Annotated in this window: 63 protein-coding genes and 1 pseudogene (2 of these 64 cut by a window edge); 35 read left to right on the top strand and 29 right to left on the bottom strand. The window is 72.1% G+C overall.

The window, feature by feature from the left end; translation table 11 throughout:
- Positions 1-145, bottom strand: partial view of a response regulator transcription factor gene (locus tag ACFYPH_RS01450; protein ID WP_179781168.1) — the start only. It extends 575 nt beyond the left edge of the window; 145 of the gene's 720 nt are visible here — the first part of the coding sequence; the start codon lies at positions 143-145; the stop codon falls past the left edge of the window.
- A 241-nt stretch (positions 146-386) separates the two neighbouring features.
- On the opposite strand from ACFYPH_RS01450, the gene ACFYPH_RS01455 reads away from it, so the two are divergent.
- The 7 genes from ACFYPH_RS01455 to ACFYPH_RS01485 all read left to right on the top strand — a co-directional run bounded on the left by ACFYPH_RS01455 (position 387) and on the right by ACFYPH_RS01485 (position 5,720).
- Entirely contained in the window at positions 387-1,442 is a 1,056-nt protein-coding gene (locus ACFYPH_RS01455) for a hypothetical protein (RefSeq protein ID WP_354859849.1), read from the top strand.
- Positions 1,443-1,547: 105 nt separating this feature from the next.
- On the top strand, positions 1,548-2,336 hold the full coding sequence (locus tag ACFYPH_RS01460; protein WP_354859846.1) for a DUF2993 domain-containing protein: 789 nt from the start codon (positions 1,548-1,550) through the stop codon (positions 2,334-2,336).
- Between the two features lie 116 nt (positions 2,337-2,452).
- Entirely contained in the window at positions 2,453-2,530 is a 78-nt protein-coding gene (locus ACFYPH_RS01465; RefSeq protein ID WP_310503780.1) for an Ms5788A family Cys-rich leader peptide, read from the top strand.
- Positions 2,531-2,739: 209 nt separating this feature from the next.
- Positions 2,740-3,588, top strand: coding sequence for a sulfurtransferase (locus ACFYPH_RS01470; RefSeq protein WP_387178122.1), 849 nt, complete (start codon positions 2,740-2,742; stop codon positions 3,586-3,588).
- A 6-nt stretch (positions 3,589-3,594) separates the two neighbouring features.
- A complete protein-coding gene (locus tag ACFYPH_RS01475) occupies positions 3,595-3,915 on the top strand; it encodes a DUF1416 domain-containing protein (protein WP_354859840.1) in 321 nt (106 codons plus the stop codon).
- A 397-nt stretch (positions 3,916-4,312) separates the two neighbouring features.
- On the top strand, positions 4,313-4,789 hold the full coding sequence (locus tag ACFYPH_RS01480; protein WP_354859862.1) for a winged helix-turn-helix domain-containing protein: 477 nt from the start codon (positions 4,313-4,315) through the stop codon (positions 4,787-4,789).
- 70 nt (positions 4,790-4,859) lie between these two features.
- A complete protein-coding gene (locus ACFYPH_RS01485; RefSeq protein ID WP_387178125.1) occupies positions 4,860-5,720 on the top strand; it encodes a hypothetical protein in 861 nt (286 codons plus the stop codon).
- 19 nt (positions 5,721-5,739) lie between these two features.
- Here ACFYPH_RS01485 and ACFYPH_RS01490 read toward each other — a convergent pair whose 3' ends face one another.
- From ACFYPH_RS01490 to ACFYPH_RS01500, 3 genes are all read right to left on the bottom strand, one after another.
- On the bottom strand, positions 5,740-7,794 hold the full coding sequence (locus tag ACFYPH_RS01490) for a glycogen debranching N-terminal domain-containing protein (RefSeq protein WP_387178127.1): 2,055 nt from the start codon (positions 7,792-7,794) through the stop codon (positions 5,740-5,742).
- Positions 7,791-8,171, bottom strand: coding sequence for a hypothetical protein (locus tag ACFYPH_RS01495; RefSeq protein ID WP_354859832.1), 381 nt, complete (start codon positions 8,169-8,171; stop codon positions 7,791-7,793). Before ACFYPH_RS01495 ends, ACFYPH_RS01490 begins: the two co-directional genes overlap by 4 nt.
- An 82-nt stretch (positions 8,172-8,253) precedes the next feature.
- Positions 8,254-8,628 (bottom strand): DsrE family protein, encoded by a 375-nt coding sequence (locus tag ACFYPH_RS01500; protein ID WP_354859829.1) that lies wholly within the window; start codon positions 8,626-8,628, stop codon positions 8,254-8,256.
- 12 nt (positions 8,629-8,640) lie between these two features.
- On the opposite strand from ACFYPH_RS01500, the gene mtfM reads away from it, so the two are divergent.
- A complete protein-coding gene (gene mtfM / locus ACFYPH_RS01505) occupies positions 8,641-8,745 on the top strand; it encodes a small membrane protein MtfM (RefSeq protein ID WP_305076120.1) in 105 nt (34 codons plus the stop codon).
- Between the two features lie 114 nt (positions 8,746-8,859).
- A complete protein-coding gene (locus ACFYPH_RS01510) occupies positions 8,860-9,450 on the top strand; it encodes an FABP family protein (protein WP_354859826.1) in 591 nt (196 codons plus the stop codon).
- A gap of 4 nt (positions 9,451-9,454) precedes the next feature.
- Here ACFYPH_RS01510 and ACFYPH_RS01515 read toward each other — a convergent pair whose 3' ends face one another.
- Complete coding sequence (locus ACFYPH_RS01515) at positions 9,455-10,333, bottom strand: aminotransferase class IV (protein WP_387178129.1); 879 nt, start codon at positions 10,331-10,333, stop codon at positions 9,455-9,457.
- Between the two features lie 68 nt (positions 10,334-10,401).
- On the opposite strand from ACFYPH_RS01515, the gene ACFYPH_RS01520 reads away from it, so the two are divergent.
- The 4 genes from ACFYPH_RS01520 to ACFYPH_RS01535 all read left to right on the top strand — a co-directional run bounded on the left by ACFYPH_RS01520 (position 10,402) and on the right by ACFYPH_RS01535 (position 13,844).
- The gene (locus tag ACFYPH_RS01520) at positions 10,402-10,830 is read left to right on the top strand and encodes a Fur family transcriptional regulator (RefSeq protein ID WP_355064475.1); all 429 of its coding nucleotides are present in this window, start codon (positions 10,402-10,404) and stop codon (positions 10,828-10,830) included.
- Entirely contained in the window at positions 10,827-11,939 is a 1,113-nt protein-coding gene (locus ACFYPH_RS01525; RefSeq protein ID WP_355064477.1) for a folate-binding protein, read from the top strand. Before ACFYPH_RS01520 ends, ACFYPH_RS01525 begins: the two co-directional genes overlap by 4 nt.
- A gap of 23 nt (positions 11,940-11,962) precedes the next feature.
- Positions 11,963-12,790, top strand: coding sequence for a 3-keto-5-aminohexanoate cleavage protein (locus ACFYPH_RS01530; RefSeq protein WP_387178131.1), 828 nt, complete (start codon positions 11,963-11,965; stop codon positions 12,788-12,790).
- A gap of 94 nt (positions 12,791-12,884) precedes the next feature.
- On the top strand, positions 12,885-13,844 hold the full coding sequence (locus ACFYPH_RS01535; RefSeq protein ID WP_387178133.1) for an asparaginase: 960 nt from the start codon (positions 12,885-12,887) through the stop codon (positions 13,842-13,844).
- Positions 13,845-14,090: 246 nt separating this feature from the next.
- On the opposite strand, the gene ACFYPH_RS01540 is transcribed toward ACFYPH_RS01535, so the two are convergent.
- Positions 14,091-14,888 (bottom strand): alpha/beta hydrolase, encoded by a 798-nt coding sequence (locus tag ACFYPH_RS01540; RefSeq protein WP_354859810.1) that lies wholly within the window; start codon positions 14,886-14,888, stop codon positions 14,091-14,093.
- Between the two features lie 112 nt (positions 14,889-15,000).
- Between ACFYPH_RS01540 and ACFYPH_RS01545 the strand changes: the two genes are divergently transcribed.
- From ACFYPH_RS01545 to ACFYPH_RS01570, 6 genes are all read left to right on the top strand, one after another.
- Positions 15,001-15,720 carry a helix-turn-helix domain-containing protein gene (locus ACFYPH_RS01545; protein ID WP_387178136.1) on the top strand — a complete coding sequence of 240 codons (720 nt, stop codon included), beginning with the start codon at positions 15,001-15,003 and terminating at the stop codon, positions 15,718-15,720.
- Positions 15,717-16,430: a hypothetical protein gene (locus tag ACFYPH_RS01550; RefSeq protein WP_387178139.1), complete on the top strand. Its 714-nt coding sequence runs from the start codon at positions 15,717-15,719 to the stop codon at positions 16,428-16,430. The genes ACFYPH_RS01545 and ACFYPH_RS01550 overlap by 4 nt, the downstream gene beginning before the upstream one ends.
- A gap of 71 nt (positions 16,431-16,501) precedes the next feature.
- On the top strand, positions 16,502-16,816 hold the full coding sequence (locus ACFYPH_RS01555; RefSeq protein ID WP_234582317.1) for a DUF2516 family protein: 315 nt from the start codon (positions 16,502-16,504) through the stop codon (positions 16,814-16,816).
- Positions 16,813-17,700: an alpha/beta hydrolase gene (locus ACFYPH_RS01560; RefSeq protein ID WP_355064485.1), complete on the top strand. Its 888-nt coding sequence runs from the start codon at positions 16,813-16,815 to the stop codon at positions 17,698-17,700. Before ACFYPH_RS01555 ends, ACFYPH_RS01560 begins: the two co-directional genes overlap by 4 nt.
- Positions 17,701-17,711: 11 nt before the next feature.
- The gene (locus ACFYPH_RS01565; RefSeq protein WP_355135601.1) at positions 17,712-18,449 is read left to right on the top strand and encodes an alanyl-tRNA editing protein; all 738 of its coding nucleotides are present in this window, start codon (positions 17,712-17,714) and stop codon (positions 18,447-18,449) included.
- Between the two features lie 46 nt (positions 18,450-18,495).
- On the top strand, positions 18,496-19,410 hold the full coding sequence (locus ACFYPH_RS01570) for an SDR family oxidoreductase (protein ID WP_354859798.1): 915 nt from the start codon (positions 18,496-18,498) through the stop codon (positions 19,408-19,410).
- A 12-nt stretch (positions 19,411-19,422) separates the two neighbouring features.
- On the opposite strand, the gene ACFYPH_RS01575 is transcribed toward ACFYPH_RS01570, so the two are convergent.
- A complete protein-coding gene (locus tag ACFYPH_RS01575) occupies positions 19,423-20,439 on the bottom strand; it encodes a helix-turn-helix transcriptional regulator (RefSeq protein WP_387178144.1) in 1,017 nt (338 codons plus the stop codon).
- A gap of 68 nt (positions 20,440-20,507) precedes the next feature.
- Here ACFYPH_RS01575 and ACFYPH_RS01580 point away from each other — a divergent pair, with 68 nt between their 5' ends.
- Both ACFYPH_RS01580 and ACFYPH_RS01585 read left to right on the top strand, forming a co-directional pair.
- Positions 20,508-21,299 carry an EI24 domain-containing protein gene (locus ACFYPH_RS01580; RefSeq protein WP_387178147.1) on the top strand — a complete coding sequence of 264 codons (792 nt, stop codon included), beginning with the start codon at positions 20,508-20,510 and terminating at the stop codon, positions 21,297-21,299.
- 1 nt (position 21,300) lies between these two features.
- Positions 21,301-21,816 (top strand): O-acetyl-ADP-ribose deacetylase, encoded by a 516-nt coding sequence (locus ACFYPH_RS01585; protein WP_387178150.1) that lies wholly within the window; start codon positions 21,301-21,303, stop codon positions 21,814-21,816.
- 337 nt (positions 21,817-22,153) lie between these two features.
- Here the strand turns inward: ACFYPH_RS01585 and ACFYPH_RS01590 are convergent, their stop codons facing one another.
- Complete coding sequence (locus ACFYPH_RS01590) at positions 22,154-22,342, bottom strand: DUF397 domain-containing protein (RefSeq protein WP_354859857.1); 189 nt, start codon at positions 22,340-22,342, stop codon at positions 22,154-22,156.
- Complete coding sequence (locus ACFYPH_RS01595) at positions 22,339-23,079, bottom strand: DUF5753 domain-containing protein (protein WP_387178153.1); 741 nt, start codon at positions 23,077-23,079, stop codon at positions 22,339-22,341. The genes ACFYPH_RS01590 and ACFYPH_RS01595 overlap by 4 nt, the downstream gene beginning before the upstream one ends.
- Between ACFYPH_RS01595 and ACFYPH_RS01600 the strand changes: the two genes are divergently transcribed.
- A complete protein-coding gene (locus ACFYPH_RS01600; RefSeq protein WP_387178157.1) occupies positions 23,078-23,206 on the top strand; it encodes a hypothetical protein in 129 nt (42 codons plus the stop codon). The genes ACFYPH_RS01595 and ACFYPH_RS01600 overlap by 2 nt on opposite strands.
- Here ACFYPH_RS01600 and ACFYPH_RS01605 read toward each other — a convergent pair whose 3' ends face one another.
- The 8 genes from ACFYPH_RS01605 to ACFYPH_RS01640 form a co-directional block, all read right to left on the bottom strand.
- On the bottom strand, positions 23,207-24,103 hold the full coding sequence (locus tag ACFYPH_RS01605; RefSeq protein WP_387178160.1) for a GNAT family N-acetyltransferase: 897 nt from the start codon (positions 24,101-24,103) through the stop codon (positions 23,207-23,209).
- A 1-nt stretch (position 24,104) separates the two neighbouring features.
- Positions 24,105-24,518 carry a RidA family protein gene (locus tag ACFYPH_RS01610; RefSeq protein WP_355135587.1) on the bottom strand — a complete coding sequence of 138 codons (414 nt, stop codon included), beginning with the start codon at positions 24,516-24,518 and terminating at the stop codon, positions 24,105-24,107.
- Positions 24,519-24,669: 151 nt separating this feature from the next.
- A complete protein-coding gene (locus tag ACFYPH_RS01615; protein ID WP_354859779.1) occupies positions 24,670-25,677 on the bottom strand; it encodes a LacI family DNA-binding transcriptional regulator in 1,008 nt (335 codons plus the stop codon).
- A 20-nt stretch (positions 25,678-25,697) separates the two neighbouring features.
- Entirely contained in the window at positions 25,698-27,077 is a 1,380-nt protein-coding gene (locus ACFYPH_RS01620; protein ID WP_354859778.1) for a GH1 family beta-glucosidase, read from the bottom strand.
- The gene (locus tag ACFYPH_RS01625) at positions 27,074-27,907 is read right to left on the bottom strand and encodes a carbohydrate ABC transporter permease (protein WP_354859777.1); all 834 of its coding nucleotides are present in this window, start codon (positions 27,905-27,907) and stop codon (positions 27,074-27,076) included. Before ACFYPH_RS01625 ends, ACFYPH_RS01620 begins: the two co-directional genes overlap by 4 nt.
- Complete coding sequence (locus tag ACFYPH_RS01630) at positions 27,904-28,896, bottom strand: sugar ABC transporter permease (RefSeq protein WP_354859775.1); 993 nt, start codon at positions 28,894-28,896, stop codon at positions 27,904-27,906. The genes ACFYPH_RS01625 and ACFYPH_RS01630 overlap by 4 nt, the downstream gene beginning before the upstream one ends.
- A gap of 70 nt (positions 28,897-28,966) precedes the next feature.
- Positions 28,967-30,274 carry an extracellular solute-binding protein gene (locus tag ACFYPH_RS01635; protein ID WP_354854560.1) on the bottom strand — a complete coding sequence of 436 codons (1,308 nt, stop codon included), beginning with the start codon at positions 30,272-30,274 and terminating at the stop codon, positions 28,967-28,969.
- Positions 30,275-30,457: 183 nt separating this feature from the next.
- Positions 30,458-31,267 (bottom strand): maleylpyruvate isomerase family mycothiol-dependent enzyme, encoded by an 810-nt coding sequence (locus ACFYPH_RS01640; RefSeq protein WP_387178166.1) that lies wholly within the window; start codon positions 31,265-31,267, stop codon positions 30,458-30,460.
- A gap of 18 nt (positions 31,268-31,285) precedes the next feature.
- Here ACFYPH_RS01640 and ACFYPH_RS01645 point away from each other — a divergent pair, with 18 nt between their 5' ends.
- On the top strand, positions 31,286-32,368 hold the full coding sequence (locus ACFYPH_RS01645; protein WP_387178169.1) for a UDP-N-acetylmuramate dehydrogenase: 1,083 nt from the start codon (positions 31,286-31,288) through the stop codon (positions 32,366-32,368).
- 11 nt (positions 32,369-32,379) lie between these two features.
- Here ACFYPH_RS01645 and ACFYPH_RS01650 read toward each other — a convergent pair whose 3' ends face one another.
- Positions 32,380-33,168, bottom strand: a complete 789-nt coding sequence (locus ACFYPH_RS01650; protein ID WP_355064507.1) for a class I SAM-dependent methyltransferase — start codon at positions 33,166-33,168, stop codon at positions 32,380-32,382.
- Between the two features lie 16 nt (positions 33,169-33,184).
- Positions 33,185-33,949 (bottom strand): SDR family oxidoreductase, encoded by a 765-nt coding sequence (locus tag ACFYPH_RS01655; RefSeq protein ID WP_387178172.1) that lies wholly within the window; start codon positions 33,947-33,949, stop codon positions 33,185-33,187.
- Between the two features lie 207 nt (positions 33,950-34,156).
- On the opposite strand from ACFYPH_RS01655, the gene mshA reads away from it, so the two are divergent.
- The 3 genes and pseudogenes from mshA to ACFYPH_RS01670 form a co-directional block, all read left to right on the top strand.
- A complete protein-coding gene (gene mshA, locus ACFYPH_RS01660; RefSeq protein ID WP_354854551.1) occupies positions 34,157-35,521 on the top strand; it encodes a D-inositol-3-phosphate glycosyltransferase in 1,365 nt (454 codons plus the stop codon).
- Between the two features lie 134 nt (positions 35,522-35,655).
- Complete coding sequence (locus ACFYPH_RS01665) at positions 35,656-36,165, top strand: YbjN domain-containing protein (protein WP_354854549.1); 510 nt, start codon at positions 35,656-35,658, stop codon at positions 36,163-36,165.
- A gap of 1,044 nt (positions 36,166-37,209) precedes the next feature.
- A pseudogene (locus tag ACFYPH_RS01670) lies at positions 37,210-37,635 on the top strand (hypothetical protein); the annotation flags it as partial.
- A gap of 369 nt (positions 37,636-38,004) precedes the next feature.
- Here the strand turns inward: ACFYPH_RS01670 and ACFYPH_RS01675 are convergent.
- On the bottom strand, positions 38,005-39,294 hold the full coding sequence (locus ACFYPH_RS01675; protein ID WP_355064511.1) for an MFS transporter: 1,290 nt from the start codon (positions 39,292-39,294) through the stop codon (positions 38,005-38,007).
- 117 nt (positions 39,295-39,411) lie between these two features.
- Complete coding sequence (locus tag ACFYPH_RS01680) at positions 39,412-40,695, bottom strand: MFS transporter (protein ID WP_355064513.1); 1,284 nt, start codon at positions 40,693-40,695, stop codon at positions 39,412-39,414.
- A gap of 153 nt (positions 40,696-40,848) precedes the next feature.
- Between ACFYPH_RS01680 and ACFYPH_RS01685 the strand changes: the two genes are divergently transcribed.
- The gene (locus ACFYPH_RS01685) at positions 40,849-41,616 is read left to right on the top strand and encodes a phosphoglyceromutase (protein WP_354854542.1); all 768 of its coding nucleotides are present in this window, start codon (positions 40,849-40,851) and stop codon (positions 41,614-41,616) included.
- A 49-nt stretch (positions 41,617-41,665) separates the two neighbouring features.
- Here ACFYPH_RS01685 and phoU read toward each other — a convergent pair whose 3' ends face one another.
- Positions 41,666-42,319 (bottom strand): phosphate signaling complex protein PhoU, encoded by a 654-nt coding sequence (gene phoU / locus ACFYPH_RS01690; protein WP_354854540.1) that lies wholly within the window; start codon positions 42,317-42,319, stop codon positions 41,666-41,668.
- Positions 42,320-42,543: 224 nt separating this feature from the next.
- Here phoU and ACFYPH_RS01695 point away from each other — a divergent pair, with 224 nt between their 5' ends.
- Both ACFYPH_RS01695 and ACFYPH_RS01700 read left to right on the top strand, forming a co-directional pair.
- Entirely contained in the window at positions 42,544-43,803 is a 1,260-nt protein-coding gene (locus ACFYPH_RS01695) for a sensor histidine kinase (protein WP_387179307.1), read from the top strand.
- Between the two features lie 23 nt (positions 43,804-43,826).
- Positions 43,827-44,510 (top strand): response regulator transcription factor, encoded by a 684-nt coding sequence (locus ACFYPH_RS01700; protein WP_039906992.1) that lies wholly within the window; start codon positions 43,827-43,829, stop codon positions 44,508-44,510.
- A 61-nt stretch (positions 44,511-44,571) separates the two neighbouring features.
- Here ACFYPH_RS01700 and ACFYPH_RS01705 read toward each other — a convergent pair whose 3' ends face one another.
- Positions 44,572-45,225 (bottom strand): NAD(P)-binding domain-containing protein, encoded by a 654-nt coding sequence (locus ACFYPH_RS01705; RefSeq protein ID WP_354854536.1) that lies wholly within the window; start codon positions 45,223-45,225, stop codon positions 44,572-44,574.
- A gap of 243 nt (positions 45,226-45,468) precedes the next feature.
- Here ACFYPH_RS01705 and ACFYPH_RS01710 point away from each other — a divergent pair, with 243 nt between their 5' ends.
- Positions 45,469-46,047 (top strand): TetR/AcrR family transcriptional regulator, encoded by a 579-nt coding sequence (locus ACFYPH_RS01710; RefSeq protein WP_354854535.1) that lies wholly within the window; start codon positions 45,469-45,471, stop codon positions 46,045-46,047.
- A 13-nt stretch (positions 46,048-46,060) separates the two neighbouring features.
- On the opposite strand, the gene ACFYPH_RS01715 is transcribed toward ACFYPH_RS01710, so the two are convergent.
- The 3 genes from ACFYPH_RS01715 to ACFYPH_RS01725 are packed head-to-tail and all read right to left on the bottom strand — an operon-like array spanning position 46,061 to position 47,476.
- A complete protein-coding gene (locus ACFYPH_RS01715; protein ID WP_354854533.1) occupies positions 46,061-46,444 on the bottom strand; it encodes a type II toxin-antitoxin system death-on-curing family toxin in 384 nt (127 codons plus the stop codon).
- Positions 46,444-46,644: a hypothetical protein gene (locus ACFYPH_RS01720; protein ID WP_354854531.1), complete on the bottom strand. Its 201-nt coding sequence runs from the start codon at positions 46,642-46,644 to the stop codon at positions 46,444-46,446. The genes ACFYPH_RS01715 and ACFYPH_RS01720 overlap by 1 nt, the downstream gene beginning before the upstream one ends.
- Positions 46,645-46,678: 34 nt before the next feature.
- Positions 46,679-47,476 carry a hypothetical protein gene (locus ACFYPH_RS01725; RefSeq protein ID WP_354854569.1) on the bottom strand — a complete coding sequence of 266 codons (798 nt, stop codon included), beginning with the start codon at positions 47,474-47,476 and terminating at the stop codon, positions 46,679-46,681.
- 80 nt (positions 47,477-47,556) lie between these two features.
- Between ACFYPH_RS01725 and ACFYPH_RS01730 the strand changes: the two genes are divergently transcribed.
- On the top strand, positions 47,557-48,501 hold the full coding sequence (locus tag ACFYPH_RS01730; protein ID WP_355064517.1) for a Ppx/GppA phosphatase family protein: 945 nt from the start codon (positions 47,557-47,559) through the stop codon (positions 48,499-48,501).
- Positions 48,502-48,577: 76 nt separating this feature from the next.
- Positions 48,578-49,384: a sugar phosphate isomerase/epimerase gene (locus tag ACFYPH_RS01735; RefSeq protein ID WP_354854527.1), complete on the top strand. Its 807-nt coding sequence runs from the start codon at positions 48,578-48,580 to the stop codon at positions 49,382-49,384.
- An 18-nt stretch (positions 49,385-49,402) separates the two neighbouring features.
- Here ACFYPH_RS01735 and ACFYPH_RS01740 read toward each other — a convergent pair whose 3' ends face one another.
- Genes ACFYPH_RS01740 through ACFYPH_RS01750 form a run of 3 tightly spaced genes read right to left on the bottom strand, consistent with a single transcriptional unit; the run spans position 49,403 to position 51,534 of the window.
- Positions 49,403-49,990: a CGNR zinc finger domain-containing protein gene (locus ACFYPH_RS01740; RefSeq protein WP_234582354.1), complete on the bottom strand. Its 588-nt coding sequence runs from the start codon at positions 49,988-49,990 to the stop codon at positions 49,403-49,405.
- 19 nt (positions 49,991-50,009) lie between these two features.
- Positions 50,010-51,176 (bottom strand): glutathionylspermidine synthase family protein, encoded by a 1,167-nt coding sequence (locus ACFYPH_RS01745; RefSeq protein ID WP_387178183.1) that lies wholly within the window; start codon positions 51,174-51,176, stop codon positions 50,010-50,012.
- Position 51,177: 1 nt separating this feature from the next.
- Entirely contained in the window at positions 51,178-51,534 is a 357-nt protein-coding gene (locus ACFYPH_RS01750; protein WP_354854523.1) for a hypothetical protein, read from the bottom strand.
- On the opposite strand from ACFYPH_RS01750, the gene ACFYPH_RS01755 reads away from it, so the two are divergent.
- The 3 genes in view from ACFYPH_RS01755 to ACFYPH_RS01765 are tightly spaced (at most 42 nt apart) and all read left to right on the top strand, a layout consistent with a single transcriptional unit that may run on beyond the window.
- A complete protein-coding gene (locus ACFYPH_RS01755) occupies positions 51,533-52,453 on the top strand; it encodes a proline dehydrogenase family protein (RefSeq protein ID WP_354854522.1) in 921 nt (306 codons plus the stop codon). The genes ACFYPH_RS01750 and ACFYPH_RS01755 overlap by 2 nt on opposite strands.
- 42 nt (positions 52,454-52,495) lie before the next feature.
- Positions 52,496-53,296, top strand: coding sequence for an alpha/beta hydrolase (locus ACFYPH_RS01760; RefSeq protein WP_355064521.1), 801 nt, complete (start codon positions 52,496-52,498; stop codon positions 53,294-53,296).
- Positions 53,289-53,735: the 5' portion of a WHG domain-containing protein gene (locus ACFYPH_RS01765; RefSeq protein ID WP_355064523.1), read on the top strand. It continues 129 nt past the right edge of the window; the window shows 447 of its 576 coding nt (coding positions 1-447); its start codon is at positions 53,289-53,291; its stop codon lies beyond the right edge, outside the window. Before ACFYPH_RS01760 ends, ACFYPH_RS01765 begins: the two co-directional genes overlap by 8 nt.

A 53,735-nucleotide genomic window follows, 5' to 3' on the forward strand; every position in this document is an offset into this window, starting at 1 on the left:
CCGCGTCGGGGCTGGGCCCGGCAACCAGGGTGCGGACGTCGCGCGGCGCGGTGCGAACCGAGTGTGGCAGCAGGTCGAGCGCCGGCAGCACAGCCGACGGTTCCCCTGCGCGCGCGGTCACCAGCAGCAGGATCTCCACGATCACCTCCGTCCCGGCGGCGCAACGCCGCACGCGACCAGACACACTCGTGGCGGAGTGCGCTGAGAAATAGCGTGGTCCCGGCGTCGCTGACGGGCGGGTAACGCGTTGAGCGTAACCGATCGCCTCGGCCGCGCCTCCGAGTCATTTCCCGTTTGTCTAGCTTGCCCCTGATCGCGGCGCAGGTTTTAACGTTGCGGAAACCCGTGACCGTCGCGCCGGGCAGCCGATCTGGCACGATCGGGGCGTGTTTCCCTCCACCTCGCCCGACGCCGGCCGCGAATCGTGGTCCGACGGTCCCCGCCCGGGTCCGGCCGCTCCGACCCGTGGCCATCCGCCCGCGCCGCGCACCGGACCGGCCGTCGCCGACGGCGAACGCCGTGAACGGGGTGGGCCGCGCCGGGCCCGCCGTGCCGGGGAGCCGGCCCGTCGTGCCGAGGACGAGGTCGACGAGCCGGAGGAGGAGCCCGTCGCTCCGGTGGAGGTGCACCGGCCGCTGGCCCTGACCATCGCCGGCTTCGCCGCGCTGCTCGGGGTGGGTCTGGTGCTCGGCGCGCAGACGTCCGGGCCGGGTCACCGCCTGCCGTTCGCCTTCATCGTCTTCGGCGTCCAACTGCTGTTCGTGCTCGCCTGGACGATGGCCATGCGCCCACCCGCGCTGCTGCTGGTCGGCGGGATCAGCGCGGCGGTCGCCGCTGCCGCTGACGTCGCCGCCGTCCAGAGCGACGTCGCCGGTCTGGCGCCGCTGGGCTACCTGGCCGTCGGCGGCTTCCTCGCCGCCGTGCTCGGCCAGCTGGTCCGCCGCGTCGACCGGGTCCGGGTCACCGACTCACTCGGCGCCACACTGCTCATCGTGGTCGGGGTCGTGGCCTTCGGCACCCTGATCGTGCTCAGCCGCATCCCGGCCGGCACCCAGGCGATCACGGTCTGCCTGACCGCGAGCGGGGTCGCGCTGACCGTCGCCCGCCTCACCGACGCGGTGCTGCCGTGGCCCCGGCTGGCCCCGCAGGTGCCCCGGGGCGCGGCCGGCGTCGTCGCCGGCGCGATGGTGGGCACGCTGGGCAGCGCTCTCCTCGGCAGCTACCTGGTGGCACCCTTCACGCCGACCCGGGCCGCGGTGATCGGCCTGGTCGCGGCCGTCACCGCCGTCCTGTCCGATCTCGCCGTGGGGTACGCGGAGGCGGGTCGCCTGATGGCGGGCGAACCGCCCACCATGTGGGTCGCCCGGCACATGCAGGGTCCGCTCGGCGGATTCGCCCTGGCCGCACCGGCGGCGTACGCCATGTGCATGCTGTTCCTCTGAGCCTACGGTTGAGGCCGGTGTCGGTCGGGTACCTACGGGTGCGCCGCGCTGCGGCACCGGTTCGGACGTCCCGCCGCATCGCGGCGGGCGGAGACAGGAGGCGGCGTGGCCCAGGAGTATCCGGCTGACGAGGCCCGGCCCCGACGGCGCGGTCGCAAGCTGCTCATCGGCCTGGTCGTCCTGCTCCTGGTGGTGGCGGGTCTGCTGGTGGTCGCCGACCGGGTGGCGGTCGGCGTGGCCGAGCGGCTCATCGCCGAGCGGGTCAGCCAGGAGGTCAGCAAGCAGGGGGCGCAGTCGGCCAAGCCCGACGTCGAGGTCGCCGGGACGCCGTTCCTCACCCAGGTGCTGGACGGGCGGTACGAGCGGATCTCCATCACTCTGCGGGACGTGCAGGCGTCGGTCGAGGGTGACGCCGTACGGCTGCCGGTGCTGGACGTGGACGCCCGCAACGTGCGTGCCTCGCTCGACACGCTGCGGACCGGGCAGGGCGACGTCGTCGCCGACACGGTCAACGGCACCGGCACGATCAGCTACGAGAGCCTCGCCGCGCTGCTGAACCGACCCGGGCTCACCCTCGGCGAGCAGGGCGGCAAGCTCGCCGTCACCGCCCCGGTCGACATCCTCGGCCAGAAGTTCACCGTCGCCGGCACCGCCGACGTCACCGTCGCCGAGAACGGCGCCGTCGCCCTGCGCTTCAGCAAACTGGACGCTGCCGGCCTGCCGAACCTGCCGCTGGCCCGCACGATCCTGAACAAGTACGCCGAGGGCATCTCCGTCGACGTGCCGCTGCCCGACCTGCCGTTCCAGCTCGCGGTCCGGGAGGTCCGGCCGTTGCCCGAAGGGCTGGCGGTCACCGCCGACGCGAAGAACGTACCGATCAACTCCGCCGGCTGAGCGGCGCGTCAGTCGTCCGGGCCGCTGGGACACCCCATCGGCCCCGCAGCCCTGACGATCCCGGATGGTGGTCGGTCCAGTGGCAGCCCGGTCACTGCCTGGTAGGCTCCGTGCTCATGGGGACCCACCTCACCAAACGGCGCGCGGTCGACCTGTGCCGCGTGGCCACCTGCCTGTGTCGCCCTGTCATCTGACGGCGGGGCTGTTTTTGGCCGCCTGACGGCGGCCACCGGCACGCAGGGTCCTCGACCCTTTCCGGTGATCCCACCGAACGCCCGGCAGCGGCGCCGTCGCACAAACCCGTGATCCCGTCCTTCCGCTGGGTCCCGCGCGCGGTGCGACAGTTCAACCCATCGATATTCGCGCGTTGGCTCACCATCCATCCTCACCAGGGAGTGATTCGATGAGTCGCGACACCGCACTCGTCTCGGTCGAATGGGCCGAGAAGAACCTTGACGCCCCGGGCGTCGTCTTCGTCGAGGTCGACGAGGACACCTCGGCCTACGAGACCAGCCACATCGCCGGCGCCATCAAGATCGACTGGAGGACCGACCTCCAGGACCCGGTCCGCCGGGACTTCGTCAACAAGACCCAGTTCGAGGCGCTGCTGTCCGAGCGGGGCATCAGCAACGACGACACCGTGATCCTGTACGGCGGCAACAACAACTGGTTCGCGGCGTACGCCTACTGGTACTTCAAGCTCTACGGCCACCGCGACGTGAAGCTGCTCGACGGCGGGCGCAAGAAGTGGGAGCTGGACGCCCGTCCGCTGGTCACCGAGACGGCGGCCCGCCCGGCGACCCAGTACGTCGCGCAGGAGCCGGACACCTCCATCCGGGCCTTCCGCGACGAGGTCGTCGCCGCGATCGGCACCAAGAACCTGGTCGACGTGCGCAGCCCCGACGAGTTCGCCGGCCGGCTGCTCGCCCCCGCGCACCTGCCGCAGGAGCAGGCGCAGCGGGCCGGTCACATCCCGACCGCGATCAGCGTCCCGTGGTCCAAGGCGGCCAACGAGGACGGCACCTTCCGGTCCGACGACGAGCTGCGCGGGATCTACGGCGACGCGGGGCTCGACGACGGCAAGGAGACCATCGCGTACTGCCGGATCGGTGAGCGTTCCTCGCACACCTGGTTCGTGCTTCAGGAGCTGCTCGGCCACCGCAACGTGAAGAACTACGACGGTTCCTGGACCGAGTACGGCTCGCTCGTCGGCGTGCCGGTCGCGCTCGGCGATGAGCCCGGGGAGGCCTGATCCGCCATGACTGCTCCCACCGCTGCGGGTTGCGCCGCACCCGACCAGGCCGCGCCGCTGCCGACCAGCCTGGACCTGGAAAAGGAAACCGTCATCACGGGCATCGTCCGCTCGGCGGCGGACGAGGCCGTGCCGGGCGCGTACGTCCGGCTGCTCGACTCGACAGGTGAGTTCACCGCCGAGGTGGTCACCTCGGCGGCCGGCCAGTTCCGGTTCTTCGCCGCGCCCGGTTCCTGGACGCTGCGGGCGCTGTCCCGGCACGGCAACGGCGACGCCGCCGTCACCGCCGGCCGGGGCGTCAACGAGGTCACCGTCACCGTCGCCTGACCCACTGCTCTGATCGACCGGGGCCGGTCACCCTCCGGGGTGGCCGGCCCCGATCGTCGTCAGCGCGGGTGGCCGGCGGCCATCAGGTCGTTGATGGTCGGAGCACTTTTCCTCCCCACGTTGGGTCCCGATGGGTTCGGGACGAGCGCGCACCGCCGGGACGGCCGCGCAGCGGGGCGGGTGGAGTGGGTGGGTGGCACCCCCACGTCCGCTGACAGTCATGCTCTGGCTGGTTCGGACGGTGCTCAGTGAATAACGCCGGTCAGTGCCTGGTCAGTGACGTGGCGTCATCCCGACCGTGGACGGGGTCCCGAAATACATCGGCATACGTCACTATCATCGGGTGGTGGTCGCGGGTGGTGCGGGCGGAGTCGGCGGGCCCGGCGCAGAGGCCCCGATCGTCGTCTGCGTCAGTGCGGACGCCTCGGTGCGCGAGCGGGTGCTGCGGCAGCTCGACGGGATCGGGCCGGTCGTGACCTGCGCCGACCTTGCCCAGCTGCGGGCGATGCTGTTCCCACCGCCGGGCGGCTCGACACCGGCCACCCCGCCGGCCCCGCCGCAGGGGCGGGTCAGCTGGGGTGAGCTGGTCGTCGACCGGGCCGGGCACCTGGTCACCTGGCGCGGCGATCCACTGCCGCTCACCCGCACCGAACGGGAGCTGCTCGCCCGGCTCGTCGGTCCGCCGCTGGTGGTGTGGAGCCACGAGCAGCTCTTCGCCGCGGTCTGGGCCGGCGCGTACCTCGGCGACACGGCGATCCTGCACTCCGCGATCAAGCGGCTCCGGCGCAAGCTGCACGGGCTGCCGGGCGGGCCGCGGGTGCACACCGTGCGCGGGGTCGGCTACCGGCTCGATCCGCCGCCCCGGCCGGCCTGACCCTCGGCCGTCATTCCGGCTGCCGACCGCTGCCTCCGGTACGGCGGACCGCCCGTGACACCATGGCCGAGTGAACGGTGCTGTCCAGACGGGTTGGGCCCCGTCGAGCGATCCCGCCGCGCCGGCACCTGCCCGGCGTGGGCGGCGCTGGCTGCTGGTCGCGACCGTGCTGTGGGCCGTCCTGCTGGCCGGGCTCGCCTGGATGTCGGTCCGCGACGACCCGCCGACGGTGCGCGAACAGCGCTCCCTCGACGAGGCCGCCCCGGTGGCCGACCGGGCGGTCGGTGAGCTGGCCCGCGCCGCCGGGACGGCCGGGCTGCTGGAACTGGGCCCGGTGCGGGTCAACGCCGGCTGCCGCGTCACCCCGTTCTCCGACGGCGCGGCGCTGCGCCGCGAGGTCGGCGTGCTCGCGCCCGCCGGCACCGAGCGCGCCGTGCTGACCGGCATCGCCGACCGGCTGCCGTCCACCTGGCGGGCCGGAGTCGGCCCCGGCCTGGACGGCCCGGAACTGCACGCCGACGCCGGGGACTTCGTCGCCGTCGAGGGACGACCGACCGGGGACGGCCGGCTCCGGTTGACCGTCGACACCGGCTGCCGGCCGCTGGGCGCCGGCTACGACCCGAAGCCGGCCACCGGCGCCGGCCCGGAGGCCACGGCCCTGACGGCTGCCCTGACCGCGCTCGACCGTCCGGCCGACGCCGCGCCGGACCTGGTCACCGCGCCGTGCCCCGGCGGCGCCGTGGCCCGTACCGCACGGTCCGCCGCCGGGCCCGGCTCGGCCACGGCCGGCGCGCTCGCCCCGCTGGCCGCCGGCACCCCACTGCTGGACAACCCCCCGCTGTACGCGTACCGCACCGGCGACGTCACCGTGCTGGCCGAACTCGGCCCGGACACCGCACGGGTGGCCGCCACCGTCGGCTGCCCCGCCTGAGCCGGACGTCGGGCCCGGGTCAGCCGCCCGTCTGGTGATCCTGCGGGCCTCGGCTGCGACCCAACGCGTCCACGCGGCCCCAGCGGCCGGGAATGTCCAGCAGCTCCACCCGGCCCATGCCCGGTGGCACAGCCGGATCGATGATCAGGTGTTCGCCCTGCGGTTCCAGCCCCAGCATGACCCGCAGCAACAGCAGCGGGGTGCCGCTCGACCAGGCCTGCGGGCTGCACGCGGTCGGGTACTCCACCGGGTAGCCGGTGCGGCTGCGGGCGTAGCCGGCGAACGCCTCCGGCAGCCGCCCGTCGAAGTAGCGGGACGCCGCGAGCATCGAGTCGCAGATCAGCCCGGCCTCCTCCCGGTAGCCGTACCGGCCCAGGCCCCAGGCGATGATCGAGTTGTCGAACGGCCACACGGTGCCCACGTGGTAGCCGATCGGGTTGTACCGACCCTCGCCCTCGGCCAGGGTCCGCACCCCCCAGCCCGAGAAGAGCCGCGGACCGAGCAGGTGGTCGACCACCTTGCGGGCCCGGGACTCGTCCACGATCCCGCTCCACAGCAGGTGCCCGATGTTCGACGTGAGCGCGTCCACCTGCCGGCCGTCGGCGTTCAGGGCGAGCGCGTAGTACTCCCGGTCGGCGATCCAGAAGTCGTGGTTGAACCGCTGCTTGAGCGCCGCCGCCTCCCGCTCCAGCCGGTCGGCGTACGCCGGGTCGTTCCAGACCTTCCGGGCCAGCCGGGCGGTCCGGATCTTCGCGTCGTACGCGTAGCCCTGCAACTCGCAGGTGGCCCGGGGGAAGCCGGGCAGCCGGCCGTCGGCGTACGAGATGGCGTCCCAGGAGTCCTTCCAACACTGGTTCTGCAGCCCGGACTCCGGGTTGCGGGTCCGATACCAGAGGTAGCCGGTGCCGAGCAGGTCGCCGTACGTGTCGATCCACTCCAGGGCCGCCCGGATGTTCGGCTCCAGCCGCTTGACCAGCGCGGTGTCGCCGGTCCAGCGCTCGTACTCGTCGATCAGGATGACGAACAGCGGGGTCGAGTCGGCCGACCCGTAGTACGGCGAGTGGGGCTGCTCCTCGAAGCCGGCGGTCTCGCCGTACCGCAGCTCGTGCAGGATCTTGCCGGGCTCCTCGTCCCGGAAGTCGTCCACCCGGTGCCCCTGGAGACCGGCCAGCATGAAGATGGTCGGGGGGATCAGCTCCGGCAGGAACGGCAGCACCTGCAACGAGGTGATGATGCTGTCCCGACCGAACAGGGTCATGAACCACGGCAGCCCGGCGGCGATCAGCCGTACGCCCAGGGCGATCGACTCGTAGCGCAGCGCGGCCAGGTCGTTGAGGCTGCGCCGGTACGCCCCGGCCAGCGGCTCGCAGTCACAGCCGAGCTTCGGCGCCCGGTCGATCAGCTCCTGCTGCTCGGCGCGGATGGCGTCCCCGCTGCGGCTGCCCGCGTACGGCAGGGTGGCCCGGATGTCCTCGCCCCGGGCCCCGTAGACGACGGTGGAGACGTGCAGCCGGGTGGTCCACTCGCTGTTGCTGTCGATCCGGACCCGGAAGGTCATCCCGGAGTTGTCGACCTGCGCCGGAACCGTGGAGCGGACCACGGTCTCCCGGCGGAACGCCTCCCGCCGGTACGTCAACCGCAGCTCGTTGTCGGTCGCCGCGACCGTCGTCCGGCCCACCTTCTCCCGGGCGTGCTTGATCTCGAACAGGTCGGCGAAGTCGCTGCTCATCTCGATCCGGACGGTGAACTCGCCCTCCTCGCCGGAGTGGTTGAGCACGGTCAGCTCCTCGTCGAAGCTGCCCCCGATCTCTCTGCTGCGGATCACCGACCACTTGGCGTCCAGGTAGTGGGTGGGTTCGCCGGGAGCGAGGAAGAACGTCGTCCGGTACGACTGGCTGTCGTCGATCGAGAGTGCGTGCAGCCGCTCGCCGTTGAGGGTGAGCACCCAACTGGACAGGAAACGCGTGTCGAAGGAGAACAACCCGGTCGGGAAGGTGAAGGACGGCTCGATGTCGCCGCGTCGGTCGCTGACCAGGAAGGTGTTGCCGTCCAGGATGCTGACGAGATCGTTCACGTCCGCCGCCCGACTGCCTCCCGGGCCACCTCGCGCGGGTCGCGGGTGCCCGGCGGGTTCGGGAAGAAGCGGCGGAAGGCCAGGAAGAGCACCACGTCACCGCTGAAGGTGCTCTCGTTGCGCAGTACCGCCGCGAGCGCCTGGGCCTCGCCGGTGATCAGCCTGTCGAACAGGGCCGAGCTGCTGAACCAGATGGCGTCGGCCGGACCCCGCTCGCGGCTGGCCTGTACCGCTCCCGGCCGCATCCGGACCAGCCAGTGTTCGGTCCGGTGGCCGGTGCCGAGATCGATCTGCAGGGTCCCCCTGGCCAGGCCGCCAAGGACCGCGGGGGCACGCGTCGGCAGCGATTCGAAGAACCTCTCCGTCGCCTCGGTCACAGTCGAATCGTAGGCAGCTGTCCGAGATGTCGGGTCGGTATCGGGAGTCCGCCCATACCGTCGCCCCGAGGTGTGCCGGTGGTCAGTAGACCAGCGCCTGCGTGCCCTCGGCCAACGCCTCCTCGACGAAGACCGCGGCGCCCGCGATCCGCACACCGGGCAGTACGTCGTCCGGGCCGATCTCCCGCCGGGCCGCGCACTGGGTGCAGGCGGTCACCCGACCACTGGTCAGGATGACGTGCAGCAGCTCGGCCAGCGGCGCGGAGTGCGGTAGCTCGAACTCCTGGGCGCGGCCGGGCAGCGCGAACCAGGTCGACTCCCCGGTCAGCCAGAGCGACACGTCCACGCCGGCCGCGACCGCCGTGGCGGCGACCGTGAAAGCCTGCGCGCACCGCTCCGGGGCGTCCGCCCCAGCGGTGACCTTGACGACGAGAGAGCGGGCCATGAGGCCCAGCATAGGATGGTCACGATGGTTACCGAGATCGGGTTCGTCAGCCTGCTGGTCGCCGGCCTGGGCGGGCTCGCCGGCGGCCTGGTCTACCTGGCAGTAAAGATTTCGAGGGGACGTTGGTGAGCGCGAGGAGTGAGCCGGGCCTGCGAGCCCCGCAGTCGCGAACGAAGGTGGCACGGTGAGCGCGAGGAGTGAGCCGGGCCTGCGAGCCCCGCAGTCGCGAACGAAGGTGGCACGGTGAGCGACGAGAACCCGCTGCAGCCACCGTGGCTGAACGCGCCGCCGGTCGAGGAGTACCCGTTCGAGGAGAGTCACGACCTGCGGGTCGGCCCGAAGCTGCACCCGGCGCTGGACGGCCTGCTGCCGTACATCGGTCTGTGGCGCGGCCGGGGCAAGGGTGGCTTCCCCACCATCGAGGACTTCGACTACGCGCAGGAGATCCGGATCAGCCACGACGGCCGGCCGTTCCTGCACTACGAGTCGCGCGCCTGGATCCTCGACGAGCAGAGCAGGCCCGTCCGCCCGGCCGGGCGTGAGGTCGGCTGGTGGCGACCGGTGCTGGTGGACGGTCGGGCAACCGACGAGCTGGAGGCCCTGCTCACGACCCCCACCGGGGTGATGGAGCTGCACCTCGGCAAGCGCACCGGCACCCAGGTCGAGTTCGCCACCGACGCGGTGGTCCGGACGGCGACCGCCAAGGAGGTCACCGGCGGGCACCGGCTTTTCGGCATCGTCGAGGGGGCGCTGCTCTACGCCCAGGAGATGGCGGCGATGGGTCACCCACTCAGCGCGCACCTCTCCGCCCGGCTCGTCCGGGTCGGCGGCTGACGCTTCAGTCGACGGGGAAACCCAGCAGCGACTGCAGGGCGGGGGTGCGCGGGCAACGGTCCCGGCGCACCCCGTCCAGCGTGTGGACCTCGGTGAGCCCGCGCACCGACGAGGCGAACCACACCCCGTCGGCGTCGTGCAGCTCGGCCGGGGTGACCATCCGTTCGGAGGCGCTCAGGCCCAGCTCGCCGGCGTGGGCGAGCAGCCAGGCGACGGTCGTGCCGGGCAGGATGCCGGTGGTGGCGGCCGGCACCGTGCGGAGCGTGTCGCCGGTGAGCCACACCACGTTGGCCGTGGGCCCCTCCAGGGCGTACCCGTCGGAGGAGATCCATAGCACGTCGTCCACCCCGTTGGCGCGGGCCCAGCGGCGGGCGGCGCTGTTGACCGCGTACGAGGTGGACTTGATCCCGGTGGGCAGCCAGGTCAACTCGGCGCGGGCGGTGGCGGGCACCCCGAGCGGCAGGTTCGCGACGCTGATCCCGTCCCGTCGCGCCATCCGCGCCGCCGCCGGCACCTCGCTCAGCGTGGCGTAGACCGTCGGTGCGCCGGCCTGCGGGCCCCGGGTGCAGACCAGCCGCAACGCCCCCTCGACCCGCGCCGGCCAGCCGGCGCACACCGTGTCGAGCAGGTCGGTCAACGCGGCGGCGTCGGGCACGGCCAGCTCGATGGCGGCGGCCGACGCGGCCAGCCGGGCCAGGTGCTCGTCGCGCAGCCACGGCCGGCCCTGGCGCAGGTGCATGCTCTCGAAGAGCCCGTCGCCGTGCAGGACGCCACGGTCGTCGCCGCGTACCACCGGCTCCGTGGCCGGGACCGGGCCCTGCCCGAGCACGGCGATCCGCGCGGTCGGGCCGACCGGAACCTGCCCGGTGAAGGACGTCGCCATGAGGGTCGAGGGTAGCGACGGGCGTCGCACGGCGGAGGTAGCCACGGCCGCCGAACTATGATCGGACGGTGTCCGAATCCTCCCTCGCGGAAATGCTCCGGGCCCGTGGGCTGCGGCTGACGGCCCAGCGGCAGCTCGTCCTCCAGGCGGTGCTCGATCTGGGCCACGCCACACCGGAGCAGGTGCACACCGCCGTCCGGGAGGTCGCCGCCGGCGTCAACATCACCACCATCTACCGCACGCTGGAGCTGCTGGAACGGCTCGGCCTGGTGACCCACACCCACCTCTCGCACGGTTCGCCGACCTACCACGCGGCGGGTGAGCACCAACACGTCCACCTGGTCTGCCGGGAGTGCGGCGCGATCGACGAGATCGATCCGGAGCTGCTCCGCCCGCTCGCCGAGCAGTTGGCCGCGCAGCGGGGTTTCCGGGTGGACATCGGGCACGTGTCACTCTTCGGCGTCTGCGACCGCTGCGAGAACGGGGATCAAACATGATCGACATCGCGGGCGCGGTGGCCGTCGAGAGCATCGACGAGGCCAGCCGTGACCAGCCGGACCCGGCGCACGTCGCGGTCGGGGTGCGGGGGGTGGCCGCGCACTACGGCGATCCGCTGCGCGAGCAGCGCGTCCTGGACACCGAGGTCGGCCTGGTCGACCGGTCACACCGGGGGATCATCGCGGTGCCCGGCGAGGAGCGGGCCGGCTGGCTGCACACGATCACCTCGCAGCACCTGAGCACGCTGGCCGCCGGCGAGGGCACCGAGTTGCTGGTGCTCTCGCCGCACGGGCACGTCGAGCAGCACGCCCTGGTCGCCGAGGACGGCGAGACGACCTGGCTGGACACCGAGCCGGGGGCGACCGACGGTCTGCTGGCGTACCTGGAGAAGATGCGGTTCTTCAGCAGGGTCGACCCCCGCGACGCCACCGCCGAGCGGGCGCTGCTGTCGCTGGTCGGGCCGGCGGCGCCGGAGGCCCTGGGCACGCTCGGCGTGACCGGGCTGGCCGCGCCGGACCTGGTGCCGGTGCCGGGCCCGAAGTTCGCCGCCGGGGCCGTGCCGCCCCGAGCGGGCATCCGGTACGACGTCCGACCGCTGCCGATCGGCGGGTGGGCGCGTCGCGGCCTGCTCGGGGTGGACCTGCTGGTGCCCCGCTCGGCGATGGAGCAGGTGGTCGCCGAGCTGCGCGGCGCGGGCGTGCCGGTCGCCGGCCTCTGGGCGTACGAGGCGATCCGGGTCGCCGCCCGGCAGCCCCGGGTCGGGGTGGACACCGATCACCGGACCATCCCGGCCGAGGTGGACCTCATCGGCCCGGCGGTGCACCTGGACAAGGGCTGCTACCGGGGTCAGGAGACGGTGGCCCGCGTACACAACATGGGTCGGCCGCCGCGCCGCCTGGTGCTGCTGCACCTGGACGGGGTGACCACCGACCAGCCGCCGACCGCCGGTACGCCGGTCACCCTCGACGGCCGGGCGGTGGGCTTCGTGGGCACCGCCGTGCTGCACCACGAGCTGGGTCAGGTCGCTCTCGCCGTCCTGAAGCGGAACGTCCCGGACGACGCCGCGCTGATGATCGGCGAGACCGCGGCGGCGATCGACCCGTCCTGACCGGGGCGTCTAGGATCGCCGGCATGACGACAGGGACGTTGATCACGGTGGCCCCGACGGGCGCGGAGTCGGCCAAGGCGGAGGTGCCGGCGCTGCCGGTGACCCTGGACGAGCTGCTGCTCACCGCCAAGGAGTGCGAGGCGCTCGGCGCCGCCGTGATCCACGTTCACATCCGCGACGACGAGGCGCGGCCGACCCTCGACCCGGCCCGGCTGGCCGAGACGGTGGCGGCACTGCGGGAGAGCACCGACCTGATCGTGCAGCTCTCCTCCGGCGGCGCGGTGACCGACCCGGAGGCGTCCCGGCTCGCCGTGCTCGACGCGGGTCCGGACATGGCCTCCTGCACCATGGGCACGGTCAACTTCGGCGACGACGTCTTCCTCAACCGCTGGGAGTTCATCGTCGACCTGCACACCCGGATGCAGGAGCGCGGCATCGTGCCGGAGTACGAGATCTTCGACCTCGGCCACCTGTCCGCGTTGCAGCGGCTGCTCGGCAAGTACGGCCTGCCGGCGGGCGGTCACGTGCACGTCGACTTCGTGATGGGGGTGCCGGGCGGCATGCCGGGCACCACCGAGACGCTTGTCGCCGCCCACCGGATGCTGGCGGACCTGCCCGCGGGCACCACCTTCTCGGCCACTGGCATCGGCCGCAGCACGATCCCGGTCATGCTCGCCTCGCTGTCCACCGGCGGGCACCTGCGGGTCGGCATGGAGGACACGGTGACGTACGCCAAGGGCCGCCCGGTCGAGTCCAACATGCAGTTGGTCGCCCGCGCGGTCGGCTTCGCCCAACTCGCCCAGCGACCGCCGCTGACTACCACCGAGGCCCGCGCGCTGCTCGGGCTGTAAGGCCGGACACCTTCCGCGCCCCTGTCACCCGGGCGGTGGACCACCTGGTCACCCCGCCGACGGACAGCCTCGGCCCCTCGGTACCGTCCAGCACGTGGGAAAGACGTACGAGGGCGGCGTGCCGCTCGCCGAGGTGGTCCGGTCCGGGTTCGTGGAGGGCGCGCACCGCGGCTCGGTGGTGGTGCTGGACGCCGCCGGGGTGCCGCTGGCGACCGCCGGGGACGTGACCGCGCCGATCTTCCCGCGCTCGGCCAGCAAGCCGATGCAGGCGATCGGGATGCTCCGCGCCGGCCTGACGCTTACCGATCCGGCCGACCTGGCGTTGGTCTCGGCGAGCCACGCGGGGGAGGACTTCCACCTGGCCCGGGTCGGCGCGCTCCTCGACCGGGCCGGGCTGGACGCCTCGGCACTGCACTGCCCGCCCGACCTGCCGGTGGGTGCGGCGGCCCGGGAGGCGGTGCTGCGGGCCGGGGGCGGGCCGAGCCGGGTGCAGATGAACTGCTCCGGCAAGCACAGCGGAATGCTGCTGACCTGCGAGGCCGCCGGGTGGCCGCGGGACGGCTACTGGCGGCCGGAGCACCCGTTGCAGCAGGGGTTGCGAGCCGCCATCGAGGAGTTCACCGGCGAGCAGGCGGCGGCGGTGGGGGTGGACGGCTGCGGTGCCCCGGTGCTGGCGGTGTCGCTGACCGGCCTGGCCGGGGCGTACCTCCGGCTGGTCGGCGCCGAGCCGGGCTCGGCGCCGCGCACGGTGGCCGACGCGATGCGGGCGCACCCGGAGATCGTCGGTGGCACCCAGGCCGACGACACCCGGCTGATGCGCGGTGTCCCGGGCCTGCTGGCCAAGGTCGGCGCCGAGGGCGTGTTCGCGGTGGGGCTGCCGGGCGTCGGCGCGGTGGCTCTGAAGATCGACGATGGAGCCGACCGGGCCCGGATGCTGGTGCTGGTCTCCGCGCTGCGCCGGCTCGGTGTGGACGCGCCGGTGCTGGCCGAGTACGCCGAGGTGCCGCTCTTCGGCGGTGGCGTTCCGGTCGGGGCGGTCCGCCCGCTCTGGTGACGCCACCGGTCCACCGGTCGGCGGTCCGGCTGCCCGGCACGGCGGCCAACGCCTGATCGAGCGCTATACCTCACAGGAATGAATATGACTCTGAGGTATAGCGCTCGTCGTGGCGTCAGCCCCGTCGTTGGCGGCGGGTCTGCTGGCGGCCGGGGGTGCGGGGCCGTCGGCGGCCCCTTGGCGTCGCTGGCCGAGGGGCGGTCAGGGCTGTGCGCGCCGCGCGGTCAGGGCTGCGCGCGCCGCCGGTCAGCTCAGGAAATCGAGCAGGGCGGCGTTGACGGGCTCCGGACGCTCCAGCGGCAACAGGTGTGCGGCATCCGGCACATCCGGCAGCCGTACCGCGCCGGGGACCTCGGCGGCGATCCGGTCGGCGAGGCGGCTGATGTCCGGTACGTCGGCGGCGCCGGCGGTGACCAGGACGGGCACCCGCAGCTCGCTGAGGCGGCCGATCGCCGGAGGCGTCAGCTCGCCCACCTCCACCGCGCCGAGCGCGAGCTCGGCGGCCAGGGCGCGCTGGTCCATCTCCTGCGCGAACGCCAGCAGTTCAGGGTCGACGTCGGCCGGCTGGCGGCCGGGCCCGACCACCCAGAACCGCACCTCGCCGGCCGCCCCGGCGACGAAGTCGTCCGGGTCGACCTCGCCGACCAGGTCGTCCCAGAGGTCGTTGGCCTCGTCGGACCACTCGTTGCCGGAGAGCGCCGTGTCGAAGAGGGCGAGCGCGCTCACCCGGTCCGGGTGCGCGAGCGCGGTGTCGACGGCGACCGATCCACCGAAGGAGCAGCCGACCAGCGCGGCCCGGGGCAGGTCGAGGGCGTCCAGCAGGCCGGCCACGTCGTCGTGGTGCGCGAACGGCGTCGGGGGCAGCTCGGAGTCGCCGTACCCGCGTAGGTCCGGGACGATCACCCGGTGCCGGGCGGCGAGCGCGGGCACGACGCCCCGCCACATCCGCCGGTCCGCGATGCCGGCGTGCAGCAGCACGACGGGCGAACCGCTGCCGACCTCGTCGTACGCGAGAGATGCTCCGTTGACTGTGATCTTGTGCACCAACGGACCGTACGGATCCGGCGAGCGGCGCGCAAACGTGATGCTGAGACCTTGCTAACTTTGGCAAGCATTTCGCTTGCAAGAGCTAGCAGGCGGCATTAGCGTCGTGTCCATGGCCACACCCAAGGACCTTCCCGACGTCGGCGGGTTCATCCGCGATCTGCGGCGCAACGCCAAGATCTCGCTGCGTCAGCTCGCCGAGCAGGCGGGGGTCAGCAACCCGTACCTCAGCCAGATCGAGCGCGGGCTGCGCAAGCCCAGCGCCGAGGTGCTCCAGCAACTGGCCAGCGCGCTGCGGGTCTCGACCCCGGCGATGTACCTGCGGGCCGGGCTGCTCGACGACAAGGAGGGCCACGGGGTGCTCGCCGCCATCGCGGTGGACCCCGACCTCACGATGGCCCAGAAGCAGTCGCTCAGCCAGATCTACGAGACGTTCCGCCGGGAGAACGCCCGGCTCGCCGAGGCCCAGGCCGCCGCCGAAGGCCCGGCCGCCGAGAGCCCGGCCGCCGAAGGTTCGGCCGCCGCGGGCCCGGCCAGCGGGAACCCGGATGTCGCCGGCAGCGGCGGAGTGACCGGGGCGACCATCCCGACCGACGTCGCCGACGAGCCGGCCGACGTGGCCAACCTGGCCGCCACCGGCCCCACCACCGCGGGCGGCACCCCGACCGAGGCCGTGCTCGAGTCGGTCGCCGTCACCGAGGCGGGCACCGCCCCCGCCCCGGGCAGCAGCACCAGCACCCCCGAGAAGAGCAGCACCAGCACCCCCGAGAAGAAGGCCGCCGGACTGGCGGTCCGCAAGGCCGCCGAGGCGGCCGAGGAGGAGACGTCATGACCGAGCCGAAGACCAACCGCATCCCCGCCCCGATCTACGCCGCCGCCGGTGCCGCCGAGTTGGCCCTCGAGCAGTTGCGCAAGCTGCCCGCGGCCGTCGGTCTCCACGGCACCCGGGTCGTCGCCGACCTCGGCGGCCGGGCCGTGCTGACCGGTTTCGAGCTGCGCCAGAAGGCCACCGAGACGCTGCGTACCGCCAACGAGACCGCCGAGACCCTGCGCGGTCGCGCGCAGGCCGAGCTGGACCTGGCCAAGCTGCGCGAGGCGGCTGACCTGACCAAGCTCCGCGAGGCGGCCGACCTGACCAAGCTCCGCGAGGTCGCCGACATCGACAAGTTGCGGACCGCCGCGACCCGCAACGCCGCCGTGGTGATCGCCGGTGCCCAGGCCGCGCAGGAGCGGGCGTACGCCGCGTACGGCGCGCTGGTGGCCCGTGGTGAGCGGGTCGTCGGCGCCGGTGTGCTGGAGGCCGCCGAGACGGTCAACGCCGACATCGAGGCCACCCAGGCCGCGCCCGCGCCGGCTGCCACCGCCCCGGCTGTGACCCCGGCCCCGGCCGAGGTGCCGAGCCCGGTCGAGGTGGCCGAGATCGCCGAGGCCAAGCCGGCCGCCGTCAAGAAGGCCGCCCGGGCGAAGGCCGCGAAGCCGGCCGAGACCCCGTCGGCCAAGCTGCCCCGGGCCACCAAGCGGACCCGCCCGGCGGCCGAGTAGTTCGTCCTGTCGGCGATCCCGACGGCGTCCTTGACGGACGTAGTCGGGGTCGCCGACATAAACTTGCCGGCATGGCCACCGCCGCGCCGATCTTCGCGTTCGAAGTCCGTTACGTGATCGAGCTGATCCTGCTCGTCTTCGCGTTGATCATCCAGGGTGTCGCGTTGGTGCATGCCATCACGCAGCGCTCCGACGCCTTCTCCGCCATCGGGACGCTGCCCAAGGGTGGCTGGATCGCCATCCTGGCGGTCTGCCTCGTGCTGATCCTGCTCAGCCGCGGTCCGATCAGCCTCTTCGGACTGATCGGCATCGCCGCCGCGCTGATCTATCTGCTCGACGTCCGGGTCGGTCTCCGCGACCTCAGTGACGGCAAAGGGTTCTGGTGAGAGGTTTTCGCTGGCCGCCTCCGCCCGACAGCGGCCCCCGCACCTGGGGGCCGGGTCCGGGCGGGCCGCGTACCGGCCGGCCGGCTCTGCCGGAGCCGGAGACGGAGCTGGTCGCCACCCCGCACGGCGTGCAGCTGGAGCGCCTGGTCACCGGCGTCGGTGACCCGGTCACCGTGTTCGCGCACGGGCTGGGCAACGGGATCGCCACCACACGCCCGTTCGGCAGCGGGGTGGCCGGTCGTCGGCTGTTCTTCCAGTTCCGGGGTCACGGTCGCTCCGAGGCGCCGGCCGGCCCGTGGACCTACCTCGACCTGGCCCGCGATCTGCGGGCCATCGCGGATCTGGGCGGCGCCAGCCGGGCGTTCGGGGCGAGCCTCGGCGCGGGCGCACTGTGCCGCCTGCTGGCCGAGAGCCCGGAGCGCTTCGAGAAACTGGTGTTCTTCCTGCCGGCGGTCCTCGACCAGCCCCGCGGTCCGGTCGCCCGGGACCGCATCACCGCCCTGCTGGAGGCCGTCGAGAGCGGCGAGGCGTCGGCGGTCGCCGACGTCGTCGCGCTGGAGCTGCCGGCGGCGGTCCGCAACACGCCGGCCGGCTGGGCGTACCTGCGGCAGCGGCTCGACCAGCTGCTCCGCGACGGTCTGGCCGACGGCCTGGCCACGCTTCCGGAGCAGGCGCCGCTGCAGGACGCGACCGCCCTGGCGGCGGTCACCGCGCCGGCCCTGGTGATCGGCTGCGCGGGCGACGACCTGCACCCGGTCGAGGTCGCCGAGCAGCTCGCCGCCGCGCTGCCCCAGGCCACCCTGCACGTGTACGACCGACCGGGGGTGCTCTGGACGGAACGCGCCGACCTGCGGGAGCGGATCTCCGGCTTCCTCAACGGGTAACGTGGCCTGTCATGGGCGTCACACAGCATGGCCGGACGCACCGGCTGGATCTCGCCGACCCGACCTTGCGTGAGTGGACCTGCACGGTCCTGCACGCCGACCCGGAGCAGGGCATCGTCCTGGACCGCTCGGCGTTCTACCCGGGCGGCGGCGGCCAACCGCCGGATCACGGCGTGCTGCTCTGGCAGGGCGTGCAGACCCGGATCGTCGGCACCCGCAAGGGCGACGACCCGTACCTGATCCCCGCCGAGGGTGACCCGCTGCCGCCGGTCGGCACCGAGGTTGTCGGCGCGGTGGAGGACGAGCGCCGCACCCGTCTGATGCGTACCCACTCCGGGCTGCACGTGCTCTGCGGTGTGGTGTTCCGCGACTTCGGCGCGCTCGTCACCGGCAACTCGATGGAGCCGGGCGAGGCCCGGATGGACTTCAACCTCCCCGAGGTTCCGCCGGACTTCAAGAGTCGCATCGAGGAGCTGGTCAACGCCGAGGTGGCCGCCGACCGCGCGGTCGCCACCCGGGTGCTGCCGCGCACCGAGGCGCTGGCCCTTCCGGACATCATCCGTACCCAGTCCAACCTCATCCCGCCGGACGAGCAGGAGGTCCGGATCGTCGACATCGTCGGACTGGACGTGCAGGCCGACGGCGGCACCCATGTCGCGTCCACCGCCCAGATCGGCAAGGTGCAGGTGGTCAAGGTGGAGAGCAAGGGTCGGGCCAACCGCCGGGTCCGCGTCCGGTTGGTGGACTGACAAATTCGGACGGCGGCTGTCAGGTATCGCTGGCAGCCTCGCAGGCATGACACAACCGCTCGCAGGAAAGATCGCGCTCGTCGCCGGTGCCACGCGGGGCGCCGGTCGACAGATCGCGGTCCAGTTGGGTGCCGCCGGCGCCACCGTGTACGCCACCGGTCGCAGCAGCCGCGCCGGCCGTTCGGAGATGGACCGGCCGGAGACCATCGAGGAGACCGCCGAGCTGGTCACCGCGGCCGGCGGCACCGGCGTCGCCGTGCAGGTCGACCACCTGGTGCCCGAACAGGTCCGCGACCTGGTCGCCCGGATCGACGCCGAGCAGGGCCGACTCGACGTGCTGGTCAACGACATCTGGGGCGGCGACCCCCTGGTGACCTGGGACAAGCCGGTCTGGGAGCAGCCGCTGGAGGCGGGTTTCCGCACCCTGCGGCTGGCCGTCGACACGCACATCATCACCAGCCACTTCGCCCTGCCGCTGCTGATCCGTCAGCCCGGTGGCCTGGTCGTGGAGATCGGCGACGGCACCAAGGCGTACAACGACGAGAACTACCGCCTCTCGGTCTTCTACGACCTGGCCAAGGTCTCGGTCAACCGGCTCGCCTTCACCCAGGCGCACGAGCTGAAGCCGCACGGCGGCACGGCGGTCGCGCTCACCCCCGGCTGGCTCCGCTCCGAGGCCATGCTGGAGCACTTCGGCGTCACCGAGGAGAACTGGCGCGACGGGGCCGCCACCGACCCGCACTTCCTCATCTCGGAGACGCCGGCCTTCGTCGGCCGCGCGGTGGCCGCGCTCGCCGCCGACGAGGAGAAGGCCCGCTGGAACGGCCAGTCCGTCGACGCGGGCACGCTGTCGAAGGTGTACGGCTTCACCGACGTCGACGGCAGCCAGCCGGAGGCCATCCGGTACATCACCGAGGTGGTCGGCGCCGGCAAGCCGGCCGACGTCACCGGCTACCGCTGACTCGCTGAAGGGTCACCTGCGGGCCCGCTGATCTGTGGGCCGGTGTCGCGGCACGGCCGGGCCGTCGTAGCGTGCGGCGGCCCGGCGTGCCGCGCCCGCCATTTCCGCGCGCAGCTCCGGCGGGTCGAGCGCCTCCACCTCCGGGCCCAGCGCCAGCAACTGGGCGTACGCGACGCCGACCGACTCGACGGGCAGCCGGGCCACCACCCAGCCCTGCTCGTCGGGCTCGCCCACGGAGGCGACCACCTCGTCGTACACGTAAGGGGCATCGACCAGGCGTCGGAGCTGACGCAGGCCGGCGGGGCTGAGCCGGACGGTCACCTCGGCCCGCAGCATGGTCCGCAGGAATTCCCCGGCCTGCTCCCGCCAGTGCCCGGCCAGGTCGAAGCCCTCGTTGCGCTCGAAGTGCTCCTCGCCCACCTCGACCCCGGTCACGCGGTCCACCCGGTAGGTGCGGACATCCTCGCCGACCCGGCCGACGAGATACCAGACGCCGCTCTTGAGCACCAGGCCGTACGGCTGGACTCGGCGGGTCACCTCCTTCTCGCCGCGTCGGTAGCGCAGATCCACCACCCGGTCGCTCCAGACCGCCCGCGCCAGCTCGGCCAGCCACGGTGGTGGCGGCGTCTCCCGGAACCAGCCCGGCACGTCCAGGTGGAACCGCTGCCCGGTACGGGCCGGCGCGTCGCGCAGGGCGGGTGGCAGCGCGGCGAGCACCTTCAGCTCGGCGGACGCGACCGCGTCGGCGAGCCCCATGTCACCGGCGGGCCCCGGTAGCCCAGCGAGGAAGAGCGCCTCCGCCTCGTCCCGGGTCAGACCGGTCAGCCGGGTGCGGTAGCCGCCGAGCAGGCGGTAACCGCCGGCCCGACCCCGGTCGGCGTAGACCGGCACGCCCGCTGCGGAGAGCGCCAGGACGTCCCGGTAGACGGTCCGCTCGGAAATCTCCAGCTCCCGTGCCAGCTCGCCCGCCGTCATCGATCCGCGCGACTGCAACAGCAGCAGCAGTGAGATCAGTCGGGACGCGCGCACCCGCCCATCCTGCCTCGTGCCGCTCGCCGTCCGGCGAATTCGATCACCTGTCGTTAGGCTGCTCGATCGTGGACGTCAGCAGAATCGCCAGCCCGGTGACCGGGGTCGTCGGACGCTTCCTCCTCGGGGTCAGGCTGCTCCTGCGCGGACTGGGCATGTACGTCCGCAGCCCGAAGCTCATGCTGCTCGGTCTGGTGCCGGCGCTGATCTCCGGCGGGCTCTTCGTGGTCGCGATCGCCACCCTCGTGTACTTCGTGGACGACCTCGCCGCCCTGGTCACCCCGTTCGCCGACGACTGGTCGAGCACCGGCCGCAGCCTGGTCCGGGTGATCGCCGGGCTGGCCTTCATCGGGCTCGGTGGCCTGCTCGCGGTAGTCAGCTTCACCGCGGTCACCCTGGTCATCGGTGACCCGTTCTACGAGAAGATCTCCGAGATGGTGGAGGAGCGGCTCGGCGGCACCCCGGACGCCGTGGACGTGCCGTTCTGGTCGTCACTGCGCCGCAGCCTCGCCGACTCGGTACGCCTGGTGGCCCTCACGGCGCTGGTCGGCATCCCGCTCTTCTTCGCCGGTTTCATTCCGGTGGTCGGCCAGACGGTCGTGCCGGTGATCGGGGCGGCGGTGGGTGGCTGGTTCCTCGCCGTCGAGCTGGTCGGAGCGCCGTTCTACCGACGTGGCATGCGGTTGCCGCAACGCCGGACGATCCTCAAGGCGGACCGGCCCATGGCGCTCGGCTTCGGGGTGGCGGTCTTCCTCTGCTTCCTCATTCCGCTCGGCGCGGTGCTGGTCATGCCGGCCGCGGTCGCCGGTGCCACCCTGCTGGCCCGCCGCTCGTTGGGCCAGTCGATCGAGGAGAGCTGACATGGAGATCACCCTGGTCGAGGGGGACATCACCGCCCAGCGGGTGGATGCCATCGTCAACGCCGCGAACTCGTCACTGCTCGGCGGCGGCGGAGTCGACGGTGCCATCCACCGACGCGGCGGGCCAGCCATCCTGGCCGAGTGCCGGGCGCTGCGGGCGTCCCGGTACGGCAGGGGCCTGCCCACCGGCCAGGCGGTGGCAACCACCGCCGGGGAACTGCCCGCCCGTTGGGTGATCCACACCGTCGGCCCGGTCTGGTCGGCCGACGAGGACCGCTCGGCGCTGCTGCGCGACTGCTACGCCAACAGCCTGCGCGTGGCAGACGAGTTGGGCGCGACGACGGTCGCGTTTCCGCTGATCTCCGCCGGCATCTACGGCTGGCCGGTCGACGACGCGGTCCGCCAGGCGCTGTCGGTGCTTCGCTCAGCCAGGCCGGCGACGGTCACCGAGGCACGCCTGGTGCTCTTCGGCGCGGATACGTACGCGACGGCACGCGAAGTCTTCGACGTCGCGTAGGGCGCGCGCTCCCTCCTTGATCACGTGATGCTGACCAGTTGTCAGAAGCGGGTTCGAACTGGTCACCATCAAGTGATCAAGGATTCGAAGTGCGACGCGCTCGCGCGGCGCTGCCGCGCCCGCCGGTCCCGGCCGGCCCGTCGGCCCTCGCCGGCCCGTCGGCCCCGGCCGGCCCCGGGGACCCGCCGGCCCCGCGGGTCCGGCCGCAGATCTTGGACAGTTTCCGTTAGCAGCCAACGGAAACTGTCCAAGATCTCGTCGTATCGGTGCGCCATCGCCGGCAGTGGGCATACCGAAAGACCCCCGGTCTACCCGAGGGTCTTGTTGATGTGGCTGCTCAGAGGGCGGCGGTCTTCACCATGTCGACGAAGCCCCGCCAGGTGTGACGGTCGAACCGGAGCGTGCCGCCATCGCGATCCTTCGAGTCGCGGACCGCGACGACGCCCGGCAGGTTGTCCGCGACCTCGACGCAGTCGCCGCCGTTAGAGCTGCTTCGGGTGCTGGTACGCCATTCGGCGCCGGTCAGGTCAGCCATGTTCGTGCCTTCAAGAAGTCGATGGTGTGGCGCCGTGGAAGAGCCACTGATCGCAGCGTATCCCAGATGGCCCAGAGCGGGGCTGTCTCGTTGGTCAGTCGGCCGGCTGCCTGGTCGTCCAGGTATCCCACGTCGCCATCCTCGGTGGTAGCAATGACGAACGGCCCGGCCTGCCCGGCGTGCATGCCCGCGTCAAGCGGTAACACATGAAGGAAGGTGTTAGGCCGCTGCGCCATTTCGATCAGGTGGTCTAGCTGGGGATGCATGATGTCGGGCTCCCCACGGCGCAACGCGCATTCGTCGATGACTGCGATGAAGAGCGGGGGCTTACGCCGGTTAAGGACCGCCGCCTGTCGGCGGAGTCGCGTTTCGACGTAACCCGCAACCTCGTCCGCGTCCAGCAACCCGCTACTGAGGACTAGCGACGCGTACTCCGGTGTCTGTAGCAGACCGGGAATCACAGAAACCTGAAACGCGCGGAGGGCGGTCGCCTGAAGCTCTGTCTCGACCCACGGCCGCAGCCACGCCGGCTCACGGCGCTTTAAAACGTCCGGCCAAATGTCCCCCACATCAAGCCCTAGGACGCTCGCCGCTGCCGCTCGGCGGCGGTGTCGGCCCGGGCTGCCGCACTGGCGCTGTACCCGCTGCGGCGCCCACTGGCCGTGTTCAGCCGCGCGGTTGTCGCTGCTGTCCCGCTGGCATGGCGACCGGGTCGGGATGCTGCTCATGTTGACCACGCTCGCGTGGGAGGCGTTCGCCGACGCGCTGAAGCTCGGCTTGCGCCCGGACCCCGCGGTGTACGTCGCGCGGTTCCTGAAGTGGACGCGCCCGCGCAGCGACAATCGAGCTGACTGATCAGGTCAGGTCGGCCAGGCAGGCCCACAGGGTCGCCACCGGTCGGTAGCCCAGCCGGGCGTTGATCGCCAGCATCGGCGCGTTGGACTCGTCGTTCGAGGTGTACGCGACCCGTACGCCGGCTTCGGCGGCCCGGTGCAGCGCCGCCGTCTTGGCCAGTCGGGCGAGCCCTCGACCCCGGTACGTCGGGACGGAACAGGTGTAGTCCGACCACATCCGCTCCCCGTCCCGCTTGACCAGGCTGAACGCGGCCACCTCGCCGTCGACCTCGGCGGCGGTGCTGGCGGTCTTGTCCAGTCCGAGGTTGTCCCACACGTCGTACTGCCAGCTCTCGAAGGTGACCGCGTCGACGGGTACGTCACCGGGTTCGTCGACGGCTGCGGCGACGTTCGCCTCGTAGAGCAGGTGCGGGTCCAGCTCGGCGATCGGCCGCAGTCGTACACCCGGAGGCGGCTCGGGCAGCGCGGGCGGCGGGGTCAGGTCCAGCGCCGAGTAGCGCACCTCGCGGCTGGGCGTGAAACCGTGCCGGCGGGCGAAGGGCAGCGAGTCCGCTGCGGCCATGGTGCGTACGCGGCGGACCCCGAGAGGGCGGAGGTGGTCGGTCGCGGCGTTCAACAGCGCCGTCCCGATTCCCCTGCGGCGGTGCTCGGGGTGCACGTGCAGCATGCTGACGTCGCCGAAACCCTGCACCGATGTCGAGGTGTTGGGCTCGGCGGACGTCCAGCCGACCACCTGGCCGTCGACCTCGGCCACGAACGCGGTCCAGCCGTCGATCGGCGGTGGTTCGGCGATCATCTTGCGGGTCGACTCGACCCCACGCACCAGGTACGGGTGGACGTTTGCCCGCAGGGCCACCACGCCCGGGGCGTCGTCGGGCTGCGCCACACGGATGCGCATCTCAGGCCCCCGTCCGTACGGCGGCGACGGCCTCGACCTCGACGAGCTGGTCGGTGTAGCCGAGCACGGCCACACCCAGCAGGGTGCTGGGCGGATCGTGGTCGCCGAAGAAGTCCCGGACCACCTCCCAGACGGTCACCAGGTCGGCCTGCCGCGACGATGCCACGTACACGGTGGTCTTGACGACGTCGGTGAGCCGCGCGTCGGCCGCGCCGAGGGCGGTCTCCATGTTCGCCAGCACCTGCCGGGCCTGCGCGGCATGGTCACCCGGCGCGACGGTGCGGCCCTCGGCGTCCAGCGGGCACGCCCCGGCGGTGAACACCAGGCGGGCGGGCGGCTCGACGGTGGCCGCGTACGCGTACTCGGCGACGTCGGAGAGAGCGGGCACGTGCAGCAACGCGACAGGATCCGGCATGCCGGCGAGGCTAACGACGATCGCGCACGGTGGCGACGCATTAACGCGCCGGGCAGCAACTTCAGGGTTGTTGCTGCCTCCCGACGCCGGGAAGCAGCAACAACACCGAAGTTGTGCGGATCTTGAAAGCGGATCTTGAGAGCGAGACGGGTCAGGCCGACGCGCGGATGATCAGCTCGGTATCGAGCATGACGGCCGGTTCGATCGCTTCGCCGGCCGCCAGCCGGAGCAGTTGCCGGGTCATCCGTCGGCCGAGTTCCACGATCGGTTGCCGGACGGTGGTCAGCGGCGGCTCGGTGTAGGCGGCGGTTTCGATGTCGTCGAAGCCGATCACCGCGACGTCCTCCGGCACCCGCCGGCCGGCGGCGCGCAGTGTGCGCAGGGCGGCGTGTGCCATCAGGTCGGAGGCGGCGAACACCCCGTCCAGGTCGGGATGGTCGGCGAGCAGGCGGTCCATCGCCGCCGCACCGGACTCCCGGGTGAAGTCGCCGACGGCGATCAGTTCGGGCAGCCCGGCGGCGGCCACCGTCTCCCGGTAGCCGATCAGCCGTTCGATCCCGGCAACCATGTCCTGCGGGCCGGCGATGGTGGCGATCCGCCGGCGACCACCGTCGATCATGTGTCGGACGGCGGCGGTGACCCCGCCGACGTGGTCCACGTCGACGTACGGCACGGGTACGTCGCCGAGCGGCCGGCCGCTGACCACCACGGGGATGCCGAGCCGGGCCAGCGTGCCGGGCAGCGGATCGGCGCCGTGCAGCGAGGCGAAGAGGACTCCGTCGACGTGGCGACCGGTGGTGTACCGCTCGACCCGCTGGTGCCCGGCCGGTGAGCCGGCCAGCATCAGGACCAGTTGCTTGTCGGCGGCCTCCAACTCCTGACTGACGCCCCGGATGATGCCGGGGAAGACCTGGTCGTCGGAGAAGACCCGGGTGGCCGCCTCCGGCATGACCAGGGCGATCGAGTCGGTCCGCTGGGTGACCAGACTGCGGGCGGCCAGGTTGGGCACGTACCCCAGCTCGGCGACCGCCCGGTTGACGGCCTCCCGGATGGGTTCGGCGACGGTGGTGGAGCCGTTGACGACCCGGGAGACGGTGGCCCGGGACACCCCGGCCCGTGCCGCCACCGCCTCGAGCGTCGGCCGCTGTGCCGTGGTCATCGCGACTCTCCCCCCGCTCGTCACAGCCCGTTCCGGGAGATCACCTCCTGGTACCACCGGGCGCTGGCCTTCGGTGTGCGCCGCTGGGTCAGGTAGTCGACGTGCACGATCCCGAACCGCTTGCGGTAACCCTCCGACCACTCGAAGTTGTCCAGGAATGACCATACGAGATACCCGCGCAGATCCACGCCCCGGGAGATCGCCTCGTGCGCCGCCCGCAGGTGCCCGTCGAGGTAGGCGATCCGGTCGTTGTCGATCACCTGTCCCGGCCCGGCCGGCGAGTCGGTGCCCGCCTTGTCGGGGAACGCCGCGCCGTTCTCGGTGATCAGCAGCGGCACACCGGGATAGTCGGTGGCGATCCGCTCCAACAACCGGGTCAGCCCGGACGGCTCGATCATCCAGCCCATGTCGGTGAGCGGCCCGGCCGGCGGCAGGAAGTGCACCGCGCCCTCGGTGCCCGGGTAGGCGCCGTCGCCGTCGCCGTCGGGGCGGCCGGCGACGTAGGTGGGCGCGTAGTAGTTGATGCCGAGCAGGTCGATCGGGGCGGCGATCAGCTTCTCGTCGCCGTCGCGGATGAACGTCGGCTCGACGATGCGGGCCACGTGCTCGCGTACGTCGTCGGGATAGCCCCCGGCCAGCAGCGGGTCGAGGAAGATCCGGTTGTGCAGGCCGTCGACCAGGCGGACGGCGGCGGCGTCGGCCGCGCTCTGCGGGTCCGCCGGCCGTACATCGGCCGGGTTGACGGTGATGCCGACGCTGCGCGCGCCGGCCGCCCGCAGCGCCCGCGCCGCCAGGCCGTGCCCGAGCAGCAGATGGTGTACGGCGGTGAAGGCCGCGGCGCCGTCCTGCTCGCCCGGCGCGTGCACCCCGTTGCCGTAACCGAGGTACGCCGAGCACCACGGCTCGTTGAGCGTGGTCCAGACGTCGATCCGGTCGCCGAGGCGGGCGTACACGGCGGTGGCGTACGTGGCGAAGTGCTCGGCGGTGTCCCGGTTGGTCCAGCCGCCCCGGTCTTCCAGGCTCTGCGGCAGGTCCCAGTGATAGAGGGTGACGATCGGGTCGATGCCCCGGGCGAGCAGGGTGTCGGTGAGCCGGTCGTAGAAGTCCAGCCCGCGCGGGTTGACCGGGCCGCTGCCGTCGGGCTGGATCCGGGGCCAGGCGACCGAGAACCGGTACGCCCGCAGGCCCAGCTCGGCCATCAGCGCCACGTCGTCGGCGTACCGGTGGTAGTGGTCGCAGGCGACGTCGCCGGTGTGGCCCTGGTACACCTTGCCTGGCGTACGGCAGAAGGTGTCCCAGATGGACGGGCCGCGACCGTCGTCGCGGGCCGCGCCCTCGATCTGGTACGCGGCGGTGGCCGCACCCCAGAGGAAGTGCTCGGGAAACCGGAGTTCATTCACGCTTTGACCGCACCTTCCATGATCCCGCCGATGATCTGGCGGCCGAACAGCACGAAGACCAGCAGCAGGGGGAGCGTCGCGATGGCCGTCCCGGTGAACACCTGCGACATGTCCTGGTAATACCCGTCGGACAGCGCTCGCAGGGAGAGCTGAACGGTCGGGTTCGCCGGGTCGTTCAGCACAGCGTACGGCCACAGGAAGTCGTTCCAGGTGGTCATGAACGTGAGCAGGCCGAGCACGGCCGCGGCCGGGCGCAGCGCCGGCAGCACCACGTGCCACCAGATCCGCGGGGTGCCGCAGCCGTCCATCCGGGCGGCCTCGATGAGCTCGTCGCTGATGGCCTGGCCGGCGTACTGCCGCATCATGAACACCCCGAAGCCGGTGACCAGCACCGGGACGATCACCGCGGGCAGCCGGTCGTTCCACTGCAACTTGGTCATGAGCAGATAGAGCGGGATCACGCCGAGCTGCGTCGGCACCATCATCGTCGCGATGATCACCAACAGCAGCGCGTTGCGCCCCCGGAAGCGCAGCTTCGCGAAGGCGAACCCGGCCAGGCTGGAGAAGAACACCACCGAGACGGTCACCGTGGTGGCCACGATCACCGAGTTGATCAGACCGGTGAGGAAGTACGCGTCGGTGTTGTCGAACAGGCGGGCGATGTTCGCGCCCAGGTTGCCGCCCGGTGTGACCGGGGGTGGCAGTTGGCCCATCGCGTCGTTGCTGCGACTGGCGACGACGAACATCCACCAGATCGGGAAGATCGACAGAACGGCGGCGAACATCAGGGCCAGGTAGGTGAGCGGGCTCGCCCGCCAGAGGCGGCTCATCGGGTTGCTCCTTTGCGAGGGCCGGCCCCGCCGCCGAGTCGGCGCAGGATCAGCACGTTGACCGCCGCGACGATCGCGATGAGCGCGAAGAGGAGCCACGCCACCGCCGAGCCGTAACCGAAGTTGTAGTGCGGCGCGAAGGCGTTCTCGAACATGTACATGGTCAGGGTCTGCGACTCGCGCAGCGGCCCGCCGCGGATCGGGTTGGTGCCGGAGTTGAACATCCGGGGCTCGGTGAAGAGTTGCAGGCCGCCGATGGTGGCGATGATCGTGCAGAAGATGATCGTCGGTTTGAGCAGCGGCACGGTGACCGACCAGAACTGCCGGGCGCGGTTGGCGCCGTCGATCGCCGCCGCCTCGTACAGGTCGCGGGGGATGGCCTGCATCGCGGCCAGGAGGATCAGCGCGTTGTAGCCGGTCCACCGCCAGTCGACCATGGCGGAGATGGCCACCCAGGAGGCGACCCGGTTGGACTTCCACTCGATCGCGTCCATCCCGACCAGGTCGAGCAGCCAGTTGATCATGCCGAACTCGCGGCCGAAGAGCACCCCGAAGACGATCGCCACGGCGGCGGTGGAGGTGACGTTGGGGACGAGCACCGCCATCCGCCAGCCCGTACGCGCCCGCAGCCCTCGATTCAGGAGGTTGGCCAGCCAGAGCGCGGCGAGCAGCTGCGGCACCGTGGAGATGACGAAGATGCCCATCGTGTTGACCAGCGCGTGCCAGAAGTCGGCGTCGGCGAGCAGCCGGGTGTAGTTCTCCGCGCCGACGAACGGGTGGTCGGTGCCGAGCAGGTCCCAGTCGTGCAGCGAGACCCAGAAGGTGTACGCCAGCGGATACGCCCCGAAGACTCCGAAGATCAGGAAGAACGGGGCGATGAAGAGGTACGGCGAGAAGCGGGTGTCGAGCCGGCTGAGCCGACCCGACGATCGGCGTTGGTGCCCGGCTGCCGGTGCGACCGGCGGTCGGGCGTCGAGCTGGACGGTCATGCCCGGGGACTCCTTTCCGTCGTGCGGGCGGGACTCCGGGTCCCGGAGCCCGCCCGCACGCTGGCTCGGGCTACTTGGCGGCGGCCTTCTTCGCGTTGGTCACCGCGTCCGTCCAGCCCTGCGTGGGGCTGCGCTGGCCCAGCTCCACGGTCCGTACGGCGTTCTCCACCTCGGTGCGGACGGCCTGGTTCTTGGGGCCCATGTAGACCGGCTTCAGGCTCTTCGCGCCGGTGCCGAAGATCGCTCCGACGGGCGCCCCGGAGAAGTACGCGTTGGTCGAGCCGGCGATCGCCGGGTCGTCGAGCGCCTGCGGCGAGGAGGGCAGCGGACCCTTGGCCTTGAAGGCGCCGATCTGGCCCTTGGCGCTGGTCAGGAACTTCGCCAGCTCGATGGCCTCGGCCTGGTGCTTGCTCTGCTTCGGCACGGCGAGGTGCGACCCGCCCCAGTTTCCGCCGTTGCCGGGCACCCGGGCGATGTCCCACTTGCCCTTGGCAGCCGGGCCGGAGTTCTGCTCGATGACACCGGTCATCCAGGCGGGGCAGGCGATGGTGGCGAACTTCGACTGCTTGAAGGCCGACACCCACTCCTCGGACCAGGAGCCGTACTTGCCGGAGAGGCCCGAGTCGATGATGTCCATGGTGGTGTCCCAGGCCTGCCGTACCGCGGGGTTGCTGTCGGCCACGACGTTGCCGTTGGTGTCGTAGTAGCTGTAGCCGGTGGTGTTGCCGGCGGTCTGCAGCAGGATCGTGTTGAACGTGTTGGTGGCCGCGTCGAGGAAGGACGCCCCGGTCTTGGCCGCGACGAACTTCTCACCGGTGGCGATGTAGTCCTGCCAGGTCGGCCAGAGCTTCGACACGGCGTCCCGTTCGGTGGGCAGGCCCGCCTTTTCGAAGAGGTCCTTGCGGTAGCACATGGCGATGCCGCCGACGTCGGTGCCGAGGCCGATGAGCTGCTTGCCGTCGGGGGTCAGGCCGGCGTTCCACTTCCACTCCAGGAAGTTGCCCTTGAGGTCGGCGGCGCCGTGGTCCAGCAGGTTGACGAAGTTGCCGGGGTTGGCCTTGTACTCGACCAGCAGGCCCTCCTCGATGGCCACGATGTCGCCGGCGCCCCGGCCGGCGGCGAGCCACTGGGTCAGCTTCGGCGAGTACTCGTCGAGGTTGCTGCCGGTGCCCCGCTCGACGATCTTCACGCCGGGGTGTGCGGCCATGTACTCCTGGTAGAGCTGGTCGTAGCCGAACTGACCGAAGACGTCGACGGTCAGCGTGATCGGCCCGTCCGCCTCGGCGTCGTCACCGCCGCCGCAGCCGGCGGTGACGAGCAGGGCGGTCGTGGCGGCGAGGGCCACCGCGGCGAGGCGGCGGCGCGGAAAGACAGCCATCGGATATGGACCTCTCTCAAGGTGGTCAGGTGGTGGCAGGAGGCCAAGAGAGCGCTCTCACGTCAGGGTGGTGGCTTCCCCGGGCAGTGTCAAGAGAGCGCTCTCTTGAATCTGTCCATCGATACGCGACGAGGGCGCCACCCCTGCCGGAGTGACGCCCTCGTCGCGGGTCTGGCCCTGGAATCAGCCGGTACGCAGGCCGTCGAGCAGCGCGCGGTCGCCCGTGACGTCGAGGGTCTCGAAGCTCACCCGCCCCCAGAGCGCCAGCAGCAGATCGCTCGCGGTGCCGCTGACCTGCGCGCGGGCGTGGTGATCGTCGTGGTCGAAGATGGTCGCCGTGTCGAGCAGCGCCACCCCCTCGCCGCGCAGCCGCAGATACCACTCCTGATCCGCGTCCGTCGCCGCGAGCTGCACCACCCCGTGCCAGTCGCCCTTGACCTGCCGCCGGCCGGCCGGCAACCAGGTGTCCAGCACCTCGCTCACCCCGTCGGCGGCGAGCTTGGCCTCGACCGGTTCACCGGCGGCGATGGCGAGCTGGGCGTCCCAGCGGTGCACCGCCGTCTCGTGTGCCATCCGGCGCGGCCAGAAGCCGGCCTTCTTCGGCTGCGGTGCCCAGTTCCACGCCGGCGCCTCCGGGTCGAGCCCGTCGAAGAGGGTCATCAGCTGGTCGTACCCCTGCTGCCAGAGCTCGAGCGCGCTCAGGCCCGAGGGTGCCGCGGACGCGTCCCGGCGGGCCGGCACCTCCGTCCGCCCCGACCCGGCGAACGAATAAACCCAGTGGTAGATGCCCGCGAGGTGCAGGGTGAGATCATTGACTGTCCAGCCCGGACAGGACAGCACGGGTGTCTCCGGCGGCGCCTCGGCGACCGCCGCGGCGAACGCCGGGCCCTCGGCCCGCAGCGCCCCAATCCAGAAGTCCTTGCTGCCCTGCAGTCTGCTCATCGCCATCCTCCCGGGGGTGCCGGGCCACCAGTAGGTGCCACGGCTGCCCATCAGCCTAAGGTGAAAGACGTGTCAGACGCCTACGCCCAGCCGACAACCGAAGCCGATCGTGCCATCCCGGGTCCACTGGCCGGCTACACCACGCTACGGATGGGCGGGCCGGCCAGGCGGATCGTGGCCGCGACCAGCGCCGACGAGATCATCCGGGCGGTCCAGGTCACGGACGAGCCGATCCTGGTCCTGGCCGGCGGCAGCAACGTCGTGATCGGCGACGCCGGCTTCCCCGGCACGGTCGTGCTGGTGCGCTCCCGTGGCCTGCGGGTCCTCACCGAGGACGCCGAGTCGGTCACCGTACGCGTCGAGGCCGGCGAGCCGTGGGACGACCTGGTCGCCGCGACGATCGGCAACGGCTGGGCCGGCCTGGAGTGCCTCTCCGGCATCCCCGGCTCGACCGGCGCCACCCCGATCCAGAACGTCGGCGCGTACGGCCAGGAGGTCGCCGAGACGATCACCGGCGTCGAGGTGTACGACCGGCTCGACGGCACCCGTCGGATCGTCCCCGCGGCAGAGTGCGGGTTCGCGTACCGGGGCAGCATCTTCAAGTACCAGGACCGCTGGGTGGTCCTCTCGGTCGACTTCCAGCTCACCCGCTCGCCGCTGTCCGGCCCGGTGCGCTACGCCGAGCTGGCCCGGGCGCTCGGGGTCGAGGTGGGCGAGCGGGTGCCGCTGGCCGACGCGCGGGCGACGGTGCTGCGGCTGCGCGCCGGCAAGGGCATGGTGCTCGACGCCGCCGATCCCGACACCCGCTCGGTCGGCTCCTTCTTCACCAACCCGGTGCTCGACCGGGCGACGTACGAGCTGCTCCGGGAGCGTGCCGCCGACCTGGGCGAGCCCCCGTCCTGGCCCGGGGCGGACGGCCTGGTCAAGGTGAGCGCGGCCTGGCTGATCGACAAGGCCGGCTTCACCAAGGGCCACCCCGGCCCGGACGGCGTGGCCATCTCCAGCAAGCACACCCTCGCCCTCACCAATCGCAGCGGCACGGCCAGCACCAGCGACCTGCTCACCCTCGCCGGCACCATCCGTGACACCGTGCACGCCCGCCTCGGCGTGACCCTGCACCCCGAGCCGGTCCTGATCAACTGCGCCCTCTGACCCCACCCCGCTCAGGGGAGGGGCCAGGAGAGGGTCAGCTCGCCGTGCCGCCAGCGGTGCGGGCCGTCACGCACGGGCCAGCCGTCGTCCCGCAGCCTGCCCACGGCCCTCAGCCAGCGCTGCCGTGGACCGAAGGTGGCGTAGGGGGCCGCGGCCTGCCAGGCGTCGTCCAGGGCCCGGATCAGGTCGTGCACCGCCTCACCCGGGACGTTGCGGTGGATCAGCGCCTTGGGCAGCCGCTCGGCCAACTCGGCAGGACTGCCCAGCGTGGTGAGCTTCGCGGCCAGGGTCAGCGTGCGCGGGCCGTCCGCGTCGACCAGCAGCCAGCTCGCCAGCCGGCCCAGCTCGTCGCAGGTGCCCTCGACGAGCGCCCCACCCGGAGCGAGAGCGGCGGTCATCGTGCGCCAGGCGTCGGGCACCTCGCGCTCGTCGTACTGGCGCAGAACGTTGAACGCGCGGACCAGCACCGGCCGGAGCCCGGCCAACTCGAAGCCACCCCGGGCGAAGGTCAGGCCGGGCGGGTCGGCGGCCGGCGTCGCGGCGGCCACCCGCGCCGGGTCGATCTCCAGCCCGACCAGGCGTACGTCCCGACGGACCCCGGCGGCAAGCCGGGCCCGCAACTCCACGGCGGTCACCGGGGTGGCGCCGTAGCCGAGGTCCACCACCAGCGGATCGACCGCCGCCCGCAGCCGGTCGGCGCAGGTCGCGACGATCCAGTTGTCCACCCGGCGCAGCCGGTTCGGGTTGGTGGTGCCCCGGGTGACCACGCCGAGCGGTCGGCGTCGTGGAGCCCCGCTCATCGGTCCTGTCCCCGAGTCAGGAGACCCGGTGCACCTTGTGCTGCGCCGCCTGCGCCCGTGGCCGGACCACCAGCCGGTCGATGTTGACGTGCTCCGGGCGGGTGGCGCACCAGGCGATGCAGTCGGCGACGTCCTCGGCGACCAGCGGCCCCGGCACCCCGGCGTAGACGGCGGCCGCCCGCTCGGCGTCGCCCTCGAAGCGGACCAGCCCGAACTCGTCGGTCTTCACCATTCCGGGGTCGATCTCGATGACCCGCAGCGGCCGGCCACACAGCTCCAGGCGGAGCGTGCCGGCGATGGCGGTCTGCGCGTGCTTCGCCGCGGTGTAGCCGCCGCCACCCTCGTACACGGTCAGCCCGGCGGTGGAGGAGACCACCACGATGGTGCCGGAACCGGACGCCTCCAGCGCCGGCAGCAGCGCCTGGGTGACCCGCAGGGTGCCGAGCACGTTCACGTCGTACATCCACTGCCAGTCGGCGACCGAGCCGGACTCCACCAGGTCCAGCCCGCGCGCTCCACCGGCGTTGTTCACCAGGAGGGTGACCGGCCCGGGCGCCTGGGCGGCGGCCTCGGCCAACCGGGCCACCGACTCGTCCGAGGTGACGTCGCAGGTCACCGCGGTGGCCTGCCCGCCGGCGGCGGTGATCTCGGCGACCAGGTCGGCGAGCCGTTCGGCGCGGCGGGCGGCGGCGAGCACGTGGAAACCCTCGGCGGCGAGCCGGCGGGCGGTGGCCGCTCCGATCCCGCTGGACGCTCCGGTGACGATGGCGACAGAGGTCATCCGGTCATTGTCGCCCCGGTCGTCCGAGGCCTTGCGATCGGGCGCGGGGCTTCGCCGTGCGGGCCGACGGTTGATGAGGTCCGTCACCCCGGCCGGCCGCGCCGACGCATTTCCGTAGCCCGATGGGGAAGATGACATCCGGCGTACAGGTTGACCGAGAAGCGCCGGTCGTGCGAGACGGCATTAACCGTGACTGAAGGAGCGGACGTGGCGGAACTGCACACCGGTGTCGGTCGTCAGCGAGGTGCCCGACCGTGGCCCCGGCCCCGCCGCATCGCCACCCTGTCGGTGCACACCTCCCCGCTGCACCAGCCGGGCACCGGCGACGCCGGCGGGATGAACGTCTACATCCTGGAGGTCGCCCGGCGGCTCGCCGAGGCCGACGTCGAGGTGGAGATCTTCACCCGGGCCACCTCGGGTGACCTCCCCCCGGTGGTCGAGATGGCCCCCGGCGTGCAGGTCCGGCACATCACCTCCGGTCCGCTCGAAGGGCTGACCAAGGAGGAGTTGCCCGGCCAGCTCTGCGCCTTCACCGCCGGGGTGCTGCGCGCCGAGGCGTCCCGCCCACCCGGGCACTACGACCTGATCCACTCCCACTACTGGCTGTCGGGGCAGGTCGGCTGGCTGGCCAAGGAGCGCTGGGGAGTGCCGCTGGTGCACACCGCGCACACCCTGGCGAAGGTCAAGAACGCCCAACTCGCCGCCGACGACCGGCCGGAACCGAAGGCTCGGGTGATCGGCGAGGAGCAGGTCGTCGCCGAGGCCGACCAGCTGGTCGCCAACACCCGGGTGGAGGCCCGCGACCTCGTCGAGCGGTACGACGCCGCCCCCGACCAGGTCTCCGTCGTGCAGCCGGGCGTCGACCTGGCCCGGTTCCGGCCCGCGCCGGGCGACCGGTTCGTGGCCGCCCGCGCCGCCCGCCGCAGGCTGGGGCTGCCGGTCGACGGGTACGTGGTGGCCTTCGTCGGTCGGATCCAACCACTCAAGGCGCCGGACGTGCTCATCCGCGCGATCGCCGCCCTGCGCGAGCGTGATCCGGCCCTGGCCGACGAGGTGACCGTGGTGATCTGCGGCGGGCCCAGCGGCAGCGGACTGGACCGGCCGACCGCCCTGATCGAGCTGGCCGCGACGCTCGGCGTCGCCGACCGGGTCCGTTTCCTGCCGCCGCGTACCGGCGACGACCTGCCGGCCCTGTACCGGGCCGCCGATCTGGTCGCGGTGCCGTCGCACAACGAATCCTTCGGGCTCGTCGCCCTGGAGGCGCAGGCCTGCGGTACGCCGGTGCTGGCCGCCGCCGTCGGTGGTCTGGTCACCGCCGTTCGGGACCAGGCCAGTGGGGTGCTCATCGACGGGCACGACCCGGTGGACTGGGCCCGCGCCCTGGGCCGCCTGCTGCCGGACCGGGCCCTGCGGGCCAGGCTGTCCCGCGGCGCCGCGCAGCACGCCCGACACTTCTCCTGGGACCGCACCGTCACGGGCCTGCTCGACGTCTACGGCGAGGCGATCGCCGCGCGCCGGGCCCGCCTCGCCGCCGACCTGGCCGGAGGCCCCGCCCTCTCCTGCTCCTGGTGACCGGGGACAGGTCGTGCCGGTGGTGACCCCGCGCCGATCGTGCCGGTGCTGACCGCGCGCCGATCGTGCTGGTGGGTGACCGCGGGCCGGTCGTCATCCGGTGCGTGGGCCGGGGCGGTCGTAGAGTGGGTCCGGTGAGCCCGAAGAGCGATCTTGCGACCCTGATCGAGTCGGTCTGTGCCGAACGTGACCTGGCCTGGGAGTCGACCGGCCCCGGCTCGTACGCGATCACCCTGCCGGGCACCCACAAGCTCAAGACGATCTGCAACCTGATCGTCGGTGAGCACGCGCTGCGGATCGAGGCGTTCGTCATGCGCCAGCCCGACGAGCGGCGCGAGGAGCTGTGGGCCTGGCTGCTGCAGCGCAACGCCCGGATGTACGGGGTCTCCTTCTCCACCGACGCGGTCGGTGACGTGTACCTGACCGGGCGGGTCAACCCGGCCGGTGTGGACGCCGACGAGCTGGACCGGCTGCTCGGTTCGGTGCTTACCTACTCCGACGAGTCCTTCGACACCATGCTGGAGATCGGCTTCGGCAGCTCGATTCGGCGCGAGTACGAGTGGCGGGTCAAGCGCGGCGAGTCGACGGCGAACCTGGCCGCCTTCGCCCACCTCTTCGAGCCGTCCGGCCCCGGCCCCGCCTGACAACTGGCGTTCTCGGCGGCTCCACGCGCGGGGGCCTGCGCCCCGACTGCGGGGTTTATCAGGCGGGCTTCCGGGCCGAGGTGGTGGGACGCCTCCTTTGCTCTGCTTCAACCGACGCAACACTTACGGGCTCCGAGCGTTGCCTGGGTGTAAGCAGAGCAAAGGATGTGTGGGGTACGGGTGCGCCCGGCTCAATCCCTACCGTCACAGCGGGCGGCGACGAACGGAGGGTTCGGACTGCCCTTGCTGGGTATGCCGCACCGCGCGGTGCGGCAGAGGGACCCCCGCGCGCCGAGGACGGAGTGTCGAGGAGCGGAGCATCCCATGGCTCAGCGGAACAGCTCAGGTCGCGGCGGGACTGCGACCAGGACCAAACGGCAGGCCGGCAACCAGAGCCCGGCGACACCCGGGATCTCCGAGTCGGAGATCTCCCGGATGCGGGTGGACGACATCCGCGGGCAGTTGCGCAAACGCGGGGTCTCTGGGATCTCCGCGATGCGCAAGCCTGACCTGGTGAAACAGTTGGTGCGTTCGATGCGTTCGGACGCCGGTGGGGCGGGCCGGCGCAGTACCGGACCGGCTGGTCGGGCCGCCGGCACCAGGGCGTCGGCCGGTCGGGCCGCCGCGACGAAGAAGTCGGCGTCGAGGGCGGCACCGAGTCGCGCAAAGGCTGCGCCCGCGAACAAGAGCGCTCCCGCGAAGCGGGCCGCCGCGAAGAAGACGACAGCGGCGAAGAAGACGACAGCGGCGAAGCGGACCACCCCTGCCAAGCGCACCACCGCCGCGAGCAGGTCGACCGCTGCGAAGCGGACGACCACCGCACGGACATCGACGGCGGCCCGTAAGACGGCCGCGGCGAAGAAGACGACAGCGGCCAGGTCGACCGCCGCTCGCAGGACGTCGACGACCGCGCGTGCCGCGCCAGCGCGAAAGGCGCCCGCGAAGAAGGCGCCGTCGCGACCGGCTGCCACGCGGGCCACGGCGAAGGCGGCGCCGGCGAAGAGGGCGGCTCCCGCCAAGCGGGCCACGGCGAAGCGGGCGGCTCCCACCAAGCGGGCCACGGCGAGCCGGCCGGCGGCTGGTGGCACGACGGCCGGTGGGATCCGGACCGGACGGGGCAGCGGACGGTCGGTCCGCAGCTCGCAGGTGATCTCGTCGACGGCGGACCGGCCGGAGCGGCCGGGACGGAGCCTGATCACCGCGAATCACGAGGTGATCCAACGTTGGGCGCGGGAGCGTGGCGCGAAGCCGGCGACCATCGCGGGCACTGAGCGGGACGGTCGGGCCGGAGTGTTGACCTTCAACATCCCCGGCTACCGGGAAAGCAGCCGGATTCGTGAGATCCCCTGGGATGAGTGGTTTCACACGTTTGATCTGCGCCGGCTCAACCTGATCTATCAGGAGCAGATGCGTGACGGCCGGCAGAGCAACTTCTTCCGGACCGAGTCACCCGATCGTGAGGACGGCTGAGGTGTTTGAGGGAATGCCCGACGGGTACCCGGCTGTTGCCACAGACCGAGGCCCGAGCTGGGGATACTCGTCAGTTGTGACCGGCGAGACACCCATCTGGGTTGAATCCAGAATCCGGCCGAACTAGCTTTATTGCACCGCGCCACGCTTGGAAACGTTCGGGGGAGCGGCGGATCGATCAGATCCGCGCACCAGGCGAGGTGCGAGGGGACGGGTGGATCAACCGTTGGGGGACGGTGCCCACCTGTTTGGACCGGCGGCGCGAGCGGGCGATGCTTACGGGGGTGAGTGTTGCCCGCCGCCGCCGGCCCCACCGGCGAGCGCCCACCATGACCTTCGGGACATGGTGGGCGCTTTGCCGTCGTACGGTCAGCCCGTCTGGACGCGGTCCCCGCGCGGCGCCGGCTCCCGGTCGACCATCCGGCGCATCGCGGCGACGTGCCGGTCACGGGGCGGCCCGGCCAGCAGGTGCCCGAGCGCGGCCAGCAGGCCCAGCCCGCCCACGATCAGCCAGTGCCGGTCACCGAGGTGCTGCAGGCTCACCCCGCCCAGGGTGGGTGCGACGAACGCCGCGGCCGGGAACGTCAGGTAGAAGACCGACTGGTACCGGGCGCGCAGTTGCGGCGGCGCCAGATCCGCGTTGATCTGCGCGTTGGGCGGCGCGGCGAGCATCGAGCCGACCGTCCAGACCACCGCCGCACCGAGGTAGACGCCCAGGTGGTCGGCGACGGCGAGCACGCCGAAGCCGACCGCCAGCAGGGCCGTGGAGATGGCCAGCACGACGTCCTTGCGGTGCCGGTCGATCAGCCGGGGCACGAACAGTTGCCCCAGCACGATCAGCGCGCCCCCGAGTGCCACCACCGCCCCGTACGCCGACGGTCCCAGACCGTCGGCGCGCATCGCCAGCGGCATGATCGTCGAGGTCTGCAGGGTGAGGACGGCCAGCACGAAGGTGAGCCCGACGAAGATCAGGAAGGTCCGGTCGGTGAGCGCGGTGTGCAGCCCCTGTCGACGGGAGCGGCCGGCCCCCTGCTGGCCGGCGGGCGGGAGGGGCGCGGCCGGGCCGGCCCGTCGCAGCGTCTCCGGCACCTTCCAGGCGATGACGGCGGCGGCGGTCAGCGTGGCGCCGGCGTCGACCAGGAACAGTGCGGTGAAGCTCGCCTCGGCCAGCACGCCGGCGAGCAGCGACGCGACGGCCATGCCCAGGTTGAACGCCCAGAACTGGAGGTTGAACGCGCGTGAGCGGCGCTGCGCCGGCACCACGTCGACGATTGCCGCCACGAAGGCGGGGCTGGGCATCAAGTGCACCACGCCGACCAGTGCGGAGAGCGCCGCGATCAGCAGCAGGGGCCGGCTGAAGGCCAGTGCCACCATCAGGGCGGCGGTGGCCAGGTGGGCGGCGAGCAGGGTGGCCCGGCGACCCCACCGGTCGGCCATCACCCCGCCGAGCAGCGCGCCGGCCGCCCCGCCGGCCCCGTACGCCCCGACCACGGTGCCGGCCACCGATTCGCTGGCGCCCCGGGCGTCGGTCAGGTAGAGCGACAGGAAGAGCATGGCGAACGCGCCAGCGCGGTTGATCAGCAAACCCGCCCAGAGGTACCAGAAGGTGGCGGGTAGCCCGCCCGCGGTGTCCTGCCACCAGCGCCGCAGGGCGTGCATCCGACCTCCCGACAGTTCGGTTTCTTAACCGTTTCTCCTGGACGGTAGGAAGTCGGGCCGGGTTGCGCCAGTCGGGTTCCTGATCATGAGCCGTTCGTCTCAGCGGTCACACCGGGCTCAGGCTGCCGCCTCGGCGGGGTGCGACGCCGCAGCGCGGGTGCTGACCGGTGCGGACGCGTCGGCGGCGTGGCGCAGCGCGACGGCACGCCGCTCCCGGGCCGGACCGGAGGCGAGGTGGGCCACCGCCGTCAGTACGCCGATCACGGCGCAGCCGAACCAGAGCGCCGCGTTGCCGACGTGCTCCCGCACCAGGCCGCCGAGAATCGGCGCGCTCGCCCCGGCGATCTGCCAGGAGAGCCCGAACACGCCCTGGTAGCGACCGCGCAGCTCGGCCGGGGAGAGTTCGGCGATCAGCGTGGAGTTGGACGGCGAGTTCAGCATCTCGCCGACCGTCCAGATCAGCACCGTCAGCCCGTAGAACCAGGCGCTGCCGGCGAACGCGGTCAGCCCGAACCCGACACCCATCACCACGGCGGCGAGGGCGAGCACCTGCGAGCGGTTCCGACCCCGGATCAGTCGGGGCACGAAGAGTTGGCCGACGACGATGAGCAAGCCGTTGAGCGCGATCACCGAGCCGTAGGTGGCCGGGCTCAGGCCGGAGTCGCCCATGGCGATCGGCAGCATCGAGATGTGCTGGAGGAAGACCATCGCGGCGAACAGGTTCAGAGCCACGAAGCCGAGGTAGACCCGGTCGCTGAGGATGGTGCGCAGGGCGCCGCGCGGGGCCGTGGTCGCCGCGACGGTGAATCCGCCGTGCCGGGTCTCCGGCACCCGGGCGAAGATGATCAACGCGGTGATCAGCATCGTGCCCGCGTCGACCACGAACAGCAGCAGGTAGTCGGCCTGCGCGGCGAGACCGGCGAGGATGGCGGCGCAGGCGAAGCCCAGGTTGATCGCCCAGTAGTTGAGCGAGAACGCGCGCAGCCGGTCCTTGGCCGGCACCACGTCGATCATCATGGCCCCGAACGCCGGCCGGGCCGCCTCGGCGAACATGCCGAGCAGCAGCGCACCCAGCGCCACTGCCCAGAGGTCACGGGCCAGGCCGAGGGCGAGCATCATGGCCGCCGCGCCGACATGCGCGGTGAGCAGCGTCGGTCGGCGGCCCCACCGGTCGGCCAGGGTGCCGCCGGCGGTGGTGCCGACCGCGCCGCCGACACCCCACAGGCCGAGCACCAGGCCGGCCTGGGAGGGGGAGAAGCCGCGTTCCTGGGTCAGGTAGATGGCGAGGAAGACGAGGACGAACGAGCCGAGCCGGTTGATCAGAGTCCCCGACCACAGGTACCAGAAGGTGGCCGGCAGGCCGCCGGTGGTGTCCCGGAACCAGCTCCGCATCGTCCGCACGTGGTGCCCCCGCTTGCAAGTAATGACCGATGTGACTGCAGCGCCTTACAACCCTAGCGGCGGTCGGATTCACAGGTCATCCGCTTTATCACGTGGTGGTCGTCACGACGGGTGCCCGCGTGTCCGGTACGGGGTTGAGGCAGGATGATCCGCATGACTGCGAGCGAGGGGCCCACCGTCGGGACGCTGGTCCTGCTGCGGCACGGCGAGAGTGACTGGAACGCCAAGAACCTCTTCACCGGCTGGGTGGACGTCGACCTGACCGAGAAGGGCGAGGGCGAGGCGCGGCGCGGCGGTGAGCTGCTGCGCGAGCACAGCCTGCTGCCGGACGTCGTCCACACCAGCGTGATGCGCCGGGCGATCCGCACCGCCGAGTTGGCGCTGAACGCCGCCGACCGGCACTGGATCGCGGTGCGCCGGTCGTGGCGGCTCAACGAGCGGCACTACGGCGCCCTACAGGGCAAGAACAAGAAGCAGACCCTCGACGAGTACGGCGAGGAGCAGTTCATGCTCTGGCGCCGGTCGTACGACACGCCGCCGCCGCCGATCGCTGACGACGACGAGTGGTCGCAGGTGGGCGATCCGCGCTACGCGCTGCTGCCGACCGAGCTGATGCCGCGTACCGAGTGCCTCAAGGACGTCGTCGAGCGGATGCTGCCCTACTGGTACGACTCGATCGTGCCGGACATCCTGGCCGGCCGGACGGTGCTGGTGGCCGCGCACGGCAATTCGCTGCGCGCCCTGGTGAAGCACCTCGACCAGATCTCCGACGAGGCGATCGCCAAGCTGAACATCCCGACCGGGATCCCGCTGCGCTACGACCTCGATCCGCAGCTGCGCCCGCTCACCCTGGGCGGCACCTACCTCGACCCGACAGCGGCGAAGGCAGCCGCCGCCGCGGTCGCCAACCAGGGCCGCTGAGAGCAGCGAAAGGGGCCCCCGCGACGCGGGGGCCCCTTTCTGACGGGTGTCAGTTGCCGGTGGGCGTGCTCTCACCGGTGATCAGGTAGATCACGTGCTCGCCGGCGTTGACCGCGTGGTCGGCGAAGCGCTCGTAGAAGCGGCCCAGCAGGGTGGCGTCGATGGCGGTCTCCACCCCGTACGGCCAGTCGTCGCCGAGCAGCACCGAGAACAGGCTCTTGTGCAGCTCGTCCATGGCGTCGTCGTCCCGGTCCAACTCGCCGGCCAGGTCGACGTCGGGCTTCGCCAGCACCGAACCGATCTTCGCCGCCATCCGGTCGGCGATGTCGGCCATCTCGGTGAAGATCGTCCGCAGCTCGGCCGGTACGGCGGGCGAGGGGTGCCGCCGCAGCGCCGTCTTCGCCACGTGGTCGGCCAGGTCGCCCATCCGCTCCAGGTCGGCCGCGACGTGCAGCGCGGTGATCATGGCACGCAGGTCGGAGGCGACCGGCGCCTGCCGGGCGAGCAGGTCACACACCCGCTCCTCGACGTGCCGGTAGAGGTCGTCGATCTCGGCGTCCCGCTCGATGACCGTCTCGGCGGCCTGCCGGTCGGCGGTGAGCAGGGCCCGGGTGGCCTGGCGCATGGCAGCGCGGACGCCCTCCGCCATGTCCACCAGCAGTTGGCTGACGATCTGGAGGTCGGCCCGGAACTCGTCGCGCATCATCACGTCCTGTGGTCGGTCGCCGCCGACGGGTGCCGGCGCAGGGGTTGAGCAGGTGCGACGCCAACGGTAGGGCGCGTGAACGGATCCCGGATGAACCACGGTGAACGACGCCAGACGTGGGGGTGAACACTTCCGGAAGTGCGGGTGGTTCGTCCCGTTCTGTGTGGTAGCCAGGTTAACAATGACCCTACGATCGCCGGGTGGAGTGGGCGGTGACGGTCGTGGTGGCCGTGGCGTTGGCGGCCGGACTGGTCGTCGGCCTTCTGCTGCCCCGGTTCCTGCCGGCGCGCGGCCGCTCCACGTCGACGGGCAGCGCGAGCTCCCGCTGGAGCAGGGGGAGGCCCGCGATAGCCGACGAGCAGCAGGCCGGGCTCGGCCGCCGGACGATCGATTCGCTCCGGGCCGGTGTCGTGGTACTGGACAACGACGACGTGCCCGTGCTGATCAACCCGGCCGCCCGTGCGATGGGTCTGCTGCGTACCGGCAGCACCCCGGGCTCGATCGCCGCGCACCCGTTGATCCGTACTCTCGCTGGCCAGGTGCGGCGCACCGGCGTGCGGCGCGAGATCGAGCTGGACCTGCCGCGGGGTCGCGACAGCGCAGGTGAGAACCCGCTGGGCGTGCACCTGCGGGCCATGGGCCTCGGGAACGGCTTCATCGCCGTGGAGGCGGTCGACGTGACCGAGTCGCACCGCCTGACCCGGGTGCGACGTGACTTCGTGGCGAACGTGAGCCATGAGCTCAAGACACCGATCGGCGCGCTCCAACTGCTCGCCGAGGCGCTGCTGGACGCCACCGAGCCGGCCGACGCCGCGGTACCCGACCTCTCCGAGGACCTGGTCGCCGCCCGCCGGTTCGCCGAACGGATCCAGCACGAGTCGACCCGGCTGGGCCGGCTGGTGCAGGAGTTGCTGGAGCTGACCCGGCTCCAGGGCGCCGAGCCGCAGCCGCCACCGGAGCCCGTCGCGCTCGACTGGGTGATCGCCGAGGTGGTCGACCGCACCCGCACCACGGCCGCCGCCCGGGGGGTCGAGGTGACGGTCGACGGCGAGCGGGGTCTCACCGCGTACGGCAGCGACAGTCAGCTCGCCACGGCGGTGGCGAACCTGGTGGAGAACGCCATCAACTACTCGGGCGAGGACACCACGGTGCGGGTCACCCTCCGCGGTGACGGCGAACATGTCGAGGTCGCGGTCGCTGACCAGGGCATCGGCATCGCCCCGACGGACGTGGATCGGATCTTCGAGCGGTTCTACCGGGCCGACCAGGCCCGCTCGCGTTCCACCGGTGGCACCGGGCTCGGTCTGGCCATCGTGAAACACATCGCGAGCAACCATGGCGGTCGGGTGGAGGTGTCGAGCACTCTTGGGGGTGGATCGACGTTCACCCTACGGTTGCCCGCCAGCCCACCGGACGACCTGCTGGCGACACTGCCGCCGGTTGGGATCGAGGCCGGTCCGGCCGAGCTTCGGCAGGTCTGACAGCAATGGAAAGGAAATCCCCGTTGAGCCGCGTTCTGGTGGTCGAGGACGAGGAGTCGTTCTCCGACGCCCTGTCGTACATGCTCCGTAAGGAGGGCTTCGAGGTCTCGGTCGCCGCGACCGGCACCGACGCCCTCACCGAGTTCGACCGAACCGGCGCCGACATCGTGCTGCTCGACCTGATGTTGCCCGAGATGTCGGGAACCGAGGTGTGCCGGCAGCTCCGGCAGCGCTCGGCCGTGCCGATCATCATGGTCACCGCGCGGGACAGCGAGATCGACAAGGTGGTCGGCCTGGAGATCGGCGCCGACGACTACGTCACCAAGCCGTACTCTCCCCGGGAGCTGGTCGCGCGGATCCGCGCGGTGCTGCGCCGGCAGAGCCCGGAGGTGGCCGAGGCGGGTGCCCCGACGCTGGCCGCCGGCCCGGTCCGGATGGACATCGAGCGGCACGTGGTGACCGTCGAGGGTGGGGCCGTGCAGCTGCCGCTCAAGGAGTTCGAGCTGCTGGAGCTGCTGCTGCGCAACGCGGGCCGGGTGCTGACCCGCGGTCAGCTCATCGACCGGGTGTGGGGCGCCGACTACGTCGGCGACACCAAGACGCTTGACGTGCACGTCAAGCGGCTGCGCTCCAAGATCGAGCCGGAGCCGTCGGCACCCCGCTTCATCGTCACGGTGCGGGGCCTGGGATACAAGTTCGAGCCGTGATCGGCCGACCCGAAGGGGGTCCACGCTCGGCGTGGGCCCCCTTCGGGCTGTCCGGGTCCGGTCAGCGGACGACCTTGAGGTTGAAGTTGGCGGTGTCGAGCCGGCCGTAGAGCCGCAACCAGAGCGGCATCAGCATCTCGGTGCCCCGGGCGGTGGAGAGGTCACCGAGGTCGATCACGTCGGTGTGGCCGAAGCTGACGAGCAGCCCGGTGACAATCCGCTTGGCCTCCGCGTCGTCGCCGGAGACGAACACGCTGTGCGCGCCGTCGGCGAGCTGGCGCGGACGCACCATCAGCTCGGCGGTCAGCGTGTTGAGTGACTTGACCACCCTGGCCTGCGGGAACTCCCGCTGGATCTGCTCGGCGAGGGAGTCGGTGTCCTGCACCGTCAGGGTGGGTGGAAAGCCTGCGCTGAAGTCGAGCGGGTTGGCGATGTCGAGCAGGACCTTGCCGGCCAGGTTCGCCGCGCCGGCCGCGGTGAGCGCCGGCAGGGAGCCGCTGCCACTGGTGGCGTTGACCACCAGCTCGGCGTCCGCGGCAGCGTCCGCCTGGGTTGCCAGGCCCACCTCGGGGTGCTCCGCGGTCCAGGCGGCGTAATCGCCGGCCAGGGTGGTCGCGACGTCCCGGGTGCCGATGGTGACCTGGTGGCCCAACTCCGCCGCGCGGGCGCTGATGGTCCTGCCGACCGAGCCGGTGCCGAGAACTGCGATGCGCATGTCGATCGATCCTCCACTCGGGCGCGGTGGCCTCGCGCCGACTGTCCGAAGGCTAACAGACAGGTCTGTCTACTGCTGTCCCTCGGGGAGTGCGGGCCGTGGGCAGGGGTTTGCCTACCGCGTCCTCTCGAGCTGCCCCGGAGATGGGGCATCGTCCGCCCGAGCTGCGCAGACGACGGCTCGCGGCCGCAGACGGAGCTGTCTGTAGAATCGGCCCGTCACCAGCACGTCGAGGGAGTGTCGATGCCTGCCCACCGCACGCCGGCCGGCTCGGCCCGGGACCGGATCCTGGAGACCGCGTTCCGGCTCTTCTACGCCCACGGACCGCGCGGCGTGGGGGTGGACACGGTCATCGCCGAGTCGGGCGTGGCCAAGGCGACGCTCTACAAGCACTTCCCGCGTAAGGACGACCTGGTGCTGGCGTACCTCGACCGGGTCGACCAGGCGTGGTTCGGTGCGTTGCGCGCCGCCGCCCGGGATGCCGGCGACGAGCCGCGCGACCAGTTGGTCGGGATGTTCGACGCGCTCGCCGGCGCCTGCCGGCGGGACGGCTACCACGGTTGCGCGTTCATCAACACGGCCGCCGAGTCACCGGCCGGCGGCCCGGTGCACGCCCGGACGGTCGAGCACAAGACCGTGGTCCGGGCCTGGGTGACGGAGCTGGCCCGGCAGGCCGGCGCGGCCGACCCGGAGCTGCTCGCCCGGCAGCTCACCCTGCTGCTCGACGGCGGGCTGGCCAGCGGCGTGCTGGACGGCGACCCGGTGATCGCCGACGCGGCCCGGCGCAGCGCCCGCACGCTCGTCGATGCGGCGTTGCGCTGACCGGGCGCGCAGCTCAGAACAGCTTGCGCAGCGCCACCGCGATGTCGGCCACCTCGGTCAGACGGCTCTCCGCCACGCTGATGACCAGGTCGTACGCGATGTCCTGGTCGGTCTCGTCAAGTTGGGCGACGGTGAAGGCGCGGTTCTGGAGCAGGAAGGCGATCGTCACGATCCAGCCGATCCGCTTGTTGCCGTCCACGAACGGGTGGTTGTTGACCAGCGAGTGCAGCAGTGCCGCCGCCTTGGTCCAGAGGTCCGGGTAGGCATCCTCTCCGAACACACTCGTCTTCGGTCGAGCCACCGCCGACTCCACCAGGCCGGCGTCCCTGATCCCGACACCGAGCTTGCGGGCGATGGCGGCCACGTCGGCGAGCGTGGGATAGCGGATGTCCGTCATCACTCCGCCAGGCGAGCGAGCAGGGTGGCGTGGCGTTCAATGATCTCGTCGGCCAGGTCGCCGAACTCCTTGGCGTTTCGCCGTGCCAGGTAGTCATCGATCGCGGTGACGACGACGGCGTGCATCGACCGCGCCTCCTCGTCCGCGACGAGGCGGAGTTGCCGTTCACGTTCGTCATCGAGGCGGAGCGTCATTGCCATGGGGAAATGGTAGCAAGTTTGCTACCAAGATCAGCTAGAGATCGTCGGCGGGGTGCGGGGCGACCAGGCCCTGCTTCACCCGGGCCGCGCACAGCTCGGCAAGTCGCTCGTACGCGGCGGCGCCGATCAGCGCGGTCAGCTCCGGCCCGTACGACAGGTACATCGGCTCGGCGCCCACGTGGGCGTCCGTCGAGGAGGTGCACCACCAGTCCAGATCGTGCCCGCCGGCGCCCCAGCCGCGCCGGTCGAACTCGGACAGCGTGGAGACCAGCACCTTGGTGTTGTCGGGTCGCTTGACCCAGTCCTGGTCCCGCCGGATCGGCAGCTGCCAGCAGACGTCCGGCTTGTATTCCAGCGGGTGCACCCCGTCGCGCAACGCCTGGGCGTGCAGCGCGCAGCCTCCCCCGCCAGCGAAGTCGGCGTCATTGAGGAAGACGCACGGCCCGTCGGGGTCCTGGGTCGCGGTGCGGCGTGCGGGGTTCTTGCCGTCGATCGTGTCCTCGTCGGTCCAGTTCTTGAAACCGCGCCGGAAGTGCTGCCAGGTCGACGGGGTGAGCAGCTTGACGGCCTTGCGGACACGCTTCTCGTCGTCCGAGTCGGTGAAGAACGCCCCGTGCGAGCAGCAGCCGTCGGCGGACCGGCCGGCGATGATGCCGTGGCAACCCCGACCGAAGATGCAGGTCCAGCGGGACAGCAGCCAGGTCAGGTCGGCCCGGATCAGGTGGGTCTCGTCCGCCGGGTCGGCGAACTCGATCCACTCCCGGGGAAAGTCCAGCGGCACCTCGCGGCTGCGCGGGTCGCCCGGATCGTCCACCAGCACGCGGAGCTCCATCGTCACTCGGACCAGCGTACGCGCGGTGACGTCCCCGGGCCGACGAGCCGCACGAACGTGTTGCACCTAGTGTCTTCACCATGCGACTGGGTGTCCTCGACGTCGGATCCAACACGGTGCACCTGCTGGTGGTCGACGCGCACCATGGCGCGCACCCCTGGCCGGCGCACTCGGAGAAGGTCGTCCTGCGTCTCGCCGAGCAGATCGGCCCGGACGGCGCGTTGACCGAGGCCGGCTCGGACAGCCTGGTCAAGGCGGTCGGCATGGCCAAGGCGGCGGCCACCGGGCTGGAGGCCGACGACCTGATCGCGTTCGCCACGTCCGCCGTCCGCGACGCCACCAACGCGGCCGACGTGCTCGCCCGGGTCCGCGACGAGACCGGCGTACGCCTGGAGGTGCTCTCCGGCGCGGACGAGGCACGGATGACCTTCCTGGCGGTGCGGCGCTGGTTCGGCTGGTCGGCGGGGCGTCTGCTGGTGCTCGACATCGGTGGTGGCTCCCTGGAGATCGCCGCCGGGATCGACGAGGACCCGGACGTCGCGATCTCGCTGCCGCTCGGCGCCGGCCGCCTGAGCCGGGAGCGGCTGCGGGTCGACCCGGACAGCGCGACGCCGCCGTCCGCCGAGGCCGTCGACAAACTGCGGGAGTACGTGGACGGCCGGCTGGACAAGGTGGTCGACCAGTTGACCGAGGTGGGCTGGGGTCGGGCGGTGGCCACCTCGAAGACGTTCCGCACCCTGGCGCGACTGGCCGGCGCGGCGCCGTCCGGGGCCGGTCTCTGGGCGCGGCGCAGCCTGACCCGTGAAGGTCTGCGGCAGGTCATCGGCTTCATCCGGCACATTCCGCCCAGCCAGTTGGTGGAGCTGGAGGGGGTCAGCGCGGGCCGGGCCCACCAGTTGCTGGCGGGCGCGGTGGTCGCCGAGGCGGTGATGCGCAGGCTCGACCTGGACACGCTGGACATCTGCCCGTGGGCCCTGCGGGAGGGGGTCATCCTCCGCCGACTCGATCAACTCGAGCCGATCTGAGCAGGGTGCCGGGTTACGAGTGGTTTGCCAGTGCTCGTCCTGATGGCCCCACGACAGCCAAGCTACGCTGGCTGATGTGACTTCCCGCGTTCCGGTGCTCCTGTCCAGCTCGTCGGTCTTCCCCGAGCCGACCGCGGCGGCGTTCCAACTGGCCGCGGCGCTCGGCTACGACGGCGTCGAGGTGATGGTCTGGACCGACGTGGTCAGCCAGGACGCGGGCGCGCTGCGCGGCCTGTCGGCGCACTACGGCGTGCCGGTGCTGTCGGTGCACGCGCCCTGCCTGCTGGTCACGCAGCGGGTGTGGAGCCCCGACCCGTGGGAGCGGCTGCGCAGGGCCGCCGAGCTGGCCGAGACGCTGGGAGCGCCGACGGTCGTGGTGCACCCGCCGTTCTCCTGGCAGCGGGACTACGCGCGCAACTTCGCCGAGGGCTTGGCCACGGTCGCGGACCGGTTCAACGGCCTGCGCTTCGCGGTGGAGAACATGTACCCGGTGCGGATGGCGGGCCGGCAGTTCGTCCCGTACGTCCCCGGGTGGGATCCCACCGACAGCGGCTACCCGTCGTACACCCTGGATCTGTCGCACTGCGCGGCCTCGCACAGCGACCCCCTCGAAATGGCCGACCGGATGGGCGCGGGCCTGGCCCACGTGCACCTCGGCGACGGCACCGGCGAGGGTCGCGACGAGCATCTGGTGCCCGGGCGCGGCACCCAGCCCTGCGGGGAGCTGCTCTCCTCGCTGGCGGCGCGGGGCTTCACCGGCGCGGTGGCCGTCGAGGTGGCGACCCGGGGCGCGAAGAGTCGCGCGGTGCGCGAGGCGGACCTGCGCGCCGCGCTGGAGTTCGCCCGCCAGCACCTGCCCGCCCAGTCACCGGTCGACGTCTGACCCCGGCGGGGCCCGGCGTCAGCTGACCGGGGTCAGTGACTCGGTGGTCGAGGTCGGCTGCGGGGCGACCGGCAGCTGCTCCCCGATGGCGGCCCGCTTGCGGGCCCGGTGTGCCGCCACGTGCGAGCGGGTGGCGCAGCGCTCGGAGCAGAACCGCCGGCAGCAGTTGGACGACGTGTCCAGGTAGACGTTGCCGCACCGCTCGTCGGCGCAGACCCCGAAGCGGGCGCTGCCGTACTCGCAGAGCCAGACCGACAGCCCCCAGACCGCGCCGGCCAGGTATTCCGCGCTGACCGACGCGCCCCGGCTGGTCACGTGCATGTGCCAGTCGCTGGAGTCGTGCCCGGAGATGCGCGGCTGGACCGGGAACGCCTCGAGCAGCGCGTTCAGCTCGGTCACCGCCTGGGCGTCGCGCCCCGAGGTGCCGTACTCGAAGACGTCGCGGAGCCGCTTCTGCGCCCGCCGGAAAATCGCGACGTCGCGATCGGCGACCTCGTCGCGCATCCAGGCGTTGTCGTCGGGGAAGAGGGCCCGCAGGTCGTCGAGGTCGTCCAGGCGGGCGTTGACCAGGTCAACACCGGTCCGGGCGTACGCGTCGAAGTTCACGCCCCCAACGGTAGACGACTCACGGGGTGCGCGGCGCGTCGATGTAGTGCGGCAGGAACCGCGCGTAACCGTCGGTGATCAGACTCGCGCTCTCCCGAACCCCCACCCCGGCCGACTCGCCGCCGACGATCCAGCTGCCCAGCACCACCCGGTTGCCGGCGAACTGCGGCAGCGCCCGGAACTCCTGGTAGCACCAGCCCTCGTCGCCGTAGATCCCCGGGTTGGTGATCTCCTGCTCGGCGGTCACGATGCGTACCGAGCCGCCCTCCCGGCCGAGCAGCGGCTTGGCCACGTACTCGGGCATGCCGCGCGGCGAGTCGAGGTACGCCGGGAGCAGGTACTCGTGGTCGGGGTAGAGCTCCCAGAGGATCGCGAGCAGCGCCTTGTTGGACAGCAGCAACTTCCACGCCGGTTCGATCCAGGTGGTCGGGGTGCCCGGGGCCAGCGCGGGCGGCCCGTACGGCTCGGCCAGCATCCACTCCCACGGGTAGAGCTTGAAGCAGGTGGTCACCGGGCGGTCGGCGGCGTCGACGAAGCGCCGGCCGTCCCAGCCGATCTCCTGGATGGGTTGCAGCTCGACGTCGAGGCCGGCCTGTCGGGCGGTCTCGGCGAGGTAGCCGGCGGTCATGTGGTCCTCGCCCGACTCCTCCTCGTTCGACCAGAGCACGTGCACCCGGGGGTCGTGCAGCCCGGCGCCGATCTTGGCCCAGGCGCCGACCAGCCGCTCGTGCAGGCTGTTCCACTGGTCCAGCTCGGGGCGGGTCTGCTCCAGCCAGTACCACTGGATGATGCTCGCCTCGACCAGCGCCGTCGGCGTGTCCGCGTTGTACTCCAGCATCTTCGGCGGCCAGGTGCCGTCGTACGCCAGGTCGAAGCGCCCGTAGAGGGTGGGTGGCGCCTCGCGCAGCGACCGGGCCACCGCGTCGGTCGCCCAGGCGGGGATGCCGAACTCGGCGTACCGGCGCTGGGCCACCACGTGCTCGGCGGCGGCCACCGACATCCGGTGCAGCTCCTCCGTGGCCTCCTCCAGCCGCAGCACCTCGTCGAGGTCGAAGGCGTACGCGGCGGTCTCGTCCCAGTACGACATGATCCCGCCGTCGGGCAGTTCGGTGTCGACGTAGACCAGCCCCTGCGCGCGGATGGTGGCGTCCCAGTCGGGCCGGGGCGGCACGGACTCACGGCGCACGTCAGCCGCCGCAGGAGGCGAGGTGGGTGCCGAACCCGCCGCGCTCGGGCAGGGCGGCGGTGGTCGGCTCCCCGGCGGTCCGCCCCGCGACAGGCGCGGGGACCCGCATCGCCAGCGCGACCGTGTCACCGCCGCCGACCGGCCCGAGGGCGCAGTCGTCATCGTCGTCGTCCGAGGTCATGTTGCAGCCGGAGAGGGCGAGCGCGAGAGCGGTGAGCGCGCCGAGCTGCACGGAGGCCGACCGGAGCCGGCGGCGGGGGCGTTGGTCCACGGCATCGTTGTAGTCGATCGACGCCAGCACCGCAGCCCCGGCCGCCCCTCGGCGGGGGTCCTGGCAGGGGCGATACGCTCGGCTCATGCTCCGTTCCGTCATCCTCGCCGCCTCCCGGTCATCCCAGGTCGAGCGGCTCGTCGCGACCGCCCCGTACACCCGGGACGTCGTTCGCCGGTTCGTCGCCGGCGCCACCACCGACGACGCGTTGCGCGCGACCCGCGGGCTCGTCGACGACGGTCTGGCCGTCACCCTCGACCACCTGGGCGAGGACACCGTCACCCCCGAGCAGGCCACGGCCACCCGGGACGAGTACCTGAAGCTGCTGTCGATGCTCTCCGGGGCCGGGCTCACCCCGGCCGCCGAGGTGAGCGTGAAGCTCTCCGCGCTCGGCCAGATGTTCGACGAGCAGTTGGCGTACGACAACGTGCGGGCGATCTGCGCGGCCGCCGACGCCGCGGGCACCACGGTCACCCTGGACATGGAGGACCACACCACCACCGACTCGACGCTGGAGGTGCTGGCCAAGCTGCGCAAGGACTTTCCGTCGACCGGCGCGGTGCTCCAGGCGTACCTGCGGCGCACCGAGTCGGACTGCCGGGAGCTGTCCTCCGCCGGGTCGCGGGTGCGTCTGTGCAAGGGCGCGTACCGGGAGCCGGAGTCGGTGGCGTACCAGTCGGCCCGCGAGGTGGACAAGTCCTACGTCCGCTGCATGAACATCCTGATGTCCGGTGACGGTTACCCGATGCTGGCGACCCACGATCCGCGGATGATCGCGATCGGCGAGGACCGGGCCCGCTGGTTCGACCGGGGGCCGGAGCGCTTCGAGTTCCAGATGCTCTACGGCATCCGCCCCGAGGAGCAGGCCCGGCTGGCCGGCGAGGGCTACACGGTGCGCACCTACGTCCCGTACGGCGACGAGTGGTACGGCTACCTGATGCGTCGGCTCGCCGAGCGCCCGGCGAACCTGGTCTTCTTCGGCCGCGCCCTGATCTCCAAGAAGTAGTCGCCGCTTGACGCGCTTGGCTAATTGGGTTAGCTTAAAGCTATGACAGTTAGCCAGGTGCGGCGGGACGGCGGACACATCGCGTACGAGGTGCACGGCGACGGCCCACTGGTCGTCCTCGCGCACGGCATGGGCGAGAACAGGGCGAGCTTCCGACACCTGGTGCCGCTGCTCGTGGCCGCCGGTTACCGGGTCGCCTCGGTCGACGTACGCGGGCACGGGGAGTCCAGCGTCGGCTGGCCCACGTACGCCCCGGCGGAGGTCGGCGCCGACCTGCTGGCCGTCGTCCGTGACCTCGACGCCGGGCCGGCCGTGCTGGTCGGCAGCTCGTCCGCCGCCGCGGCGGTGGTCTTCGCCGCGACCGACGCGCCCGAGCTGGTCTCCGGCATCGTGCAGATCGGCGCGTTCGTCGGTCAGCCGAAACTCAACCCGCTGCTGCGGGCGGCGATGGCGGCCGTGCTGCGCAGTCCCCGACTGTTCGGGATGTTCCACAACACGCTCTTTCCCGTGCACCGGCCGGCCGACGACGCGGCGTACCGCCGGTCGATGGTGGCCAACCTGCGCGAACCCGGCCGGATGGCCGCGACCCGCGGTGTGATCGCGCCGGTCGAGCCGCACTGGACCGCCCGCGCGCCGCAGGTGCGCCAACCGGTGCTGGTGCTGATGGGCGCCAAGGACCCGGACTTCCCCGACCCGGGCGCCGAGGCGCGGGCGGCCCGCCGGCTCTTCCGCGTCGCCGAGGCCCGGATGATCGAGGAGGCCGGGCACTACCCGCACGCCGACCGGCCGCGGGCCACCGCCGACGAGCTGGTGGGTTTCCTGGCGGTGTGTGCCGGTGCCTAGGGCCGGGCTCAACCAGCAGACCGTGGTGCGGGAGGCCGCCCGGCTGGCCGACGAGGTCGGCTACCAGCAGCTCACCCTCGCCGCGCTCGCCAGCCGGCTCGGAGTCGCGCTGCCCAGCCTCTACAAGCACATCCGAGGGGCGGACGCGCTGAGTCAGAAGCTCGCCGCGCTGGCCACCGTCGAGCTGGCCACAGAGCTGACCACGGCGGCCGCCGGCCGCTCGGGTGGGGACGCGCTGCGGGCGATGGCGGACGCCTACCGCGCCTACGCCCACCGGCACCCCGGGCGCTACCCCGCCACCCAGCGGGTGCCCGACCCGTCCGACCCGGAACACGTCGAGGCGGGCGAACGCGCGGTCGGCGCCATCTTCGCGGTGCTGCGCGGCTACGGACTCACCGGCGACGACGCGGTGGACGCGACCCGGGCGTTGCGCAGTGCC

Source organism: Micromonospora sp. NPDC005252 (assembly GCF_042872475.1).
In the GTDB taxonomy this organism is placed as follows: domain Bacteria; phylum Actinomycetota; class Actinomycetes; order Mycobacteriales; family Micromonosporaceae; genus Micromonospora.

What these genes read in the sequence shown, in the direction of transcription:
- ACFYPH_RS01625 (WP_354859777.1), bottom strand. Translation starts at nt 27,907, where the DNA reads ATGAGCCGCCTCTGGCGGGCGAGCCCGCTCACCTACCTGGCCCTGATG.
- phoU (WP_354854540.1), bottom strand. Translation starts at nt 42,319, where the DNA reads ATGCGCGACGAGTTCCGGGCCGACCTCCAGATCGTCAGCCAACTGCTG.
- ACFYPH_RS01675 (WP_355064511.1), bottom strand. Translation starts at nt 39,294, where the DNA reads ATGCACGCCCTGCGGCGCTGGTGGCAGGACACCGCGGGCGGGCTACCC.
- ACFYPH_RS01515 (WP_387178129.1), bottom strand. Translation starts at nt 10,333, where the DNA reads ATGGCGACGTCCTTCACCGGGCAGGTTCCGGTCGGCCCGACCGCGCGG.
- ACFYPH_RS01525 (WP_355064477.1), top strand. Translation starts at nt 10,827, where the DNA reads ATGATCGACATCGCGGGCGCGGTGGCCGTCGAGAGCATCGACGAGGCC.
- ACFYPH_RS01555 (WP_234582317.1), top strand. Translation starts at nt 16,502, where the DNA reads ATGGCCACCGCCGCGCCGATCTTCGCGTTCGAAGTCCGTTACGTGATC.
- ACFYPH_RS01650 (WP_355064507.1), bottom strand. Translation starts at nt 33,168, where the DNA reads ATGAGCGGGGCTCCACGACGCCGACCGCTCGGCGTGGTCACCCGGGGC.
- ACFYPH_RS01545 (WP_387178136.1), top strand. Translation starts at nt 15,001, where the DNA reads ATGGCCACACCCAAGGACCTTCCCGACGTCGGCGGGTTCATCCGCGAT.
- ACFYPH_RS01750 (WP_354854523.1), bottom strand. Translation starts at nt 51,534, where the DNA reads ATGAGCCGAGCGTATCGCCCCTGCCAGGACCCCCGCCGAGGGGCGGCC.
- ACFYPH_RS01500 (WP_354859829.1), bottom strand. Translation starts at nt 8,628, where the DNA reads ATGCTGGGCCTCATGGCCCGCTCTCTCGTCGTCAAGGTCACCGCTGGG.
- ACFYPH_RS01725 (WP_354854569.1), bottom strand. Translation starts at nt 47,476, where the DNA reads ATGGAGCTCCGCGTGCTGGTGGACGATCCGGGCGACCCGCGCAGCCGC.
- ACFYPH_RS01640 (WP_387178166.1), bottom strand. Translation starts at nt 31,267, where the DNA reads ATGGGCAGCCGTGGCACCTACTGGTGGCCCGGCACCCCCGGGAGGATG.
- ACFYPH_RS01685 (WP_354854542.1), top strand. Translation starts at nt 40,849, where the DNA reads ATGACTGCGAGCGAGGGGCCCACCGTCGGGACGCTGGTCCTGCTGCGG.
- ACFYPH_RS01610 (WP_355135587.1), bottom strand. Translation starts at nt 24,518, where the DNA reads ATGCCGGATCCTGTCGCGTTGCTGCACGTGCCCGCTCTCTCCGACGTC.
- ACFYPH_RS01755 (WP_354854522.1), top strand. Translation starts at nt 51,533, where the DNA reads ATGCTCCGTTCCGTCATCCTCGCCGCCTCCCGGTCATCCCAGGTCGAG.
- ACFYPH_RS01470 (WP_387178122.1), top strand. Translation starts at nt 2,740, where the DNA reads ATGAGTCGCGACACCGCACTCGTCTCGGTCGAATGGGCCGAGAAGAAC.
- ACFYPH_RS01565 (WP_355135601.1), top strand. Translation starts at nt 17,712, where the DNA reads ATGGGCGTCACACAGCATGGCCGGACGCACCGGCTGGATCTCGCCGAC.
- ACFYPH_RS01760 (WP_355064521.1), top strand. Translation starts at nt 52,496, where the DNA reads ATGACAGTTAGCCAGGTGCGGCGGGACGGCGGACACATCGCGTACGAG.
- ACFYPH_RS01630 (WP_354859775.1), bottom strand. Translation starts at nt 28,896, where the DNA reads ATGACCGTCCAGCTCGACGCCCGACCGCCGGTCGCACCGGCAGCCGGG.
- ACFYPH_RS01475 (WP_354859840.1), top strand. Translation starts at nt 3,595, where the DNA reads ATGACTGCTCCCACCGCTGCGGGTTGCGCCGCACCCGACCAGGCCGCG.
- ACFYPH_RS01605 (WP_387178160.1), bottom strand. Translation starts at nt 24,103, where the DNA reads ATGCGCATCCGTGTGGCGCAGCCCGACGACGCCCCGGGCGTGGTGGCC.
- ACFYPH_RS01550 (WP_387178139.1), top strand. Translation starts at nt 15,717, where the DNA reads ATGACCGAGCCGAAGACCAACCGCATCCCCGCCCCGATCTACGCCGCC.
- ACFYPH_RS01530 (WP_387178131.1), top strand. Translation starts at nt 11,963, where the DNA reads ATGACGACAGGGACGTTGATCACGGTGGCCCCGACGGGCGCGGAGTCG.
- ACFYPH_RS01465 (WP_310503780.1), top strand. Translation starts at nt 2,453, where the DNA reads ATGGGGACCCACCTCACCAAACGGCGCGCGGTCGACCTGTGCCGCGTG.
- ACFYPH_RS01595 (WP_387178153.1), bottom strand. Translation starts at nt 23,079, where the DNA reads ATGAGCAGCATCCCGACCCGGTCGCCATGCCAGCGGGACAGCAGCGAC.
- ACFYPH_RS01570 (WP_354859798.1), top strand. Translation starts at nt 18,496, where the DNA reads ATGACACAACCGCTCGCAGGAAAGATCGCGCTCGTCGCCGGTGCCACG.
- ACFYPH_RS01615 (WP_354859779.1), bottom strand. Translation starts at nt 25,677, where the DNA reads ATGACCACGGCACAGCGGCCGACGCTCGAGGCGGTGGCGGCACGGGCC.
- ACFYPH_RS01600 (WP_387178157.1), top strand. Translation starts at nt 23,078, where the DNA reads ATGTTGACCACGCTCGCGTGGGAGGCGTTCGCCGACGCGCTGAAGCTC.
- ACFYPH_RS01710 (WP_354854535.1), top strand. Translation starts at nt 45,469, where the DNA reads ATGCCTGCCCACCGCACGCCGGCCGGCTCGGCCCGGGACCGGATCCTG.
- mtfM (WP_305076120.1), top strand. Translation starts at nt 8,641, where the DNA reads ATGGTTACCGAGATCGGGTTCGTCAGCCTGCTGGTCGCCGGCCTGGGC.
- ACFYPH_RS01715 (WP_354854533.1), bottom strand. Translation starts at nt 46,444, where the DNA reads ATGACGGACATCCGCTATCCCACGCTCGCCGACGTGGCCGCCATCGCC.
- ACFYPH_RS01635 (WP_354854560.1), bottom strand. Translation starts at nt 30,274, where the DNA reads ATGGCTGTCTTTCCGCGCCGCCGCCTCGCCGCGGTGGCCCTCGCCGCC.
- ACFYPH_RS01705 (WP_354854536.1), bottom strand. Translation starts at nt 45,225, where the DNA reads ATGCGCATCGCAGTTCTCGGCACCGGCTCGGTCGGCAGGACCATCAGC.
- ACFYPH_RS01655 (WP_387178172.1), bottom strand. Translation starts at nt 33,949, where the DNA reads ATGACCTCTGTCGCCATCGTCACCGGAGCGTCCAGCGGGATCGGAGCG.
- ACFYPH_RS01720 (WP_354854531.1), bottom strand. Translation starts at nt 46,644, where the DNA reads ATGGCAATGACGCTCCGCCTCGATGACGAACGTGAACGGCAACTCCGC.
- ACFYPH_RS01585 (WP_387178150.1), top strand. Translation starts at nt 21,301, where the DNA reads ATGGAGATCACCCTGGTCGAGGGGGACATCACCGCCCAGCGGGTGGAT.
- ACFYPH_RS01730 (WP_355064517.1), top strand. Translation starts at nt 47,557, where the DNA reads ATGCGACTGGGTGTCCTCGACGTCGGATCCAACACGGTGCACCTGCTG.